The organism is Bradyrhizobium sp. CCBAU 51765, assembly GCF_015291725.1.
Classification (GTDB): domain Bacteria; phylum Pseudomonadota; class Alphaproteobacteria; order Rhizobiales; family Xanthobacteraceae; genus Bradyrhizobium; species Bradyrhizobium liaoningense.
Genome location: NZ_CP030038.1, coordinates 1,020,509 through 1,075,545 on the forward strand (window position 1 = coordinate 1,020,509; position 55,037 = coordinate 1,075,545).

Genomic DNA, 55,037 nt, shown 5'->3' on the forward strand with positions numbered 1-55,037 from the left:
GACAGCTCAGTGAGCGTTTGGGTCGTCACCGGGCGCGCAACGAACGGGACGCCGGGGCGCTCAAGGTCCGACACGTTGACCGCTATCGCGGTCGGATTGGTCAGTAGTGCGATGAGCGTCTTAAACTCGGCGATAAACTCGTCGAAAGCTTTTGTCGATCGCGTCCACAATGTTTTCTTCGAGTGAGATACGCCCACGCGATGGGGCTCGGACTTCCTCGACGCCGCGACTTGCAGATTTCTTTGGCCGAACTCGCTGATCGCGGCCGTGTAGGTAAAGGTCTGCTCGCCGAAATGATCGAGCGCATAGCGAAGATTGGGTCCACTCAAGATCTTGCGGTCAGCCTTGAGCACGGTCGGCACATGCAGGCCTTCGAGCCAGGCGCTCTTGGTATTGCCTCGCACGAACGCAAATTCTATTTCGTCGCGGGTAACGGTCTCGGCGGGCGTGTCGATTCGTACGGTCGCTCGGCCTTCGCCTGCCTCGCCCACTTCGATGAGCTCGACGAGGCGCGATCGCATCGCATCCTGGCTGGCGTAAACGCCCAAATATTTCTGATACACCATGAGGACGACGAGGTGATTGGCGACGTCTAGGAGCGTTGCCGTGGCCGACGACCCGGTTGAACCTGGAGACGAGTCTTCGCGCAGCCACGTCGGCGGTTTTTCCACTGTATACCACGCGCCGTAACTCGTGATTCCCTCAGCAACAGCGCGAGTCATCGGAACGATGTGACGATGATCTTGAAACGGGTGGGTCGGGGCCACAGGCAGCGTGCCGGCCAGCCTCTCCAACTTATCGAAGACCTGTTTCGCGGTGGCTGCGCAATCGGACCCGCGAAAAAGATTTAGCGTAACGTGTGGTCGGATATTTGCGAATGTGATTTCTGACGTTGCCACGTTTGCCTATCGCTTACCTAGAAAACCGTTGTGCATCTGACCCAGCCCAGCAATCCCTTACTCGCTGCTGCGCCGTCGGGTACTGAATAGTGTGATTTCTACCATAAATGGGATCGAAGCAATATCTCTTAGCAAAAGTTGCGCTTTGCTACATAATTGATGCACGAGCTGCGGTTGGTGTTCGGCCGGATGCTCCATCGCGACCTCGAAGCACCGGCTTTGAGCGCATCTGTTGCCGTGCGCATTCGTACGCGCGCGGCCGACGAACTGGGAGTTACCCAGAGTGCAATCAGTCATCAGGTGCGTCGCCTTGAAGAATTCTTCGGTACGCAGCTTTTGATACGCCGCAATCCGGGGGTCGAATTAAGCGATGACGGGGCAAAGTTAGAAGGCGAGCTGGGGCCGCTCCTCAACGAGATGGCGGGTCTTGGGCCCAGTTTAAGAAATCGACCGGCCCGACAGACGCTGCGCTTGGGAGCCGGCTCATCGTTAGCCGGATGGTGGTTGGGGCGCCGATTGAGAAGCTTTCGCCATTTCAACTCATAGATAGAGATCAATTTCCGGCTCGTCGAGTCCGAGGCTGTCGGTGGACCACCGCTGGACGTGCGGATATTGTGGACTACTCTCGCAGAGTCGCGTGCGACACCATTGCAAGAACCGCTTGTACGCGAGCGTATCTTTCCAGTCTGCGCGCCGTCTCTGCTTCCTCAGGGTATGCCTTTGTCGGATCCGAGGGCGCTGCTCGATCTTCCGTTGATACAGAAAGGCCATCCCCCTGAGGGTGAATGGAGTTGGGGTTACTGGCTCGAAAAGCTTGGGCTTAAGCGAACCGAGCCGCGCGGTCTTTTATTGGGGGACATGGGCCTTTGCCTGACCGCCGCCGTGGAGGGGGCTGGCGTTGCCATCGGCCGCTCTCTCCTTGTCGCCGATGCAATCAGCGACGGGCGCCTCGTCCCGGCACTTACAAGCGCACCCCATGTGCTGTCAAACAAGGTTCACATTGTGCGTTGGAGCCAGGATCGCATTGGAGATCCACACATCAAAGTTCTGGTGAACTGGCTCGCGCAAGCCGCCGAGGACACAGATCGCGCTATCGCAAACGACTCACATTCGTTGTAGGAATCTATTGACTTGCGAGGTGCTCTATTTCCAATCCATTGATCCGGTGGTGCCACGACACCAAGGAGTCGTCATTCGCCATCGGTCCCTAAACGTCTCGCCGCTGTCCAGTGAATTCCTCGATTCTTGTGACCAGGCGCTTTGGCAACGAGCCGATGGGCTGAGGGATACGGTGGCGGATGTAAGTCGGGCAACAATCCTGTTGCAGATTGATGTGCTGAAACGACCTGGCGATATCCTCGCGAATCAATCTTGTTTCGCAGGCAGTTTATGACGCTTGGACCGCTCACGCCTTGTTGAACGGTTTCACCATGTGCGCCGAAGCTTGCTGGAGCTTGATTTGCACCTGCCGTAACTCGATTGAAATTGCCACAGCTCAGTTAGCGAACTTTCGGAGCTGTTGAACTGCCTTCATTATTGGTTTTTCTAATCCGATCTGTCTCGAGCGCGCTGTAACCAAGCGACTGCTTTCGTGACAAGGAGAGACTATGACGGATGATCTGCTGGAAGAGGCTGAGCGGAGCCCGCCTAGAAGCCCGCATTCGCCTACAAACGATCGCGTCGGAAAAGTGGTCCCGTTTCGGGAGCGACTCAGCTGCACGGTGGACGAAGCTTGCACGGTAACGGGGTTGGGACGCACAAAGCTTTATGAGTTGATTGGATCCGGCCAACTTGTCACGACAACGATCGGGCGCCGGCGCTTAGTGATTGTGCGATCGCTTCTTCAACTTGTGGACACAACTATTTCGGCGTGACCAAGCGTTAATCAGCGAGATAGGCGCGCTGCGCGCCTCCCTTGATTGGAATGACCCTCTTCGGATCGAGCCAGTGGTCAATCCGATCAGCCCAATGCTGCATCAGCTTTGTGCGCGAGCCGATCAGCGCGAGAGGTCCGTGCTTCTTGTAGAGACCTTCGACGGTAGAGTTGTCGAGATGCGCGAGCTGCAGCTCGACGACATCACCATCCCATGCTTTGGCGTCCTTGATTTCTTCGTGGTGAGACAGGGTCGAGAAGGTGGTTCGGAATCCGTGGGCACAATGTTCAGTCTTGGTATCAATTCCAAGCAGTCGTAAGCGTTTGTTGAGCGTGTTGTTCGACAGCGGCGTGTCCCTCGAGCAGGAGAACGCGTACCGGCGATGGCCGGTTAGCTTCTGAACGCTCCTAAGAATCGCAAGTGCTTGGCGTGACAAGGGCACGACGTGGTCCCAGCCGGTCTTCATCTTGGCGGCTGGAACAGTCCAGCGTTCGGTGTCCCAATCGACCTCGGTCCACTCCATTTCATTGACCATGCCAGGGCGAGGAATGGTCAGCGCATCGAAGCGCAGGGCGAGGCCGACAACGTCTCCAAACCTGGCTCTCGTCCACGGTGCGCTGATGAGCTTGAAGACACGCGTTACGTCACGTGGTTCGGTTACGCCAGGACGTGGCGTCGAAATGTTCGTAATCATCTGCCCATTCAGGTTACGGAATGGATTGTAGCCGTCTCCTTCGACGTCGGCATAGTCGCAGATTTGCTCACCGATGCTGCGCACGCGGTCCCGGGTTTCCAGCTTCCCGTCGGCTTCGTATGCACGCATGAAAGCGAGCACGTCCGGACGCTTAATGTCCTGCCTGCACAGCTTGCCGAAGCGACCCTTGACGTAGCCGACGCGAAGCTCAAGCACCTCGATGGTCTTGGGATCGCGCACCGCTACGATCCTTCCGCGTTTGACTTTCTCCACTTTTTTCTTCGCGAGCCACTCGTCCGCCCATTGCCCGAAAGACCGGGCGGCCGCCTGCCTGTGCTTGTCCAGCTGCTTCTCGGTGCTCGGATCTTTTCCTTCCTTAAGCTGGTCTTTGGCCTTGTCGCGCTCGCGCCGCGCGTCAGCAAGAGAGAACGAGCCATCGCTGCCATTGCCGTAACGGCCAATGGAGTAGGTTTTCTGGCGGCCATGGAAGCGGTAGCTCATCCGCCAGAGTTTGGAAGCAGGGTGCCCGGGCCTGCTCACGTCGGGCGTGACGAATAGATAGAGGCCGCCGCCGGTCACGTCGGAAATCTTGGCCGGACTCCATGCGCCGCCACCGAATTTCGGTCGGGCGGCGCGGCAGTCGACGTCGCTCCTGATCTGCTTCGGGTTTACGTGCGCACCGTCGCTCTTGCGGGCCATCTGCTCAATTCCTTCGTTCGGAATAGCGGAAGTCACCGTGAACGCCTGTTCTCCCGATACCAACAAAAATACCAACAAATCGGGCGGCTGGGGACGGATGAGAACAAACGGTGACGAACACCGACTTATGCAGAAGTGCCTATTTTTCAAGGGCTTGGAGCGCTGCGCGGACGGCTGCGGCCGCTTGCGAACGGGCCCGAACAACCTAGTTGGTGCCCCTGGCCGGAATCGAACCAGCACTCCTTGCGGAACTCGATTTTGAGTCGAGCGCGTCTACCAGTTCCGCCACAGGGGCCCTCGGTCGGCCCCAAAGGGGACGTCGCGAAGCCGGCGGACTATAGCCATGGACAAAGCGGGGTCAACCCGCGCCAAAGTGATCCCGGCCGTTCTCGACAGCCGCACGGGCCGGGGCTAGAGGCTTGGGGGCCCGACCACCGGAAGAGGCTGCCGTGACGACCCAGAGTGCCGCCATACCAGCGTTCAAGCAGGCCAGTGCGAGCCCCGCGCTGACCGCCTCGCTGCTGGTCACGCTGATCGCCGCAGTCACGATCTCCGGCGCCTGGTTCTTCCAGCTCGTGCTGGAGATCCTGCCCTGTCCGCTCTGCCTGGAGCAGCGCTACGCCTATTACCTCGTGATCCCGCTCGGCGCGCTGACGGCGCTGGCGGCGAGGAGTGGCGCGCCGCGGCCGCTGCTGCTGGCGGGGCTCGCGATCCTGGCGCTGGCGACGCTCGCCAATGCCGGCCTCGGCACCTATCACGCCGGCGTCGAATGGGGTTTCTGGAAGGGGCCGACCGATTGCTCCGGGCCTGTCGTCAATCTCGGCAGCGCGGCCGATCTGCTGTCGAAGCTCGACACCGTGAAGGTGGTGCGCTGCGACGAGGTGCAGTGGCGTTTCCTCGGCCTCTCGCTTGCCGGCTACAACGTGCTGATCTCGCTGCTGCTGGCCGCGATCGCCGCGTGGGGATTTGCGCGGACGGCGAGGCGGACATAGCTGCGGTAGGGTGGGCAAAGGCGCGTTGCTCGCGCGCTGTGCCCACCATTTATCGATGTTCGCATCAGTCGTTGGTGGGCACGCTTCGCTTTGCCCACCCTACAGGAGCTCGCTCCTCAGGCTGAGGGGAGCAATCAATCGTCCACGTCGTCCTGCGTGCGTCCGAACAGATGCACGATGCCCGGGGTTGCGATCGTCACGAAGACGAAGCGCGAGAGGTGGTGGGCGCCGACGAAGATAGGGTCGATGTGCAATGTCAGGGCCAGCGCCAGCATCGCATCCATCGCGCCCGGCGCGAAGGCGACGACGACGTCGGAGAATTTCACCTGCGTGGTCAGCGCCACGATGCCGACGAAGATGGCGGAGACGGCGATGGCCACGGCAAACGAGCCCAGTGCCGCGCTGAGGTGGCCGGCGAGCGTCTTGATTCGCATCCGCGCGAAGCGGCTGCCGATCAGTGCACCGATACCGACCAGCGCCACGCCGCGGACCCAGTCCGGCAGGCCGCCCTCGACCCATCCGGCGCCGTGCAGCACGCTGGAGGCGATCATCGCGCCGAACATCCAGCTCGCCGGAAACCTGATCAGCCGCAAGACCAGCGCTGCGGCCAGCGACGCCGCGGCCAGTTCGAGGAGGTCGAGCGGCGAGGCGATCGTCGTCGTCAGCGACGGCGCAGCAGAGGACGCCACGCCTGCAATCGCCAGCACCATCGGCAGCGCGGCGGTCAGGATGATGACGCGCATGGTCTGCACCACCGCAATGCCCGGCAGGTCGGCGCCGCGCTCGACCGCCAGGATGGTGATCTGCGACAGCGCGCCGGGGCTGCCGGCCAGGAAGGCCGAGGTGCGGTCCCAGCCGTGGATCCGCTGGAGGTAATAGCTCGAGCCGAACGTGGAGCAGAACGTGGCGAGCGCAAGCAGGCCGATGGTGACGGGGTAGGCGCTGACCTGCTGAAGCAAATGGCGCGAGACGACCGAGCCCAGTGAGATGCCGAGCAGCACCAGCACGGTCTGGGTCAGGATCGGCGGCAAGGTCAGCTGACGGCCGGCGATCGCGGCGATCCCGACCGCGATCATCGAACCCGAGATCAGGCCGCCGGGAAGGTTCGCGCCGAGAAACACCAGGCCGCCGGCGGTGCCGATGACGAGCGTCTCCACCGTGCTCAATATGCTGGCGCGGCTCGGCCATTCGAACGTCAGGGAGGCGGTGATCTGCTTCACACCACCTTATCGCAAATCGGCGGGAGGCGCACAATTGCAGGCTCGTCATGCCGCAATGCGCGCGCCTCTCGCGGAGGGTCGTGACGGACTTACTTCTTGTCTGAGGCGGGGGCGGCGGGAGCGACGCTGCCGGCCTTCGCCTCCTTCTTGCACTCACGGCGAAACTTCCTGCGCTCCTTGCCCTTCAATCCCTTGGCGTCCGCCTGCTTGGAGCATTCGAGCGACTCGGCCGAACGCTCCTTCGGCGCCTTCTTGTCGGCGGTGGTGGCAGCGGCATCGGTCTTTGTCTCGGTCTTGGCTGCCGGCGCTGCGGTCTGTGCGAAGGCGGTGCCGGTGACGAGCAGGGAGGCGAGGGCGACGACGGCGAGGCGAGACGTGAAGGTCATGTGTTGCACTCTGCTTGGAAGAATGACGAAGGGCTGGACGGTCGGCCTGCATTGCTGAACGCGACATGAACGAGCTGAGCGACGGGATCACTATATTTTGGCGGCGATAGCGATCGCATCCTTGTCGCAAGCGGCCGACACGCTAGGATAGCAATGTTCGTTTTACTTCCGTCGGGGAAGACCAAGCAGGAGACCCAGGGATGATCATTCAGACGAGATTGTTGTGCGCGATTGCGGCGTCCGGTGTCGCGGCATTGCTGGCGAGCGCGCCGGCGCAGGCACTGACCGCGCAGGAATGCAGCGCGAAATATCAGGCTGCCAAGAAGGACGGCTCGCTCGGGACCATGAAGTGGAATGACTTCCGCAAGGCCCAGTGCGGTGCCGATGCGAAGCCCGCCGCTGCACCGACCGCAGCTGCTCCGGCTGCGCCCGCCGCTCCTGCCGAGCCGAAGCAGGCGGCGAAGGAGGCGGCACCCGCCGCCGCGCCGGCCCTGCCGGCCGGACCGGCGGTGTATCCGAACGCGGTCGATCCGAAATATGCCAAGGAGACCCCCGGCAAAGCGCGGCTGCACACCTGCGTCGGCCAGTACAATGCCAACAAGTCCACCAACGGCAATGGCGGCTTGAAGTGGATCCAGAAGGGTGGCGGCTATTACAGCGAATGCACCAAGAAGCTGAAGGGCGCCGCCTGAGCTTCGAATCGAGACGATGGCCGGAGCAGCGCTCCGGCCATTTCGCCTGGAGCGTTTTCGGGCGAAGTGGACAGCGGTTCGCGTCAAGAAAACGCGTCAAAACAAGAAGCTGGAGCCGCGTTCCGATTCCATCGGAACGGGAAGGCTCTAGTCGAGCAGCTTCTCGGCCGATCTCGCCACGAGCTGCGCTCGCTTCCGCGCGCCGCTCTCGACGAACAACAAGCTCTGGCCGAAGATGAAGCAGTAGAACAGGAAGGCCTGCGCCTCGGCCGCCTCGGCCGCAAGGCCGGTGGCGCGATAGAGTTCGCTGACGTGCTTGAGCCGCGCCGCGTCGACGCTCGCCACCGCTCCAGCGGCGTTCTCGTCCGAGCGGGCCCATTGCCGGATCGCGAGCTCGATCGCCATGCCCTCCGGATTGAGGCGCTCGGAATAGAGCTGGATCAGAGCCTTCAAGCGCTCGCGGGGCTCCTGCCCGTCGAGACTGGTCTGCTGCGCGATTGCGGCGACGCGTCCCTCGCGCCAGCCTTCCAGCATGGCATCGAGCAGCGCGGCGCGGTCGGCAAAGCGGCGGTAGAAGCCGCCCTTGGTGACGCCAAGATTCTTGGCGAGCACCTCGACCCGGACGCCCTCGACCCCCGCGCGGGCGAGCTCGGCAAAGCCTGCCTCAACCCAGACATCACCCTTGCCGTCACTCATGAAGGAAACCCACCGGCTCTTGATACGGTGCCGTATTGCTAACGCGGCACGGGTTTGATACGCTACCGTATCAACGATCAAAGACGAAATTGCGAGAGGAAGTGCGATGGAGCAGGAGGCGACCTATCGCGGCACGGTCTATCCGTGGCAATGCGATCACGTCGGGCACATGAACATCATGTGGTATGTCGGCAAGTTCGACGAGGCCAACTGGAATCTGTTCGCCCGCCTGGGCCTGACGCCGAGCTATCTGCGCAGCTCCGGCCGCGGCATGGCCGCCGTGCAGCAGAGCATCGCGTACCGGCGCGAGCTGCTCGCCGGCGACATCGTCGAGATCCGCAGCCATCTGCTCGAGCTTCGCGACAAGTCGATCCGCTTCCGGCACGATATGACGAACGCCGAGACCGGCGAGCTCGCAGCGACATGTGAGATCACCGGCGTGCACATGGACCGTCAATTGCGGAAGTCCGCGCCCTTTGCCGATGCCATCCGGGAGATCGCCGTGAAGCACCTTTCCGAGCCGGCGGAGGCATGAGCGATGGCCACATTCGAGCCGAGAAACCCCGGGTACCGCACGGCTGCGACCGCGATGTTCGCCGCCCAGCCGGCGATGCGCACGCTGGGCATATCGATCGTCTCCTTGGCGCCGGGCCAGGTCGAACTGGCGATGCCGTATGCATCCGCCTTTACGCAGCAGAACGGCTTTGTCCACGCCGGTATCATCACCGCAGGCCTGGACAATGCCTGCGGCGTCGCCGCCTTCACCCTGATGCCGCGCGAATCCGACATCCTCACCGTCGAGTTCAAGACAACGCTGCTTGCGCCGGCCCGGGGCGAGCGCTTCGTCTTCAGGGCCGAAGTCGTCAAGCCCGGCCGCACGCTGACCTTCTGCGAGGCCAAGGCCTTTGCCGAGCATGACGGCAAGACCACGCTGATCGCGACCATGACCGGGACCTTGATGGCGATGTTGCCCCGCATTGCGGCCTCGGACGTGCCGCACACGTCTGCGCATGGCGGCGATTGACAAGCGTGCTAGCGCATCCCTTGATGCGACGATCATGCTTGCAAGTCTCGGCCTCATCCTGCTCTGCCAATTGATCGGCGAAGCCGTTGTGCGCGGTCTCGGCCTGCCGTTGCCGGGACCCGTGCTCGGTCTGCTGCTGCTTCTGGTCCTGCTGCTCGCCCGCGACCGCTTTGCGCTGCTCGCGCGCGGGCCGCTGCGCAATGACGGTGTCGAGACGGCGAGCAAGGGCCTGCTGGCCCATCTCTCGCTGCTATTCGTGCCGGCCGGCGTTGGCGTCGTGCAGGAGCTCGATCTGCTCGCGTCTCATGGCATCGCGATCATCCTCGTGCTCGCGCTGTCCGTGGTCGTCACGCTGCTCGCGACCGTGCTGACCTTTCGCCTCGTCAGTCGCCTGTTGAAGCAACAGGACGCGCGATGAAGGACAATCCGTTCTCGCTCTGGGTCTATCTCTCGCAATCGCCGCTGCTCTGGCTGACCGTGACGCTGCTGGTCTATGCCACCACGGACGCGGTCTCGCTGGCGACGCGGCGTCATCCGCTGGCCAATCCCGTGCTGCACGCGATGTGGATCATCGGCGTGTTCCTGCTGTTGACCGGCACCTCCTACACGACCTATTTCGCCGGCGCGCAGTTCGTGCACTTCCTGCTGGGGCCGGCAACCGTCGCGCTCGCGGTGCCGCTCTACGAGAACCGCAAGCGCGTCGTCTCGTCGATCGTTCCGATGCTGGTGGCGCTGGTCGCGGGCTCGGTCACCGCGGTGGTGTCGGTCGTGCTGCTGGCCGAGCTTGCCGGCCTGCCGCGTGACGTGGTGCTGTCGCTGGCGCCGAAATCAGTCACCGCCGGCGTCGCCATGGGCATCGCCGAATCCCTGCATGCCAATCCTTCGCTGGCGGCGGTCGCGGTCATCCTCACCGGCATCATGGGCGCCATCATCGTGACCCCGCTGATGAACCGCACCGGCGTCACCGATTATCGGGCTCGCGGGTTCGCCGCCGGCCTTGCCGCGCACGGCATCGGCACCGCGCGCGCGTTCCAGGTCGACGAGATTGCCGGTGTCTTTTCCGGCATCGCCATGAGCCTGAACGCCTTGGTGACCTCGTTCCTGGTCCCGCTGGCAGTCACACTGCTGGTGCGATGACATCGCTGCGGCGACGCTCTATATGTCTGTAACATTTCCTGGTCCTGAGCCGTATTTGCGGTGATGGGGCCGAAACGGGACAAGATATGACTGAATTTGGGAACAAGGGCCGTCTGATGCCGACCCGGCGTGCGGCCCTGACGTTGATCGGAGCGGGCGCCGTCGCAGCGAGCGGGATCAACCTTGCGCGCGCGGCAACCGGTGAGGACGAGGTGCTGACCGAAGCCAAGGTGCTGCGCGATCCCGACACGCCCGTCGCAGGCAATCCCGACGGCAACATCACGATCGTCGAATGGTCCGACTACAATTGCCCGTATTGCCGCAAGCTCGAACCCGAGCTGCGCCAAGTCGTCCAGGACGATGGCAAGGTGCGGCTGGTGATGAAGGACTGGCCGATCCTCGGGCCGGTGTCGGTCACGGCGGCGCGGACTGCGCTGGCGGCGAAATTCCAGGACAAGTACCATCAGGCCCACGACGCCATGATGGGCGTCAGCTCGCGCCTGACCGAGCCGCGCATCAACGAGCTGCTCGCGGCCGCCGGCGTCGACATGGACCGGTTGAAGCGCGATCTCACCGGCCGCGCCAAGGACATCGACGCCATCCTCAAGCGTAACAACGAGCAGGCTGAAGCTTTCGGATTCAGTGGTACGCCGTCATTCATCGTCGGCAAGTACCGCGTGCCCGGCGTGCTCAGCATGACCGAGTTCGAGCAGGTCATCGCCGACGCCCGCAAGGCCAAGATGAACTGACCCGCATCTTTGATCGTGGCCAACATAAAGGCGCCGCCGCGGAGCTCGCGACGGCGCCTCATTCATGTCGGGCGATGCTACTTCGACGAGATCCGGACCCAGTCCTTATGCGCGCGGTCGCGCAGTGCGTCCCAATCGGCCTTGGCGACATCCCAGTTCACGATGGTGCGATTGGTGGTCGCGACCTCGCCATTGGCGACCGACGACGTCTGCATGGAATCATAGACGTAGACGCCGCCTGCAAGCAGCAATGCGCCCAGGATCATTCCGAAAAAAGTCTGCATGGCGAACCTCCGGTGACGGGCGATAACGTCGGCCCGGAGTGATGGTTCCCCGGCCATGCGGCGCATCTAAGGAGAGGTCGTTCATCCTCCATTCAGCCACTGCAGCAATTCCGCATTGATCTCGCACGGATAGGTGTGGCTGAGGTCGTCGATCTCGCGGTAGGTGACATTGGCGCCGGCGGTGGAGAGCGCCGCCTGCGTCTGCCGTGCGGTCTGCACCGGAAACATCCAGTCGAGCTTGCCGTGCGTGATGAAGACCGGCAGGCCCTGGAGGCGCGTTGCGTCCGCCATCTCCGCCATCAGCGGATGAAAGGTCGCCGCAACAGGGGCGAGATGAGTGAACGGCGAGGCGCCGTCGAGCCCGGTGACGTAGCAGAAGGTGCCGCCGTCGCTCATGCCGGTCAGAAGCATGCGCGAGGCGTCGATGCTCCAGCGGCCGCGCACAATCTCAAGGATGCGCATGAGATTCGGCGTGTCGGTGTCGTCGCCCATCAGAGCCCAGGTCGGGCCGGTCGCGGTCGGCGCCACCAGGACCGCGCCGAGACTGCGCGCGTCGCGCAGCCAGCTCCACAGAAAGCCGCGTCCGTTGCCGCTGCCGCCATGCAGTGCCATCACCAGCGGCATTGGCCGGCCGGGCACGCAGTATTCGGGCACATAGGCTGAGAAGCCGCCACGGCTGCCGGGCTCATTGTGATCGTGGAAGACGCCGGTGTGTTCGCCTGCGCCGGCTTCCAGTCGCGACAGCAGATCGTGGTTCTCGCGATTGGCGGCGTTGAGAAAGAAGCTGCTCACGGGCGGGAACTGTACCGCCAGCGGATACAGTGCCTCCTGTGCGCGGGGAACATGGCGCAGGGCCCGGAAGACCGCGACGAGATCGCCATTGCCACGCTCGACCTCGCGGATGCCGGCAAAGGCGGCGAGGGCCTCGTCGCAGGAGCGATCGAGCCGTTCACGCAAGCCGGCGAACTGTTCAGGCCAGTCGCCGATCGCCGCGCGTGCCGCCTCTAGCGCCTCGTCAGGTGTGCCGATTGCGTTCATCACCGCGGCGAAGGCCGGCGGGTGCAAATGCCGCTGGAAGAAGCCGAGTGCTTCCAGCGCATTGAGCAACGGTGGCAGCACGGCAACGATGTCGTCGACCACGGCCTCGGTCATCGCCCGCTTCCTCAAGCCTCGGGATCGGTCCTTGGGGTCAATGCAGCTTCGGCGCCTTCAACAGCTTGAAGCGATCGGTCGACGTCACGGTGACGTCGAAGGTGACGCCCTCATGATGCACGGTGAGCGGCACGTCGACGCCGGCAGCGCCGAGCGTCCACATCTTCCTGTAGAACGCGCTCTGGCTCGTGACCTTCTCGCCGTCCACGGCGAGAATGACATCGCCGGTCTTGAGCTCGGCGCGGGCGGCCGGGCCGTTGGTGGAGATCCCGATCACCACCACGCGGTTGTCGATCTCGGTCGAGAAGAGCCCGAGCCAGGGCCGCGCCGGCCTGTTGACCCGGCCGAATTTGCGCAAGTCCTCGAGGATCGGCTTCAAGAGGTCGATCGGCACGATCATATTGACGTGCTCGGCCTTGCCGTCACGTTCCCGGTCGAGCTGGAGCGAGCCGATGCCGATCAACTCGCCGCGTTCGTTGAGAAGGGCCGTGCCGCCCCAGTTCGGATGTGCGGGACAGGTGAAGATGGCCTCATCCAGCAGATACTCCCAGTAGCCGGCGAATTCCTGCTTGGCCACGATCTGGCTTGCGACCGAGCGCGTGCGCCCGCCGGCGCCGCCGACCACGACGCGGTCGCCGATCCGGGTTGCCGCCGACGAGCCGAGCGACAGCGGCGCGACGTCGAGCTGGCCGAGCGCCTGCACCAGCCCGAACCCGGTCTCGGAATCGAAGCCGAGCGCATGACCCTCCACCACGCGTCCGTCGGCGCGGTGCAGCCAGACCGTCTCTGCCTCAGTGATGAGATAGCCTATCGTGAGCACCAGCCCGTCGTCGATCACGACGCCGTTGCCGGCGCGCTCGGTGCCCAGCGTCTCGGCGCTGAAGGCGTCCGGCGGGACGATGGCGTGCAGGCCGACGATGGATGCGAGCGCGCGGTCGAGATCGAAGCCGTAGTCGCTCGCCCGCGGCTGGTTCGCCGGCGGCACTCTCCATTCGGTCAGAGCGGGCATGGAGTTCTCCTGGCTGAGAGCATCGCTCCGGTATGGCTAGCGGAACGACGAGCAAGCATAATTTAGGCCGGGGCAGGCCGTCTTGAAAGCCTCGCCGCCAACTATTCCGGAGAACGCCGCGTGAACTCTTCGAAAGGCGCGGAGATACCTCGTGGATCGGGCGTCCGTGCGATCCGGCACCGGCCGCATGGCTGCTGTCCGGCGGAATGCTAGGCGCCGCATAGCGAAGCTGCTAACCATTGCCGCTTCGTTTGACCTTGGGATCACGGACGACAAGCATGGACAATCGCAGCGACATCTGGCGTGGCATCGATACGATCAAGGCACGTTTCATCGACCTCAGCGACAGGGTCTGGGGCATGCCTGAGGTCTGCTACACCGAGGCGCGGTCCGCGGCCGAGCATCTCGCCGAGCTGCGCCATCAGGGATTCCGGATCACCGAGAACGTCGCCGGCATCCCGACTGCGGTGATGGGCGAGTGGGGCGAGGGTGGTCCGGTCATCGCCTTCATGGGTGAATACGACGCGCTGCCGGGCCTCAGCCAGGAGGCGGGTGTCGCCGAGCATCGTCCGATCGAGACCGGCGGCCATGGCCACGGTTGCGGTCACAATCTGCTCGGTTCCGCCGCGCTGCTCGCCGCGACCGCGGTAAAGGACTGGCTGGCCGAGAACAAGGTGCCGGGCCGCGTGCGCTATTACGGCTGCCCTGCGGAAGAAGGCGGCGCGGCAAAGGCCTTCATGGTGCGCTCCGGCGCGTTCGAAGACGCCGACATCGCCATCACCTGGCATCCGCACAGCTTCTGGGAAGTCGCGGTGACGCCGTCGCTCGCCAACACGCGCGCGGATTTCATCTTCACCGGCCGTACCTCGCATGCGGCCGCCTCGCCGCATCTCGGCCGTTCGGCGCTCGACGCAGTGGAATTGATGAATGTCGGCGTGAACTACATGCGTGAGCACATGCCGAGCGATGCCCGCGTGCACTACGCTTTGCTCGACACCGGCGGCATCGCGCCGAACGTGGTGCAGGCGCATGCGCGCGTGCGCTATTCGATTCGCGCCCGTGACCTTCCCGGCATGAACGAGCTGGTCGAGCGCGTCTCCAAGATCGCGCAGGGCGCCGCGTTGATGACCGAGACCAAAGTCGAGATGAAGATCATCTCGGCGGTCTCCAACATCCTGCCGAACGCGCCGCTGGAGCACGCGCTGCACCAGGTGATGGAAGAACTCGGACCGCCGCATTTCGACGACGCGGACAAGAGCTTTGCCAGCCAGATCCGTGCGACGCTGAGCGACAAGGACATCTCGTCGGTCTATTATGCGATCGGCATGGAGCCGACCGACCGGCCGCTGGCCGACTTCCTGGTGCCGCTCGATGCCAAGCGCAACCCGCTGGTCGGTTCGACCGATGTCGGCGACGTGAGCTGGGTGGTGCCGACCGTGCAGGTGCACGCACCCACGGTTGCGATCGGCACGCCCTTCCACACCTGGCAGGTGGTCGCGCAGGGCAAGAGCCCACATGCCCACAAGGCCATGGTGCAGGCGGCCAAGGCGATGGCCGGCCTCGGCATCAAGGCGCTGACGGAACCGGAGCTGATCAAGGCCGCCAAGGCGGACCTTCAAAAGCGGACGGCCAAGACACCTTATATCTGTCCGCTGCCGGATCACGTCGCGCCGCCGCTCGACATGTCCGTCGCCTAATTTCACCTTGATACTTCGTCGGATGCGGCGAACAAATTTTCCGCAGTGCAGCGCGCAATCCAGCACGTTTTGATGCTGGATTGCCGAACGGATGGGCTGCGGAACGCGATTTTGCCCAACGGACAGCCAGAAGACCGTTTGCATACACACGGTCCCAGTTGACGTGCACCCCATTCGGTGTGCCATCTACCGCCAGCCAAACCCGGCGGTCGCCTCCTGCGGCCGCCTGCATCCATGTCGGAACCAGACGGGGGACAACCATGCTGGATAAAGAACTGCGTTCGATGATCGGCCAGGTGAAGGACGGGCGGATGGATCGCCGCGCCTTTATCCAGCGCATGGCTGCCGTTGGCCTGACCGCACCGCTGGCCAACCAGATCCTCGCGCTCGGCGGTGTTGCCATGGCGCAGGGCGCGTCCACCTACAAGCCGACCAAACGCGGCGGCGGTGGTGCGCTGAAGCTGTTGTGGTGGCAGGGCCCGACCTTGCTCAATCCGCATTTCGCCACCGGCACCAAGGACCAGGACGGCTCGCGCCTGTTCTATGAGCCGCTTGCCTGCTGGGATCCGGACGGCAACATGAAGCTGGTTCTGGCGTCCGAAATTCCCTCGACCCAAAACGGCCTGCTGGCCGCCGACGGCAAGTCGGTGACGTGGAAGCTGAAGCCCGGCGTGAAGTGGCATGACGGCAAGCCGTTCTCGGCCGACGATGTCGTATTCACGTGGCAGTACATCAAGGATCCGGCCACTGCGGCCGTGACCATCGCGACCTATCGCGACCTCACTGTCGAGAAGATCGACGATCTCACGGTCAAGATTACTTTCCCGAAACCGACGCCATTCTGGGCCGACGCCTTCGTCGGTGCGACCGGGCAAATCCTGCCGAAGCATCTCTTTGCCGATTTCATCGGCTCCAAATCGCGCGAGGCTCCGACCAACCTCGCGCCTGTCGGGACCGGGCCCTACAAGTTCGTCGAGTTCAAGCCGGGCGATCTCATCCGCGGCGTGATCAATCCCGACTATCACATGGCCAACCGGCCCTATTTCGATACGCTCGAGATGAAGGGCGGCGGTGACGCCGTCTCGGCGGCACGCGCCGTGATCCAGACCGGCGAGTATGATTTCGGCTGGAATATCCAGGTCGAGGACGACGTGCTGCTGCGCCTGGAAAAGGGCGGCAAGGGCAAGACCGTCTATGCCGTCGGCGGCGATACCGAGTTCATCGCGCTCAATTTCACCGATCCGAACGTCGAGGTCGACGGCGAACGTTCGTCGATGAAGACCAAGCATCCGCTGTTCTCGGATCCCGTCGTGCGCAAGGCGCTGTCGCTGCTGGTCGATCGCGAGTCCGTCAAGAAGGCGATCTACGGCCGCGCCGGCCGCACCACCGCGAACTTCCTCAACGGCCCTGAAAAGTTCGTCTCCAAGAACACGAGCTGGGAATTCAACATCGAGAAGGCCGCCAAGATGCTCGACGACGCCGGCTGGAAGCCCGGTGCCGACGGCATCCGCGAGAAGGACGGCAAGAAGCTGAAGATCCTGTACCAGACCTCCATCAATGGTCCGCGCCAGAAGACCCAGGCCATCGTCAAGCAGGCCTGCCAGAAGGCCGGCATCGAGGTCGAGCTGAAGTCGGTGGTCGCCTCGGTCTTTTTCTCCTCCGACGTCGCCAATCCCGACACCTATCCGAAGTTCTACGCCGACATCGAGATGTTCCAGATCCCGCTCAGTCAACCGGATCCGTCGCAGCACATGCGCCGCTACCTGTCCACCAGCGTCGCCACCAAGGAGAACAAGTGGCAGGGCACGAACTTCCCGCGCTGGGTCAACAAGGACTATGACGCGGTGATCAACGCTGCCGATATGGAGATGGATCCGGTCAAGCGTGCGGCGTTCTATATCAAGGCTAACGATCTGATGTGGCAGGACACGGTGTTCATCCCGGTGATGCATCGTCTCAAGGTGGAGGCGGCCGCGAACAATTTGCGTCCGGTGATCTCGGGTTGGGCCAACGAAACCGACAACCTGTTCGACTGGTACCGCGAGGAATGATCCCCCAGCGCTAGACGGGGGCTTTCCCTCATGAGTCAATACGTCCTGCGTCGCCTCCTGATCGCGATTCCGAGCCTGCTCGGAATCTCGGTCGTGCTGTTCGTCGTGCTCGCGCTCGCGCCCGGCGATCCGTTCTCCGAGTTGGCGACCAACCCGAACGTGCCGCCGGAAGTGCAGGCCGCCCTCCGGGCCAAGTTCGGGCTCGACGATCCGATCTATCTCCGTTACCTGCACTGGCTCAACGCCATGCTGCACGGCGACTGGGGTTTCTCGTTCGTCAGCCGGATGGATGTCGACCAGTTGATCCTCCAGCGCCTGCCGGCCACGCTCTACGTGATCGGCTCGGCGCAGATCCTGGCGCTCCTGATCGCGATCCCCGTCGGTGTCTATGCCGCGACCAGGCCGTATTCGCTGTTCGACCAGATCGCGAATACGCTTGCCTTCGTCGGCTTCTCGCTGCCGACCTTCTTCACCGGCATCCTGTTCATCCTGATCTTCTCGGTCACGCTGGACTGGCTGCCGTTCGTCTATACGACCGACATCAAGGCAACCGGCATCCGCTGGGTGCTGGAGATGATCAGGCAGGCGATCATGCCGGTGGCGGTGCTCGGCCTGTTCCAGGCGGCGTCGATGACGCGCTTCGTCCGTTCGGCGATGCTCGACGTGATCCGGCTCGACTACGTGACCACGGCGCGTGCGAAGGGACTTGGCCAGGCCACGGTCATCGTCAAGCACGTGATGCGCAACGCCATGATCCCGGTCGTGACGCTGATTGCGTTGCAGATGCCCGCGGTGTTCGGCGGCGCCATCGTCACCGAGCAGATCTTCCGCATCCCCGGCATCGGCTCGCTGCTGATCTCCTCCATCCTTTCCAACGACACGCCGGTGGTGATGGCCGTCACCTTCGTGTTCGCGTGCCTTGTGGTCCTGTTCAATCTCATCGCGGACGTCCTGTATGGCTGGCTTGACCCTCGCATCTCCCTCCGCTGAGCGGCGGGTCTACTCGCCCTGGCGCGAGACGTGGCGGCGCTACAGCCGCCACAAGCTTGCCGTTGTCAGCGCGTTCCTGCTCCTGGTTCTTGTCCTGGCGGTGGTGTTCGGTCCGTTCGTCTGGCGGGTCAAGATCGACGAGATCGACATTGTGGCGGGTATGCAGGGGCCGTCGCTGGCCCATCCGTTCGGTACCGACGATCTCGGGCAGGACATCCTCGCCCGCATGATCTATGGCGGGCGCATCTCGCTCGCCGTCGGCCTTGCCGCGATGCTGGTCTCGGTCTTTATCGGCGTGCTGATCGGCGCGCTGGCCGGCATGTCGCGCGGCGCGCTCGGCCATGGCCTGATGTGGCTCACGGATCTGTTCCTGTCGTTGCCGCAGCTGCCGCTGCTCTTGCTGCTGATCTATCTCTTCCGCGACGGGTTGAAGCAGGTGTTCGGCCCCGAGGGCGGCATCTTCATCCTGATCGTTCTGGTGATCGGGGGGCTCCGCTGGATGCCGGTCGCGCGCCTGGTGCGCGCGCAGTTCCTGTCGATCCGCGAAAAGGAATTCGTGGAGGCTGCACGTGCGCTCGGTGCAAGTCCGGTGCGGCAGGTGGTCAAGCATATCCTGCCAAATGCGCTCGGTCCGGTGATCATCGCCGGCACCATCGACGTTGCGGCCGCCATCATCGCGGAATCGACGCTGTCCTTCCTCGGCCTCGGCTTTCCGCCTGACACCCCGACCTGGGGACGGCTGCTGTACGATGCCAAGGACTTCCTCGATATCGGCCCGCACTGGGCGCTGTTCCCGGGCGGCGCGATCTTCATCGCGGTGGTCGCCATCAACTTCATCGGCGACGGCCTGCGTGACGCGCTCGATGCGCGACGGGTGATCTGATGGCGCCGCTGCTCGAGATCAAGGGCCTGAAAACCCACTTTTCCACCGACGACGGCATCCTCCAGGCCGTCGACGGCGTCGACATCTCCATCAACAGGGGAGAGACGCTCTGCGTCGTCGGCGAGTCCGGCTGCGGCAAGACCGTCACCGCAATGTCGATCCTGAAGCTGATCGCGATGCCGCCGGGCCGGATCGCGGCGGGCCAGATCATTTTCGAGGGGCGCGATCTCGTGCCGCTGACCAGCAATCAGCTCGACGAGATCCGCGCCAAGGAGATCGGCTTCATCTTCCAGGAGCCGATGACCTCGCTCAATCCGGTGCTCACCATCGGCGAGCAGATCGCCGAGAGCCTGCGCCGCCACGAGGCGGTGACGAGAAAGCAGGCCCTGGAACGCACCATCGAGATGCTGAAGCTGGTGCAGATCCCCAATGCCGAAGGCCGCGTGCACAATTATCCGCACCAGTTCTCCGGCGGCATGCGCCAGCGCGTGATGATCGCGATGGCGCTCGCCTGCAAGCCGAAGCTGATCATTGCCGACGAGCCGACCACCGCACTCGACGTCACCATCCAGGCGCAGATCCTCGACCTCTTGCAGGACATGAAGGAACGCTTCGGCATGGCGGTGATGTTGATCACCCATGCCATGGGCGTCGTCGCCGAGACGGCGCAGCGCGTCGTCGTGATGTACGCCGGCAAGGTGGTGGAAGAGGCGGCGGTCGACGAGCTCTTCGGCGATCCCCGCCATCCCTATACGCAAGGGTTGATCCGCTCGATCCCGCGCATCGACCTCGACAGCGAGCACAAGACGCGGCTGGAGGCGATCGGCGGCTCGGTACCGATCCTGATCAATCCGCCGGTCGGCTGCCGCTTTGCCCCGCGGTGCAAGTTCGCGATGAACGTCTGCACCGAGAAGGAGCCGTTGCTGCGCGAGGTCGCGCCCGGCCATCGCATGGCCTGTCACTTGGGAGATAGCAGCCTGGGAGGCGCGGCATGAGCGAACCGTTGCTGCGCGTCAGCGGCCTGAAGAAACACTTCCCTGTCCTCGGTGGCCTGCTGTCGCGCCAGGTCGGCAGCGTCTATGCGGTCGACGGCGTGTCGTTCTCGGTCAATCGCGGCGAGACGCTCGGTCTCGTCGGCGAATCCGGCTGCGGCAAGTCGACGACGGGGCGCTGCGTGCTGCGCCTGATCGAGCCGACCGACGGCGAGATCACCTTCGACGGCCAGGACGTGCGCAAGCTCGGCGGCAACGATCTGCGCGCGATGCGGCGGAACATGCAGCTGGTGTTCCAGGACCCGTTCGCTTCGCTCAATCCGCGCATGACGGTCGGCGCCATCCTCGGCGAGGCCTTCACCATCCATAATCTCGCGACCTCCACCAAGGAGCGCGAGGAGCGCGTCGCGAGCCTGCTGGTCAAGGTCGGGCTCAAGGCCGAGCACATGCGGCGCTATCCGCACGAGTTCTCCGGCGGGCAGCGCCAGCGCATCGTGATCGCGCGCGCGCTCGCGGTCGAGCCCAAGCTGATCGTCTGCGACGAGCCGGTCTCTGCGCTCGACGTGTCGATCCAGGCCCAGGTGATCAACCTCCTGGAAGACCTCCAAGCCGAATTGAACCTGACCTATCTCTTCGTCGCGCACGATCTCTCGGTGGTCGAGCACATCTCCGATCGCGTCGCGGTGATGTATCTCGGACGCATCGTGGAGCTGGCGAAAGCGAGCGATCTCTACCGCAATCCGCAGCATCCCTACACCAGGGCGCTGCTGTCGGCGGTGCCGGTGCCCGATCCCAAGCTGAAGCGCGAGCGCATCCGCCTCAAGGGCGACGTGCCGAGCCCGATGAAGCCGCCCTCGGGCTGCCACTTCCACACCCGCTGCCCGATCGCCCAACCGCGTTGCGCGGAGAGCGCGCCGGTGCTGAAGGAGGGGGCGGCGGGGCATTTTGTGGCGTGTCACCTGGTGTGATGGTGTAGCGCGACATGCCATGCGAGGACGATTTGCGCCGGCGCTCAGCGAAGCGTGCCGTTCGTCGTCCGCAGTGAATGGACGAAGTCGACCACGGCCAGGATCACCACGCCAACCACAATGACGATGAGCGGGATGGCCTTGATCCAAACCACCAGGATTCCAAGAAATGCCATCATAAGCGCGAGGCCGATGAGTCCGGTGATCAGATTGGTCATCGCACTTTCCTTTTCTCCGCGCCGGGAGCCGAGCTCGACCCGGCGCTCGGGACGCTGCGCCGAGCGCTGCCACGAGTGCGCCCGATATTCCTGACGAGCCAGCGCGCCGTGCGCAAGAGGCGGGCATCGTTGCCGCGGCGGCCGACGAGCTGGACGCCCAGCGGAAGGCCGGCTTCGGAACGCATCAATGGCAGGCTGATGGCGGGTACGCCGAGATAGGTCCAGAGCGTGCAGAAAACCGGGTTGCCGGTTGTTTCAATGCCGGGCGCCGCACCCGGCGCCGCAGGCGTCAGCACGGCGTCGTACTCGTCGAAAATATGGTCCAGAGCCTGGTTGAGCGGGGAAATCCCGGCCAGAGCGCTGCAGTAGTCCACCGCAAGATGCGCGCGGCCGCGTTCGATCGCCTGGCGTAGAGGCGTGCTCAACTTGTCGCCGCCTCGCTGGTAGTCGCGCCGCAGATTGTGCGCCATATCAACTTCCATGATGATACGGTGCATATCGACGGCTCTATCGAAGCCAGGCCCAAGCTCGACCTCGCTGCAAGCCTCGCCCAAAGCCTCGACAAGCTCGGCAAAGGCCTCACGTGCCACTGGCTCGGCCTGATCCCAGACCGGAGAGCGCACGAAGGCAAATCGCGGCGGCAATGGCGGCTCGCTCGCCGCAACCGCAGAGAATGGCGGGCGCGCAACGGGCCGCGTGTCCAAATCCTCCCGGTCGAAGTCGACCATGACCTCGGCCAGCAGGGCCGCGTCCTCCACGCTGCGCCCGAACACGCCGACATGATCGAGTGTGCGCGACAATTCGAGCGCGCCGCTGCGCGGAATGAGGCCGTGCGAGGGCTTGAAACCGACCACGCCGCAGAAGGCGGCAGGACGGATCACCGAGCCGTTGGTCTGTGATCCGACAGCACCTGGCACCATCAGCGCCGCGACGGCCGCGGCGGAGCCCGAGGACGATCCGCCGGGCGTGTGATCTGGGTTGTGCGGATTTCGGGTCTTGCCCGGATTGTAGTACGCGTACTCGGTGGTCACCGTCTTGCCGAGGATCACGGCGCCGGCCGCGCGCAGACGCGCCACGACCGCCGCATCGCGCCGCGGCGTGCGTCCGGCCCACAGCTCTGATCCGAATTCCGTCGGCATGTCGCCGGTATCGAATATATCCTTGATGCCCACGGGCACGCCATGCAGCGGGCCTACGGCCTTGCCCTGCTTACGATGATCGTCAGCAGCCTCGGCCTGCCGCATCGCGTGGTCGCGATCGAGAAACGCCCATGCATGGATTTCGCGATCGACCTCGTCGATGCGCTTGAGGCAGTCGCCGACGAGCTCCGCCGAACTGAGCCGGCCGTCGCGGATGCCGGCCGCAGCTTCCATGAGGCCGAGCGTGTTGAGACTCATGCGCAGCCTTTCGGCGGTTTGCCAGGCGCGTTCATCGCGATCCATAGAGATAGGTGGGCAACCACAATGCGATCCCCGGGAAGATGTAGACCAGTGCCATGGTGAGGAAGACCAGACCGACAAAGGGAAGCGCGCCGGAGAAGATGTCGGTCAGCTTCACCTGAGGCGGCGCCACGCCCTTCAGATAGAAGGCCGCCATCGCGACCGGCGGCGTGTTGAACGCCGTCTGCGTGTTCAGTGCCACCAGGATTCCGAAGAAGATCGGATCGATGCCGTATTGGGGCAGCAGCGGCAGGAAGATCGGCACGAAGATGATGATGATCTCGGTCCATTCCAGCGGCCAGCCGAGCAGGAAGATGATCACCTGGGTCAACAGCAGGAACCCGATCGGCGACAGGTTCATCGCGGCGAAGAACTGCTCGACCACGGTCTGTCCGCCGAGGACGGCAAACACCGCCGAGAACGTCCACGACCCGATGAACAGGTAACAGACCATCGCGGTGGCACGCACGGTCAGATAGACCGATTCGCGCATCATCGTGAAGTTGAGCGAACGATAGGCGGCGGCCAGAACGATGCTCATGAGGGCGCCCACCGCGGCGGCCTCGGATGGCGTCGCCAGGCCGAAAAGGATCGCGCCGAGCACCGAAACGATCAGCAACGCCAGCGGCAGGAACGATGTGGCGAGCGCCCAGATGACCGTGCTGAGCGGCACGTTGGTCTGCTCGGGCGGCAGCTTCGGCGCCAGCGCTGGATTGATGATCGCGCGCGCCATCGCATAGAGGACGTAGAGGCCGGCCAACAGGAATCCCGGAAAGAAAGCGGCCGCATAAAGCTTGACCGCCGAAACGCCGGCGGTTGCCGCATAGACGATCAGCAGAATGCTCGGCGGAATCAGGATGCCGAGGCAGCCGCCGGCGCAGACGACGCCCGCCGACAGCTTGACGTCGTAACCGGCGCGCAGCATCGCCGGCAAGGCCAGCAGGCCCATCAGCGTGACAACCGCGCCGACGATGCCGGTCGCGGTCGCGAACATCGCGCAGGTGATCAGCGTTGCCACCGCCAGCGCGCCCGGCACGTTCTTCATCGACAATTGCAGCGAGTAGAACAGGCGGTCGAGAATGTTTGCGCGCTCGATCAGATAGCCCATGAACAGGAACAGCGGAACCGCAACCAGCACATCACTGGATGTGACCTCGAACGTCTTCTGTACCAGAAGCGTGAAGATGCGGTTCTGGAAGAAGTCCTGACCGGGGGTGTAGTAGGCGTAGTAGCCGAACGAGACGCCCATCGCCATCAGCGTGAACGCGATCGGGAAGCCGAGCATGATGATGAAGATGAAGAGGCCCAGCATCAGCATGCCGAGTTGAGGATCGGTCATGCGCCTGGTCCCTTCTCGCTCTGCGGCTCGGCCGCGTGCTGCTGATGTTCGCGGATGACGAGGCTCTCGGTCTCTTCCACGTCGTGCAAGCGTTGCGGCCATCGGCCGGTGCGGATGCACAGCACACAGCGAATGATCTCAGCGAATCCTTGCAGAAACAGAAGGAAACCGGTGAGAGGGATCAGCGCCTTCAGCGGAAACACCGGCACGCCGGCCGGACTGAAGATACTGACTTCGCGGAAGCGTACCGACATCTGGGCGTAGTTCCAGCCCGAATACATCAGCGCGGCGATCGCCGGCAGGAAGAACAGGATATACAGGACGAGGTCCATCGTCGCCTGGGTGCGCGGCGACCAGAGGCGGTAGACCACGTCGGCACGCACATGGCCGTTGCGCGAGAGCGTATACGCGCCGGCCATCAGGAACATCGCGCCATAGGTGATATAGCTGATGTCGAAAGCCCAGGTGGTCGGCGCACGCAGCACGTAGCGCACGAATACCTCGTAGCTGACACCCAGTGTGAGCACGAGAATCAGCCAGGCGAACGCCTTGCCGACCCACGTGCTGAGCTCATCGATGAAGAACAGGAATTTCGTCATGCGAGCCGAGCTCGCTGCGAGCAGACCATCCGGATGTCCCCCTCCCAACTCGTGGGCGGCGCTTCGATTGCGCCGCCCCCACGCGATTACGGCCCGACGCAGTGCGCCGCGCCGGCCGTCAGGCCTTGAGCACGCCCGGGAAGTGATGGTCGAAGGCGCCGCGGTAGTCCGTCGCGTTGTTCATGTTGTAGTAGACCACGCGGCGCACCCATTCCTTCTGCGAGTCCATCACCTTCTTCATGAACGGGTCGGAGCCGAGCTGGGCGATCAGACCGTCCCACGCCTTGATCTGCGCGTCGAACACCGACTTCGGTGTCCTCTGGACGTTGACCTTGTCCTTGTTGATCAGCTCCTGCAGGTCCTTCGAGTAATAGTCCATGGCCTTCCATTCGTTGGCGGAGGAAGCAGCTTCGGCGGCGTATTGCAGGATCGCCTGCTGTTCCTTCGGCAGCGAATTGAACTTCGTCCGGTTGAACATGATCTCGAAATATTCCGTCGCCTGATGATGACTGCCCATCATGTAGTTCTTGGCGACATCCTGCGCGCCGAAGCGCCGGTCCGAGGTCGGGTTGTTGAACTCGAACCCGTCGATCACGCCGCGTTCCATCGCGGGCACGATCTCGCCGCCGGGCAGCTGCGCGACGGATGCGCCCATCGCCTGGAAGAGATCGGCGGCCAGACCCACCGTGCGGTACTTCAAGCCCTTGAGATCGGCGTCGCTGGTGATCGGCTTCTTGAACCAGCCGAGCGGCTGCGTCGGCATCGGCATGGCGAAGAAGCTCTTGATGTTGACGTTCATGATCTTGGTCTGGAGCTCCTCGAACAGCTCCTTGCCGCCGCCGTTGTGGATCCAGCCAAGGCCTTCGTTGGCGTTGAAGCCGAACACCGGGCCCGTGCCGAACAGCGAGGCGGCCTTGTGCTTGCCGTACCAGTAGACGGTGACGGTGTGGGCCGCGTCGATCTGGCCGCCATGAACGCCGTCGAAGACCTGGAACGGATGCACGACCGAGCCGCCGACGAGATAGTCGATGCGCAGCCGTCCTCCGGCCATCTCGTTGACGCGCTTCACATAGTCTTCGGCCATCTCGTTGAAGACATCGGCCTTGCCCCACGAGCCCTGCATCTTCATGGTCACTGTCTGCGCCCGGCTGACTTGCGGCATGGCGATGGCAGCAGCGCCGGTCGCGCCTGCGGCCAGCAAGAATTTGCGACGAGTTGTTCTGGTCTTTTCAGACTTTGCAGTCATGGACGTCCTCCCTGGCGGCCTGTTTGTTCGAACGCGTTTCGGCGCGCTTCGTTTTTAACCGCTGGGGGCATGCCGCATTCCAGCGACTTTGATCACAGTTTGGACGCATTGTCGGCATCCGACAAGCCTCGCGATGTCGCATCTTGGATGTTGGCGAGCTTTCGGCTTGCAGCAGCCGCATAAGGCAGTCGCGTCTCGCAGCGCAGCAAATATGCAGACGTCCTCTCAGACCTCGGAAAGCTGCGTGCACGGCCGAAGAGAAACTGTCAGCGCGGCAGCGGACGGAAGGGTAGGCCGGCTAATTGTCGCCGGCGGCTCGTGCGGCTTCATGGAATAGCCGCACGCGCGCCAGATCCTTGGCGTGCGTGCCTTCCTTGTCTGTCCTTGTCTTCGAATCTACGCCGGCCGGCCCGACCACGCGGATGGCCTGTGCGACGTTGTCAGGACCCAAGCCTCCGGCCAGGATGATGGGGATGCCGACCAGCTCGACGATCCGGCGGCTGATGCTCCAGTCGTGCGGCACGCCGATCGCACCGATCTGCCTGTCGGAGGGGCGATGACTGTCCAGCAGAAGATAGTCCGCAATGTGCTCATAGCTCCGGGCGATCTCGACGCTCTCCTCGCCATAAACCGGCACGCTCCGCATGATCAGACTATCGGGCAGCGCGGCCTTGATCATGGCGACCTCTGCGGGCTCGAGCAGTTCGGGTGCGGCTCCGAGATGAACGATCGCAGGCTTCAACATCCTTGCCCATTCGACGATCAACGCCGCTCGCGCCGTGAGAAACAGAGCCGAAAATCTTGCCGGCGTCACGATCGTAGCGGCGATGTCCGCCGCCAGAGCAAGCGGCAGCTCGCGCGGAAATTCGCCGTCGCCGACCAGGATACCGACGTGATCAATTCCGATCTCCGAGACGGCGCGCGCTTCGTCCGGGCTGGAAATTTCGTAGATCTGGGTCAGCATGGTGAAGTGTCGGCCGCAACGGCGAAGATGAAATCACTCTTCCAGCGTGAATCCGACACGCAAGGTCACCTGATAGTGCCGAACCGCGCCATTCTCGATGTGGCCGCGAGTCTGCACCACCTCGAACCACTTCATCTCGCGAATGGTCTTCGACGCGCGGCTGATCGCGTTCTTGATCGCGTCCTCGATCGAGGTCTCGGACGATCCGACCAGGTCCAGGATCTTGTAGACATGATCTTTCTCGGCTGCAGGCATGATGGCCTCCCTGGTTGCGCTGCGGCACGCGTCGACGCGTGGGCTCCCATTTGAACGAGCGCCAGGCGGTCCGGTTCCGTCCTGCGCGATGGCCCGCATGCACCAGCCGAGGTAGAGTGGCCGGCGTCCGCCTGCTAAGCGCTATCCATGGATTCGGCGCGGCGCGACAGAACAATCGGCTCTCTTTGCCTCTGCGTGACGGCGTTCGGCTGGGCGTTGAACTGGCCGCTCATGAAGCTGTTGCTCCAGCAATGGCCGCCCCTGTTCGCACGTGGCCTTGCCGGGATCTGCGCCTCCCTCATTCTCGGCACCCTCGCGCTGAGCCGGAAGGAATCGTTCGCCGTGCCGCGCGAGGCGATCCCGCGGCTGCTGTTTGCGACCTTCACCAATGTCTTTGCCTGGATGGGTCTCGGCACGGTCGCCATGAAATATGTCACCGTGAGCGAGGGCGCTCTGCTCGCCTATACGATGCCGATCTGGGCGATGCTGTTTGCCTGGCCGGTGCTGCACACGCGGCCGGCCGCAAGGGATATTTTCGGGCTGGCCCTTGGCGTTGCCGGCGTCACGCTGCTTCTGAGCGGCAACGGCTTTGCGTTCGGCGCCGACAAGCTGCTCGGCATCGTGCTGGCGCTGCTCTGTGCCATCCTGTTCGCGCTCGGCAACGTGCTCAACCGCAAGCCGCTGCCGATGCCGCCGCTGGTCGTCGTCGCCTGGCAGGTCGGTCTCGGCTGCGCCGCGATGCTGATCCTCGGTGGCCTGTTCGAGCGTCCTGATATCACTGCGATTACCCCGCTGGGGCTCGGCTGCTTCGTCTATATGACGCTGGTGCCGATGGGCATCTGCTACGTCACCTGGTTCGAGACGCTGCGCCGTCTGCCACCGACCACGGCCTCGACCGGCATGCTGATCGTTCCCGTGATCGGCGTGGTCTCCGCCGCCATCATCCTGGGCGAGCCGCTGGGCCTGCGTGAATGGACGGCGATGGCGCTCACGCTCGGCGGCGTGACGCTCGCCTTGCAGCGGGGATAAGGCGCGGAGGCTCGCCCCTACGGATCCAGCTCCGTATCCCAGTACAGATAGTCGAGCCAGCTGTCGTGCAGGTAGTTCGGCGGAAAGAGACGGCCGTTGCGGTGCAGCTGGTGCACGGTGGGTGCGAACGCGTTCTGGCGCGGAAACATCTTTGCCTGCGCCGGGGTGAGATTGCCCTTGCGCAGGTTACACGGCGAGCACGCCGCGACCACGTTCTCCCAGGTGGTCTGGCCGCCTTTGCTGCGCGGGATGATGTGATCGAAAGTGAGGTCTTCGGGCGAGCCGCAATATTGGCAGGCGAAACGATCGCGCAGGAAGACGTTGAACCGGGTGAAGGCGGGGTGGGTGGTCGGCTTGACGAAGGATTTGAGCGAGACGACGCTCGGCAGCTGCATCTGCAGGGTGGGACTGTGGACCGCCTGATCGTAGTGAGCGACGATATTGACGCGGTCGAGGAACACCGCCTTGATCGCGTCCTGCCACGACCACAACGACAGTGGGTAGTAACTCAGCGGCCGGAAGTCCGCATTCAGCACCAACACCGGCCAACTGCCTTGCGAGACATGTGCGTTCAAGTAACGCTCCCGGCCTCCAATATACGCTGCGAAGCAGCATGTGTTGACATACTACATGCAGCGTGACGGGATTGTGAAGCCCGTTGAGCGACTTATTCAGGCGCAAGCAATGCGGCGGCGGGGTGGCAAAAGCGCTCAAAATGCCGCGATCCCGCCGCGGGCCTCGCGGCGGCGCGGAACCCCTTTCGCGGGGTGGCCTTGCCGTAGCAGCTACTCCCGTACCCGCTCCAGTTTCTGCAAGCAGCGGCTCGCGCGCACGACGGGCGGCATCTCCTCGTCCGGAAAGCTCGTCTCCCAGTTGGTGACGCCGACCTCGCCGACATAGATATCGCCCTTCGAGTCCAGCGCGACGCCGTGCGGCGCCAGGAATTTGCCGCTGGCAACACCCGGACCCTCCTCGCCGCCGAGCCGCGCGATGCAATTTCCCCTGGCGTCGACGATCGACAGCCGCGGGCCGAGATTGGGCACATTGCGGTTGATGGCCAGGCCGGGGCCGAGCTCGCCGATGACGAAGGTCGGGTTCTTGGGCCCGCCGCAGCAGCACAGCGCACAAGGGCGGTGCAGGTTGTTCCACTGCGCCTCATACTTGCCCTCGCCGTTGAACACCTGCACGCGGTGGTTCTCGCGGTCGGCGACATAGACCCAGCCGTCGGCATCGGTGGCGATATTGTGCACGATGTTGAACTGGCCGGGATCGGTGCCCGGCTCGCCCCAGCTTTTGATCAGCTTGCCGTCGGGGGTGAATTTGTGCACGCGCGCATTGCCGTAGCCGTCGGAGACGTAGATCTCGCCCTTCGGCGACAGCGCGGTGTGGGTGCAGCGGTGGAATGGCTCGCCGCTCATGAACGGCGCCGGCTTTGCGGGGATGCCGATCGTCAGCAGCACCTTGCCGTCGGTGGTGCATTTGCGCACCGTGTGGTCGCCGTCATCGGTGCAATAAAGGTTGTCGTCGGCATCGATGTGCAGGCCATGCGCACGGGAGAACAGTCCTTCGCCCCAGCTGCGCAGGAAATTGCCGTCGCGGTCCAGCACCACCATCGGATGGGCGCCGCGGTTGAAGACGTAGACGCGATCCTTGCGGTCGACCGCGACCGAGGCGACGTCGGTGAGCTGCCAGCCCTCCGGCAATTTCGCGAAGTTTTCGACGACGCGGTAGCGATGCTCGCCGCTGCCGAGAATGGCTGGCATTTGTGATCTCCCTCAATTTGGCCGTCGGCGCGACGCCCTCTCCACGCTGTCATTGCGAGCGCAGCGAAGCAATCCAGAATCTGTCCGCGGATATAGTCTGGATTGCTTCGCTGCGCTCGCAATGACGATGGCGTTCAAGCCGAGCTCACCTGCCGCCCAAAATCCCTTCCTCGACCGCCTTGATCTGCAGCGCGAGATATTTCGAGTTGATCCGGCATTGCGCCAGGCTGCCGGCGATGAACCAGAGGCCGGGCTGCTTCGTGCGCGCATACATGTTGCGCAGCTCGAAACCCTCGCCAAAACCCCAGATCGGGCCGACGCGGTCGGCGACGCCGTCGCCGAACAGCTTTCGCACTAGATATTCCTGCGGCTTGTAGCCGGTCGAGAGCACGATGAGGTCGGCCGCAATGGTCGAGCCGTCCTTCATCCGCGCGCCCCCTGAAACGAAGCGTTCGATGTCGGAAAACTGCCTGAGGCTGATCTTGCCCTCGACGATCAGGTTCGAGCAGCCGACGTTGAAATAATAGCCGCCGCCGCGGGTGAGGTATTTGAACTGCCAGCCAGTGCCGGCCTCGCCGAAGTCGAGCTTGAAGCCGACGCGGGTAAGGCCATCGAGCAGCTCCTTGTCGAGGTCCCTGGATTGCTCGGTCAGCATCACATGCGTCTTCCTGGCGAGCGGCGTCGGCATCGAGGCCGCAATCAGATCATTGTCCTCGAGCGTGCCTTCATTGTAGGTCGCGTATGCGAGCTGCGCCGACGGCTCGATATTGGTGACCAGCGTCGGCGAGCGCTGCACCAGCGTCACCTCGGCACCGCTGGAATGAAGATCCTGTGCGATGTCGTGACCGCTGTTGCCGGTGCCGATGACGATGGCGCGCTTGCCTGTCCAGTTCTCGCCGTCCTCGTAGCGGCTGGAATGCACCAGCGCGCCCTTGAAATTGTCGAGGGTCGGGATATCGGGCACATTGGCGATGCCGCTGACGCCGGTCGCCATCACCACGTGACGAGGATGCATGGTGCGCTTGCTGCCGTCGGAGCGGCGCAGCGTCACGGTCCAGTGGCCGCTGGCCTCGTCATAGGCGCCGCCTTCGAACTCGGTGCCGGTCCAGAAGTTCAGCTCCATGGCATCGACATAGGCTTCGAACCAGTTGGCGAGCTTGTCCTTTGGAATATAGGTCGGCCAGCTCGGCGGGAAGGGCATGTAGGGCAGGTGATTGACCTGCACCTGATTGTGCAGCGTCAGCGCGTGGTAACGCTTGCGCCAGTTGTCTCCGATCCGCGCCTCGCGATCGACGATCAGCGTGTCGACCTTCAATTGCTTCAGCCGCGCCGCGATCGCGAGCCCGGCCTGGCCGCCGCCGACCACCAGCACGGCTGGATCGCGGTCGGCATAGTCGCGCGAGGCATTGCGCAGGTCGAGCCAGTTCGGCCCGCGAAAGTCGCGTGAATAGGCCTGGCCGCGCGGGCGCGCGGCGCCGAGCTGTTCCTCGAAGCCCTTGAGCTCATCGAGCGCGGTCAGCAGCGTCCATGCCTTCAACCGGTCGCCGTCGGTGCTGTCAGGTACGAGCCGCAGGATGCCGCTGCCGCGGCCGAGCCCGGTTTCGAAATCGAAGATGGCTTCGATGGTGTTGGTACCGGCGCGCGTCACCCAGCGCGGCGGCGCGCGGTTGGGCGCGATCCTGAAATGAGACGGAGCGGCTTTGGGCGCGAGCGCCGTCAGCTGCTGCACGACTGTGTCGCTGCCAGCGATTGTTTGCAGGTTCCAGCTCAGCGCCAGCACATCGCGCCAATAACCGTCGACGAGGAAGAGGCGGTTCAGGGTGGCGCTATCAGGCTTGCCCAGGGCGCGCTCGAATTCATCGAGCCAGGCCTGTGCGGAGACGGAAATATCCTTGGTCTTGTCCAGCATGCGCGACCTCATGGCCGTCTTTGCGGCGTTTCCTCTGAGGCTGACGCTATACGGTTTCGCGGACCGCCAAAAGCGGGCGACCCGAGCGAGGCAGGCATGCGGCCCTGCTCGGACGGAATATGCCGGGCGATGCTTCAAGCCCGGATTCGGTGGGGGCCGGCTAAGCCCCGCCCGGCCCTCGGTCCGCCCAATAGGGATCGCGCAGCTTGCGCTTGAAGATCTTCCCGGTCGCCTCGCGGGGCAGCGCATCCAGGAACTGGATTTCCTTCGGCACCTTGAAATTGGCCAATCGCTCGCGCAGAAAAGCCTGGACCGCGGCGGCTGAGAGCTCTTCGGCCAAATCGGGCTCGATGCAGGCGCACAGCCGCTCGCCATATTCCGCGTCCGGGATGCCGAACACGGCGCAATCGCGGACGCCGGGCATGGTGATCAGCACGTTCTCGATCTCGGCAGGATAGATGTTGACGCCGCCCGAGATCACCATGTCGCGCTTGCGGTCGCACAGGAATAGATAGCCTTCCTCGTCGAGATAGCCGACGTCGCCGACGCTGACGAGACCGTCGCGCCCCGCCTCGGCGCGCGCCTGCGCCTTGCCGTGGTAGTCGAAATCGGGCACCGCGCTCTGGCGCATGTAGATCTCGCCGATCTCATTGGCGCCGCAGAGGCTGCCGTCCTCGCGGAAGATCTTGACGATGCCGCCTTCGATGGCGCGGCCGACCGTGCCGGGCTTCTTCAGGGCCTCCTCGGCCGAGTGCCACACCGGGATGCCGGTCTCGGTCGAGCCGAAATATTCGTTGATGACCGGTCCCCACCACTCGATCATGGCCCGCTTCACCTCGGGCGGGCAGGGCGCCGCGCCGTGCACGACGAAGCGCAGCGACGACAGGTCGTAACGCTGCCTGACGGCCTCGGGCAGGCGGAGCAGGCGCACGAACATGGTCGGCACCATGTGGATGTGCGTCACACGGTGGCGTTCGATCAGCGCCAAGAGCTCCTCGGCGTCGAACCGCGCCTGGAGCACGATGGTGCAGCCGTTGCGGAAAGCCATCATGCCGTAGGAATGCGGTGCCGAGTGATACATCGGCCCGTTGATCAGCACGATTTGGTCCTCGCGCGGCTTGATGCCATAGGCGATCGCGCCGACGCGCTCGGAGGCGGCGGCCTGCTCGGGCCGCATCGGCATGCGCCGCACGCCCTTCGGCATGCCCGTGGTCCCCGAGGTGTAGATCATCGCTGCGGCCCGGCGCGGCGGCTCCTGCATTTCCGGATGGCCGTCGCGCAAGCGGTCCCAATCGATCGATCCCGCCGTGACCTTGGTCAGCTCGGGGGGAATTGCGAATGTCGCCGCGAGCTCGGGCGGGGTTGCGACGACGAGCAGGCGGATATCCTCGGGAATGCCCCCGCGGATCTGCGGCAGCAGGTCGGCGTGGCAGACCAGGATCCTGGCGCCGCTGTCGGCCAGGATGTAACGGACCTCCTCGGCCTTGAGGTGCCAGTTGATCGGCACCACCGGGCTGCCCAGTGCGGCCGAGGCCGCAACCACCTCGAACAGGGCGAAGTCGTTGCGCAGCATCATCGCGACCGGCGCGCCTTCGGCAACGCCGAGGGTGCGCAGGCCGCTCGCGGCGCGTTTGATGCGCGCCTGGATCTCGTCATAGCCGATCCGGCGTTCGCCGCTGATGATCATGGTCCGTCCCTGTTGCACTGAAGTCAGCGATCGTCGAGCACGTCGCCGAAGCCCACCCAGCTCTTGCCGTTGAAGCGCCGGAGCTGAAGCTGCTGGAACGGCAGATAGTCGTCTGGCCCGGTCGAAACGGTGATGCCCGGCAGCAGCAGCGGCAGCTTCACCTCCTTCAGCGAGGCGGCCTGGCGCATGATGTTTTCGCGGCTGAAATCACCCTTGCACGCCTTCAGCACGGTCATGAGCAGCGTCGCGTAGTGGTAGCCGGCCCCGTAGTTGGAGTTGGAGAGGTCCGCGTTCGGCATGTATTGCTTCATGAAGGCGAAGTACTCCTTCACGCCGGGATCGCTGGCCCATTGCGGGTCCATCGTGTCCTTCTGATTGCTCGACGAGATCAGGCCGACGGCGTTGTCGAGCCCCGCCGGCTCCAGGAACGAGATCGACGAGGCCGAGGTCGGCACGAAGAACAGCTCGGGTTTCCAGCCGATCTCGGCGACGCCCTTGATCATCTGCGAGGTGAACTTTCCGAGCACGACGCCGAACAGCACGTCGGCACCCGATGCCTTCAGGGTCGAGAGCTGCGAGCTGATCGTCGGTGCGCTGGTCTCGTAGGTCTGCTCGGCGATGATCATGCTCGCGGCCTTGTCGCCGAGGGCGCGCTTGAAGCCGGCGACATAATCGCGGCCGAAATCGTCGTTCTGGGACAGGATGGCGATCTTCGCGCCGGGCTTGGTGCGCAGCACGTGCTTGGCATAGACCACGCCTTCGGATTCATAGGCGGCCATGCCGGGCATGGTCCACGGATATTTCTGCGGCTCGGCCCATTTCGTCGCGCCGGAGAGCACGAACAGCTGCGGCACCTTCTTGCCATTGAGATAGCGCTGCACGGCGCTGTTGGTGGCCGTGCCGAGCGAGCCGAACATCATCAGAACCTCGTCCTGCTCGACCAGCTTGCGGGTCTGCTCCACCGTCTTCGGCGGCGAATAGGCATCGTCCAGCGTGATGAACTTGACCTTGCGGCCGTTGATGCCGCCCTCGGCGTTGATCTTCTCGAAGAAGGCTTCCTGCGTCCGCCCGATCGCGCCGAAGCCGGATGCCGGCCCACTATAGGGCAGGGTCTGTCCGATGCGGATCTCGTCGCTGCCTTCGCCATGGGCGCTGCCGCCGGCGAGCGCCAGCAGGGACAGGCCGATCAGTGTGGCTGCCAGCTTCATTGCATCCTCCCTTTTTTGCCAGTTCGAGACGTCAGGCGCTGACGCGCATCAGGAAATCCTGCCGGGCCTGATCGAATTCACCCTTCATCCGATCGACGAGCTCCGCGACGGGGGGGACATCGGTGATCTGGCCGATGCCCTGGCCCGATCCCCAGATGTCGCGCCAGGCCTTCGATTTCATGTTGCCGCCGGAGCCGAAATTCATCTTCGATTTGTCGGCGGCCGGCAGGTTGTCCGGGTCCAGTCCGGCGGCAGCGATCGAAGGGCCGAGATAGTTGCCATGCACGCCGGTGAACAGGTTGGTGTAGACGATGTCGTGCGCGGCGTGCTGCGTCAGTGCCGACTTGTAGGCTGCGTCGGCATTGGCTTCCTGCGTCGCGATGAAGCGCGTGCCCATATAGGCGAGGTCGGCGCCCAGCGTCAGCGCGGAGGCGATGCCGAAGCCGTCGCTGATAGCCCCCGACAGCAGGATCGCGCCGTCGAACCATTGCTTGACCTCGCGCACCAGCGCGAAGGGCGACAGCGTGCCGGCGTGTCCCCCCGCACCGGCGCAGACCAGGATCAGGCCGTCGACGCCCTGCTCGGCGGCCTTGCGCGCGTGCTTGACGTTGATGACGTCGTGGAACACCAGCCCGCCATAGGAGTGCGCGGCCTCGACGATCTCCGCCGGTGGCCGCAGCGAGGTGATGATGATGGGCGCCTTGTGCTTTACGCAGGTCTCCATGTCCTTCATCAGCCGGTCGTTGGAGGCATGGCAGATCTGGTTGACGGCGTAGGGCGCAACCTTCTTGCCGGGATTGCGCGATTTGTATTCGCCGAGCTCGTCCTCGATGCGGCTCAGCCACTCGTCGAGCTTCTCGACCGGGCGGGCATTGAGCGCGGGAAAGGAGCCGACAACGCCTGCCTTGCACTGGGCGATCACCAGCTCCGGTCCGGAAACGATGAAGAGAGGCGAGCCGACCACGGGCAGCTCGAGTGCATCCTTCAAGAGAGTGGGCAGCGCCATCATGTCCTCCTGAAACGCGGCCCCCGCCGGCGGGCGGATGACGAGGCGTTTCCCTGTTGATTGTCGCGCGGGCGGATGGCCGCCCGCGTTTGCGGATTTGATCCCACTATAAGGTTGGACGGCGCGCTCCGGCCGTTCAATAATGAACGGATCGTCATTCAGATGTGAACAGGGCGTCCGATGGACTGGGACCTTTGCAAGACCTTCGTCGCGGTGGCCGATACCGGCAGCTTCACCGCCGCCGCCCGCCGGCTGCACACCAGCCATCCCACCGTCAGCCGCAAGATCGCGGCGCTGGAAGCCCAGCTCGGCACCCGATTGGTGGCGCGCGCCGCCGACGGCCTGGCGCTGACCGCGGATGGACGGACGTTGCGCGAGCACGCCGAGGCAATGGCGGCCGCGGCGCTACGGGCCGAGACCGCGGTCGCGGCGGGAGGACACAAGGCGCGGGGCATCGTCAAGCTGTCGATCGGCGCGACGTTGGCCTCGCATTGGCTGATGCCGCGCCTGCCCGCCTTCCTGCGTGCGCACGATCATATCCAGCTTGAGATCATCACCCATCCGTTTCCGGCGAGCGTGCGCCGTCGCGAGGCGGACGTGGTGCTGCGGCCCTTCGACAGCGGTGAGGAAAACCTGGTCGGCCGCAAGATCGGCCGTCTCGGCACGGGATTCTATGCCTCGCGCGATTATGCCGCCGGGCGGTCCTTGCCCGAACGGCGTGGCGAGTGGAAGGAGCACAGCGTCATCGGCTTCGCCGACCAGACGTCCAATGCGCAGCTCGCGCGCTGGAGCGACGTCGTCACGCGGCAGGCGAGGGTGGTGATGCGCTGCTCGTCCCAGGGAGACATGCTGGCGGCGGTCCGCGCCGGGATCGGAATCTCCGCTCTCTCGTGCTTCGTCGCCGAAGCCTATTCCGATCTCGTTCGTGTCGCCCCGCACAAGCTCGCCAGCGTCGCGGATCTATGGCTGCTGGCCCATCCCGACCTCGTCGAGCTTCCGGCGGTGCGCGCCGTGGTAGACTTCGTCGCCGAATGCGCCCGGGCCGACCGCGCGAGGCTGCGCGGTTAGGGTCTCGTGCCCCGGACGCAGCGCAGCACGCAGTGTTACGCTGCGTCCGGGGCCCATCCATCTCGCGACGCTCGTGGGTCCCAGCTCTGCGGCGCGTCACTTCGTGCCGCACCGCGTCCGGGACACCGCATCTGTCATGGTCAGGCTTGGCCCGCGAGCACGCCCTCGCGCTTCTTCACCGCGCGGTAATAGCTCCACCACAGATGCGCGGCCGCGCCGCGCAGCGGTCGCCAAGGTTCGGCGAGCGGCGCCATCTGCTTCTCCGTCGGCCGCGCCTTCAGACCGAGTCCGATGCGGATGCCCTCCTGCACGGCGAGGTCGCCGGCCGGCCAAGCATCGCCGTGGCCGAGGCAGAACAGCAGGTAGACGTCGGCGGTCCAGGGACCGATGCCGGGCAGCGCGATCAACGTGTGATGGGCGGCATCGGCATCTTCCTCCGCGAGCACGTCGAGGTTCAGTCGCTCGGCGGCGATTTCGCGTGCCAAATGCTTCAGCGTCTTGATCTTCGCGGCGGAAAGGCCAAGCCGCCCCAGCCGGTCGGTGCGGGCGCGGCGCACCGCATCATGGTCGAGCGGATCGAACGCGGCCGACAGCCGCCCCCAGATCGCCGCGGCGCTCGCGGTCGAGAGCTGCTGCCCGCAGACGATGTGCGCAAGGCCGACAAAGCCCGGCTCGCGCCGCCGCAGCGTTGGCATGCCCGCGATCTCGAGCACGGGCTTGAGGCGCGGATCGCGCTTGATCAGCGCGTGGACGGCCTCTTCAAGATCGGACTGCGTTTCGAGGTGGATGGTCATGATGGTCCGACAAGCTCTCTCCGACGTCATGGCCGGGCTTGTCCCGGCCATCCACGTCTTTCTCACCACGACGTATTGTCTAGCATGAGCGGTGGCCGTGGTGTTTGTCCGGCGCCCTTGACATGATCGGCAGGCGGCACCGAAGAACGTGGATGGCCGGGACAAGCCCGGCCATGACGAGATCTGTCGCAAGATGCCACCCGTTTTCCGATTTGCCCCCAGCCCCAACGGCCTGCTGCATCTCGGCCACGCCTATTCCGCGCTGCTCAACTTCGATCGCGCGCGGGAGACCGGCGGGCGGCTGTTGCTGCGGATCGAGGATATCGACGCGACGCGCTGCCGGCCGGAATACGAGGCGGCGATCTACGAGGATCTCGCCTGGCTCGGAATTGCCTGGGAAACGCCGGTGCGACGGCAGTCCGAGCATCTTGCCGACTATCGCGCCGCGCTGGAAAGGCTCTCCGCGCTCGGTCTCGTCTATCCGGCTTTCGAAAGCCGGGCCGAGATAGCAAGGCTCGTCGCCGCGCGCGAGCTGGACGGGCCGTGGCCGCGCGATCCCGACGGTGCGCCGCTTTATCCCGGCGAGGCCAGATCATTGTCGGCTGACGAACGGTCGCATTTGATCGCATCAGGCGCGCCTTATGCGCTGCGGCTCGACATGCAGGCCGCCTGCCGCCGTGCCGCCCGTCTGAGCTGGAATGAGCACGGCGAAGGACCGGACGGCGAGCGCGGCATCGTGCCGGTGCGGCCGGAGGCGTGGGGCGACGTGATCCTGGCCCGCAAGGAGACGCCGACCAGCTACCATCTGTCGGTGGTCGTCGACGACGCGCTCCAGGGCGTCAGCGAGATCGTGCGGGGCCAGGACCTGTTTTACGCCACCTCGGTGCACCGCCTGCTCCAGGTCCTGCTCGGCCTGCCCGAGCCTGCCTACCGCCATCACCCACTGATTCGCGATGAGGCGGGCCGGAAGCTGTCGAAATCGAGCCGGTCGACCGGCCTGCGCGCCTTGCGCGCGTCCGGCATCACGCCGGCCCGCGTCCGCCAGCTGGTGGGATTAGGTTAAGTTTCTCTGGGGGTTAGCAAAACGTCGCCGTGACTCCGGGGGTTCCTCCGTGCCATGCTCGGTCTGCGCGGGGTTCGAAGAGAGTACTTCGAAGGGGATTCATGGCGGCGAAAACGCGTCCAGTGCGCACCACGCGGACGTCCAGGCGGCTGCCTCGGAAGCGGTCCGGGACGGCCGGAAAGGTGCGCAAGCGCAGTGCCAAGGTGGTCGCGCCCGACGTGGTCCAGGCGGCGCTGGCCGCCTTTGCCCATGAGGTCCGCACCCCCCTGACCGGCATTCTGGCGATCAGCGATCTGCTCGCGACCTCCGATCTCGGTGAACGGGAGCGGCGGTGGGCGGATACCATCAAGGCCGGTGCCGAGCATCTGGCGAGCCTTGCCACGCTGTTCGTGGATGCCGCCAGAACCGGCAAGGGAACGGGGAAGGGCGGCAGCACGCTGCGGCAGGACCTGTTCGATCTACGGACGCTCGCCCGCAGCGCCGGCGATTCGCTGGCCGGCCGTGCCGCGGCCAAAGGTCTCCAGGCCGAGGTCGAGATCTCCGACAAGCTGCCTGGACTCGTGGTCGGTGATCCCGTCCGCCTGCGCGCGGCGCTCGAGAACCTGATCGACAATGCCGTGAAGTTCACAGACCAGGGCGGCGTGGCGCTCGCAGTCGAGCCGTGGCGTCCCGCCAAAGCCAAAGCCAAAGCCAAAGCAAAGCGCAAGGGCAGGGTCGGTGTCTCCTTTGCGGTGTCCGACAGCGGCATCGGCCTCACCATGGCGGAGATCAAGCGGCTGTTCCGCCCGTTCACCCAGGCCAATGTCACCATCGCCTCGCGCTTCGGCGGCGCCGGCTTGGGGCTCTCTTCGGTCAAGCAATTGGCGCGTGCGATGGGCGGCGACATCACCGTCGCTCCGCGCCGTGGTGGTGGTGCCACCTTCACGTTGACGGTGTCGCTGGACGCCTCGGGATCGGACAAGAGCAGCGAGGCGAAGGGTAGTGGGCCCGAGGCGGTCGCGGGCCTTCGCGTGCTCAGCGTCGAGGACAATCCGTTCGGCCGCGTCGTGCTCAACACGATCCTGACCGAGCTCGGCCATCAAGCCGAGTTCATCGGGCGCGGCGAGGACGCGGTCGGCCGGCTGGAGCAGGGCGCGTTCGACGCGGTGCTGATGGACATGGTGCTGCCGGGCATCGACGGTATCGAGGCCATCAGGCGAATCCGCGCGCTGTCGACGCCGCTGGCTCGGATCCCGATCATCGGCGTGTCCGGCCGCGGCGAGGACGAGGCAGCATCGCGCGCGGCCGGCGCCGACGCCTTCCTGGTCAAGCCTGTGTCTCCGCGGGCTTTAGCGACTGCGCTGCTTGAAGCGACACGCCATGAGGAAGCCGCGACTTGATGATCGCGGCGTTGAGCTCGCCGCCGTAAACGAAGATCGCGGCAATGAAATACAGGAACACCAGCGCGATGATCACTGAGGCGAGCCCCGCATACATGGTCACGTAGTTGTTGGCGAAGCGCGCCAGATACTGTCCGAAGACGACGCCGGAGACCAGCGACGCCGCCACCGTGAAGATGATGCCCGGCATGATCTGGAGGAAGCTGCGCCGTCCCGCCGGCAGCCAGGCGTGCAGGATGAACAGCGCAACCACGAGCGCGCCGATGGTGATGCCGTAGCGCAGCCAGGTGAGGATGCTTTCGTTCGATTCGACGAACAGCGGAATGTGGCGCCGCGCGGCCTCGATGATCAGCGGACCGAGCACGATCAGGAACGCCATCGCGAGGGCAGTGAAGGCGGCAATCAGCGTGTAGGCAATCGATTCCAGCCGCAGCCAGTACCAGCGCCGCATCTCCACCACCGCGTAGGCGCGGTTGAGCGCGACCCGCAGCGCCTCGACGCCGTTGGAGGCGAAATAGACCGACAGCGCCGCACCAATGGTCAAAAGGCCGGTGCGGGTCGTGGTCAGCACGTCATGCACCTCGCCCGAGATCGAATCGGCGACCTGCTTGGGCCAGATCTGGAGCATCAGGCTGGCGGCCTGGTCGGCGAGTTCCTTGGAGCCGAAGAAGCCGGCGAGCGAGGTCAGCACGATCAGGAACGGGAACAGCGCCATCAGCGTCGACAGCGCGATGTGGCTTGCGATCGCCCAGCCGTCATCGGCAAGGAAGGTGTAGAACGCATCCATCACGACGACGTAGATGTAGCGGATCGCTTTCACGGCTTGCCCTGTACTGCTCCCTCCTCCCGCTTGCGGGCGGAGGGGAAGACGGTCGGCGAGGGACACAAATCGGAAATCATTCAGGCAGCTTCTGACATTCTTGGCTCAAAAGCCAGATCGCGAAGCGCTCCGCCGTCATTCCGGGGCGCGCGAAGCGCGAGCCCGGAATCCATCTAGTCGCAGCGCAAGTGGCGCGATGGCTCGACGTGCCGGCCTCGCTTCGGTCGGTCCCGCCGCATCGGCCCGGAATGACGAACTGGAGAGATGGCGGACCGACGCCCACGGTGTTATCTACCCTCAAATGGCATCTCTCCTGAGTACTTTCATCCTGCCGGCGGCCGCCGGCGCCGTGGCGCTGGTGCTGCTGCTCGGGCTCATCAACATGATGCGCGGCGGCTCGCCCAACACCTCGCAGAAGCTGATGCGCTGGCGCGTGCTGCTTCAGTTCGTGGCGATCGTCATCGCGATGCTCGCGGTCTGGGCGATGGGGCGCTAAATGGTCACGTTGAACCGTATCTACACCAAGACCGGTGACGACGGCACGACGGCGCTCGGAACCGGCGAGCGGCGTCCGAAATACGATCTGCGCATCGAAGCCTACGGCACCGTCGACGAGACCAACGCCGCGATCGGCGTCGTCCGGCTCCACACGCAAGACCTGCCCGAACTCGATGCGATGCTCGGCCGCATCCAGAATGATCTGTTCGATCTCGGCGCCGATCTCGCCGTGCCCGAACGGGAGGGCAAGGCTGAGCGGCTGCGGGTGGTGACGAGCCAGGTCGAGCGGCTCGAGCGCGATATCGACACGCTCAACGACGAACTTGCGCCGCTGACCTCCTTCGTGCTTCCCGGCGGCACGCCGGCCGCAGCCCATCTGCATGTGGCGCGCACGATATGCCGCAGGGCGGAACGCGTGATCGTGGAACTGGCGGCCCGGCCCGGCGAGCCGGTCAGCGCGGCTGGCATCCAGTATATGAATCGCCTGTCCGACTTCCTGTTCGTGGCGAGCCGGACGGCTAACGGCAATGGCGCCGGCGACGTGCTTTGGGTTCCCGGCCAGAACCGCTGACCCATCGCGCTCCCGCATTTCAGAAGGCCAAAATTAGACCCGTTCGCGCGTTGACCGGGGCAGATCGGGCCTTTAGGTTCCGCGCCAGTTGATAACCCCCCTCCCAGATTGAGTGAAAGAGGATCGATGAAGGTCTTAGTGCCGGTAAAGCGGGTGGTCGATTACAACGTCAAGGTCCGCGTCAAGGGCGATGGATCGGGCGTTGAACTCGCCAACGTCAAGATGTCCATGAACCCGTTCGACGAAATCGCAGTCGAGGAAGCGCTGCGCCTGAAGGAAGGCGGCAAGGCCACCGAGGTTGTGGTGGTCTCTATCGGACCTGCGCAGGCATCGGAGACGATCCGCACCGGCCTCGCCATGGGCGCCGACCGCGGCATCCTGGTGAAGGCCGAAGGCGCCGTCGAGCCGCTCGCCGTCGCCAAGATCCTGAAGAAGGTTGCCGACGAAGAGCAGCCGGGCCTGATCATCCTCGGCAAGCAGGCGATCGACGACGACTCCAACCAGACCGGCCAGATGCTGGCCGCGCTGCTCGGCTGGTCGCAGGCGACCTTCGCTTCGAAGCTCGAGGTCGAAGGGGCCGACTTCAAGGTCACGCGCGAAGTCGACGGCGGCCTCCAGACCGTCAAGCTGAAGGGACCGGCGATCGTCACCACCGATCTCCGCCTCAACGAGCCGCGCTATGCCTCGCTGCCCAACATCATGAAGGCCAAGAAGAAGCCGATCGCGGAGAAGACCGTCGCCGATTACGGCGTCGACGTCGCCGCGCGTCTCGAGGTTCTCAAGACGACGGAGCCGGCGGGCCGCAAGGCAGGCGTCAAGGTCAAGGACGTCGCCGAGCTGGTGTCGAAACTCAAGAACGAAGCCGGGGTGCTCTGATGACGACGCTTCTGATTGCCGAACACGACAATGCGTCGCTCAAGGACGCCACCAACAAGGCCCTGACCGCGGCCGCCGCGCTCGGTGCGGATGTCGAGGTGCTGGTCGCCGGCCAGAACGCCAAGGGCGCGGCGGATGCCGCCGCCAAGCTCGCCGGCGTCAAGAAGGTGCTGCTCGCCGATGGCGACCTCTACGCGCACGATCTCGCCGAGCCGCTGGCGGCGCTGATCGTCTCGTTGGCGTCCGGCTATGACGCGATCGTCGCACCGGCGACCTCGCGCTTCAAGAACGTGATGCCGCGCGTCGCCGCTCTGCTCGACGTGATGCAGGTCTCCGAGATCATCAAGGTGGTCGCGCCCGATACCTTCGAGCGCCCGATCTATGCCGGCAACGCCATCCAGACGGTGAAGTCGAAGGACGCCAAGAAGGTCATTACGGTGCGGACCTCGACCTTCGCTGCGGCAGGCGAGGGTGGCAGCGCCGCGGTCGAGAACGTGGCGGCCACCGCCGATCCAGGCTTGTCGTCGTTCATCGGCGAGGAGGTTGCCAAGAGCGATCGTCCCGAGCTGACCTCGGCCAAGATCATCGTCTCCGGTGGCCGGGCCATGCAGAGCCGCGAGAACTTCGCCAAATACATCGAGCCGCTCGCCGATAAGCTCGGCGCCGGCGTCGGTGCCTCGCGCGCGGCGGTCGATGCGGGCTATGCGCCGAACGACTGGCAGGTCGGGCAGACCGGCAAGGTCGTGGCGCCCGAGCTCTATGTTGCGGTCGGCATTTCCGGCGCCATCCAGCATCTGGCCGGCATGAAGGACTCCAAGGTGATCGTTGCGATCAACAAGGACGAGGACGCGCCGATCTTCCAGGTTGCCGATTACGGCCTGGTCGCCGATCTCTACCAGGCGGTTCCGGAGCTGACGGCCGAACTCGGTAAGCTCGGCAAGTAAAAGGGCATCGAAAACACCGGCCGGAGGTATACACTCCGGCCGGTGTTGCATTTCTGAGGCGTTTTCTTTGGCGTGGGCGCGCCTTCGAAGCGATCCAATCTAGGTTTCGAGCCAAGGTTCTGATTAAATCGGACCTCCCGGCTCAAGGGGATAGGCAGGGTGCGCTCGTCGCGCGCCGTTCCGGTGGATGACATGATGGCGGCAGTGATCAAGAAGGTCGGCGTGATCGGCGCGGGTCAGATGGGCAATGGCATCGCGCATGTCGCGGCGCTGGCCGGCTTCGACGTGGTGCTCAACGACGTTTCGCCCGACCGCCTCAAGTCGGGCATGGCCACCATCAACGGCAATCTGGCGCGCCAGGTCTCCAAGAAGGCCGTCACCGAGGACGACAAGGTCAAGGCGATGGCGCGCATCACGCTCGCCGAAAAGCTCGACGATCTCGCCGATTGTGACCTCGTCATCGAGACCGCGGTCGAGAAGGAAGAGGTCAAGCGCAAGATCTTCCACGAGCTCTGCGCGGTGTTGAAGCCGGAGGCGATCGTCGCCTCCGACACGTCCTCGATCTCGATCACGCGGCTTGCCGCCGCCACCGACCGCCCGGAGCGGTTCATCGGCATTCACTTTATGAATCCAGTGCCGCTGATGGAGCTGGTCGAGCTGATCCGCGGCATCGCCACCGACGACGCCACCTTCGAGACCGCCAAGGAATTCGTCGGCAAGCTCGGCAAGCAGGTCGCGGTCTCCGAGGATTTCCCGGCCTTCATCGTCAACCGCATCCTGCTGCCGATGATCAACGAGGCGATCTACACGCTGTATGAAGGCGTCGGCAATGTCGAGGCGATCGACGCCGCGATGAAGCTCGGGGCTCACCATCCCATGGGTCCGCTCGAACTCGCCGATTTCATCGGCCTCGATACCTGCCTCTCCATCATGCAGGTGCTGCACGAGGGGCTGGCGGACTCCAAGTACCGCCCGTGCCCGCTGCTGGTGAAATACGTCGAGGCCGGCTGGCTCGGCCGCAAGACCCAGCGCGGTTTCTACGACTACCGGGGCGCCAAGCCGGTGCCGACGCGCTGATCCGCTTCGTGTCAATTCATGTCGCGTTAACCTCTCGCGCCTAGGTTACGGCCGGTAAGAGGGTTCGCGTAATGGACATGATGGCGATGGTCAGCACCATGCTGGCCGCTCAGCAAGGTGCGCTGCAATCGAATATCGCGGCGACGCTGACGAAGCAGAACATGGACATGGAGAAGTCGACCGTCCTGACGCTGATGGGCGCGGGCCAACCCTCGCTGGCCAATGTCGGCCCCGGCGTCGGCGGCAATCTCAACGTCACCGCCTGAATTCCTAAAGCGATGCGGCGGCCTTGCCGGTCGCGGCGCGGAGCAGCTTGAGCGCGTCCTCGGACGCCCATTCCGCCGGCCCCGCGATCGTCGCGATCTCGCAGCCCTGCGGGTCGACCAGCACCGAGGTCGGCATGCCGAGTGCCCGGCCTATGGCCTTAAGGTCCTGGAACACCTTGGCTTTCGGATCGCTGAAATAGCCGAGCCGGGTCAGGTTGGCCTCTTTCAGGAAGCTCTTGGGCTTGTCCGGGTCGCGGGTGTCGATATTGATCGCCACCACCTCGAAATTCGGGCCCGACAGCTTCCCCTGGAGTTCGTCCAGCGCCGGCATCTCTTTCCGGCAGGGCACGCACCAGGTCGCCCAGAGGTTCACCAGCAGGGTCTTGCCGCGGAAGTCGGACAGCTTCTTCGGCTTGCCGTCGGAATCCTCGAAGGCGAGGTCGGGCAGTTTCAGCGGGGCGCTCGCCATGGTCAGCGCCGCCACCTCGCCATGGGCGAGCGGGGCGATCTTCTGCGCCGTCGCGACCGCCGCCTTGCAGGTCGGATCGCCTGACGGAGCCCGGCTCAGGCCGAGCCCGTACAGCGCGGCGAAGCCGGCCAGCCCGCCAATCGCCACGGTGGCGATGACGAGGGGGATGGGGCGCGTGGCGGAGGGCTTCTTGTCGAGCATAACGTTTGTCATCCGGTCGCAGATATGGCTATCAGGGGCCTCTTAATACGGCTGGCCGAGGCCAGCAAACGTGGCTAGCGACAGGCAAGGCGTGAGCAGGGGATCATGAGCAACAAGATGTGGGGCGGCCGGTTCTCGGAACGTCCCGACGAGATCATGGAAGAGATCAACGTCTCCATCGACGTCGATCGTCACCTCTTCGCCCAGGACATTGCCGCGTCCAAGGCCCACGCTGCCATGCTGGCCACGCAGGGCATCATTACGGCCTCTGATGCGAAAAATATCGGCAAGGGTCTAGACACGATTTTGTCAGAGATCGGCAAGGGCGGCTTTGCGTTCAAGCGCGCGCTCGAGGACATCCATATGAATGTCGAGAGCCGCCTGTCGGAGCTGATCGGCCCCGCCGCCGGCCGCCTGCATACCGCGCGTTCGCGCAACGACCAGGTCGCGACAGATTTCCGCCTGTTCGTCCGCGACGTCATCGACGAGACCGATGCCGCGCTCGCCGCCTTCCAGCGGGCGCTGGTCGAGCGTGCCCTGGAGCATGCCGGCACCGTGATGCCAGGCTTCACGCATCTGCAGACCGCGCAGCCCGTCACCTTCGGCCACCATTTGCTCGCCTATGTCGAGATGGCGGCGCGCGACCGCGGTCGCTTCCAGGATGCGCGCAAGCGGCTGAACGAATCCCCGCTCGGCGCGGCCGCGCTCGCCGGGACCTCGTTCCCGATCGACCGCCACGCCACCGCCAAGGCGCTCCTGTTCGACCGCCCGATGGCGAACTCGCTCGACGCGGTCTCCGATCGCGATTTCGTGCTGGAGACGCTGTCGGCGGCCTCGATCTGCGCCGTGCACATGTCGCGCTTTGCCGAGGAGATCGTGATCTGGACCTCGCCGCTGGTCGGTCTTGTCAGGCTCAGCGACAAGTTCACCACCGGCTCCTCGATCATGCCGCAGAAGCGCAACCCGGACGCCGCCGAGCTCGTGCGCGCCAAGACCGGTCGCGTCATCGGCGCCCTCAACGGCCTGCTGATCGTCATGAAGGGCCTGCCGCTCGCCTATCAAAAGGACATGCAGGAGGACAAGCAGGGTGCCATGGAGGGCTTTGCCGCGCTGTCGCTGGCGATCCGCGCCATGACCGGCATGGTCCGCGACCTCGTGCCGGATGAAGCCAAGATGAAAGCGGCGGCGGGCGAGGGCTACGCCACCGCGACCGACCTCGCCGACTGGCTGGTGCGGACGCTGAAGATGCCGTTCCGCGAGGCTCATCACGTCACCGGCCGCATCGTCGCCAAGGCCGCCGAGGGGGGCGTCGCGCTGCACGAGCTGCCGCTCAAGGAGATGCAGGCGATCGAGCCCAAAATCACCAAGGACGTGTTCGGCGTGCTCTCGGTCGAATCGTCGGTGAAGAGCCGCACCAGTTTCGGCGGCACCGCGCCGAAGAACGTCGCGTCCCAGGCCAAGGCCTGGGCGAAGCGGCTGGAAAAAGAGCGAAAATCGGGCTGAGGGCAAAATTTCGCTTATGTTTCATGGTCATCCGGCTCTCGCCAGAGCGCGTCAATCTCTGTATGGTGCGCCGCGTAGTGGGGATTTCGTCGTGACGTCAAAGTTTCGCCCGGCCGGCTCGGGGTGGGCCATCATTGTCTTGAGCCTGACGGCGCTCGCGCTTGCCGGTTGTGGCCGCAAGGGTCCGCTGGATCTGCCGCCGACCGCCTCCAGCGCGCCTGCAGCCACCGGCGCCGCGCCCGTCGATACCGAGACCGCGGCCCAGAAGACGCCGAGTCTGTTCGACCCTACCTCCAGCGCGGATGCCGCGCCCGCGGCGGCCAAGGGCCGAAAGAAACCGTTTATTCTCGACCCGCTCCTGGACGAACCTCCCGGCAGGAAATAAGCCGGGACAAGCGAGCCTGCGCCATGAACCATTTCGACTATCGCAACGGCGTGCTGCACGCCGAGGCGGTGAACCTGTCCGAGCTGGCCGCCACCGTCGGCACGCCGTTCTATTGCTATTCGACCGCGACGCTGGAGCGGCACTACCGCGTCTTCGCCGATGCCTTCGCCGGCGAGAAGGCGCTGGTCTGCTACGCCATGAAGGCGAACTCCAACCAGTCGGTGCTGCGCACGCTGGCCAAGCTCGGCGCCGGCGCCGACGTCGTCTCCGGCGGTGAATTGAAGCGCGCGCTGGCCGCCGGTTTCCCGGCCAGCAAGATCGTGTTCTCCGGCGTCGGCAAGACGGAAGAGGAGCTGCGCGCCGCGCTTGCCGCCGACATCCTCTGCCTCAACGTGGAATCCGAGCCCGAGCTCGAATTGCTCTCGCGCCTTGCGACCGCGATGGGCAAGACCGCGCGGATCTCGCTCCGCGTCAATCCGGACGTCGATGCCGGCACGCATGCCAAGATTTCGACCGGCAAGTCCGAGAACAAGTTCGGCATCCCGATCGCGCATGCGCGCGAGGTCTATGTGCGCGCCGCCAGGCTGCCCGGTATCGAGGTGACCGGCACCGATGTGCATATCGGCAGCCAGATCACAGACCTCTCCAACATGGAGACCGCGTTCCGCATCCTCGCCGAATTCGTCCAGACGCTGCGCGCCGACGGCCACAACATCAGCCACGTCGATTTCGGCGGCGGTCTCGGCATCCCCTATGAGATGGATCGTGAGGCGCCGCCGGCGCCCGACGCCTATGCCGCCATGGTCAGGCGCGTCAGCCACAATCTCGGCTGCACGCTGATGTTCGAGCCCGGCCGCATGATCGTCGGCAATGCCGGCATCCTGGTTGCCAAGGTCATCTATGTGAAGCACGGCGACGGCAAGAACTTCGTGATCATCGACGCCGCGATGAACGATCTGATCCGCCCGACGCTGTATGAGGCTTATCACGACATCCTGCCGGTGAAGCAGCCGGCCAAGGACGCGGCGACGATCACGGCCGACGTCGTCGGCCCGGTCTGCGAGACCGGCGACTATCTCGCGCTGGACCGCACGCTGCCGGCGCCGAAGGCCGGCGATCTCCTCGCCATCATGACCGCGGGCGCCTATGGCGCCGTCCAGGCCGGCACCTACAACACGCGCCCGCTGGTGCCCGAGGTGCTGGTGAAGGGCGATCAATACGCCGTGGTGCGCCCGCGCATCGAGGTGGAACAGCTCATTGCAATGGATCGGCCCGCGCCCTGGCTGTGAAGGCGCACTCAAAACCCGCAAAACAACCCCATGCACAGTAGCTCGGGGTTGTCGGCAGAACGATTGCCCGTCGGATAAAACCGCTTGATTTGGAAGGCAGATCAAGCGGCAACCGTGCCCACCCCCGTGATCGCTATTTTTGTCCGCCGACGACGACTCCGGCCTTCTTCTCGATCGGCTTGATCGCCGCGGTGAAGTCGGATTCGGCACCCTCCGCGCTGATGATCGTCTCCCATAGCCGCCCGACCGCATCGGCAACTTCCATCGACAGGCCGAGCTGCTTCATCTCCTCCAGTGCCAGCCGCACGTCCTTCACCATCAGCCCCGTGGCGAAGCCGAAGTCGAACGTGCGCGGCAGCACCGCGCGCGGAAACTTGTCGCGGCTCGCCGTGTTCATGCCGGAGCCCGCATTGATGACGTCGATCATCACGGCGGGATCGAGGCCGGCCTTCACGCCCATCACCACGGCTTCCGACGTCGCCACGATCGCGGTGGCCGACAGGAAATTGTTGGCGAGCTTCATGGTCTGGGCCGCGCCGGGCTTCTCGCCGATGAAGAACACTTTTCCGATCACCTCGAGCGCGGGCTTGAGCAGCTCGAACTCGGCCTTCGGGCCTGACACCATCACCGCCAGCGTGCCTTTCTCGGCGCCGCCGACGCCGCCGGAGACGGGGCAGTCGACCTGCACGATGTTGCGCTTGGCGAGCAGGCCGTGAATCCTCGCTGCCATCGTCGAGCCGACGGTGGAGAGATCGACGAAGCGTTTTGCGCGCCTGCCCTCGATCACGCCGTTCGCTCCCGTTGCGACGTCGAGTGAAGCCTGCAGCGAAGGCAAACTCGCCATCACGGTCTCGACCTGATCGGCGACGTCCTTTGGCGACGCCGCCGCAGTCGCGCCCAGCGCCACGAGCCTGCCTGCGACGTCCTTGCGCGTGTCGAACACGACGAGCTTGTGTCCCGCCTCGATCAGCCGCCGCGCCATCGGGAAACCCATGTTTCCGAGCCCGATGAATCCGATGTCCATGGTGTTTCCTTTTTGCTTCTTTGTCGTTGTGGAAGATGCGGGTTCCATCTCCGAAATCGTCCCGGACAAGCGCGCGTCGGTCCGGGACGGCGGCGCCGAACTGGCTACGCCTTCCCGTCGATCTCCGCGAACACCTCGCGCGCGATCCGGAAGCTGTCGACCGCGGCCGGCATGCCGCCGTAGATCGCGACCTGCATCAGGATCTCGCGGATCTCCTCGCGCGTCACGCCATTGGTCAGCGCACCCTTGAGATGCGCGCGAAACTCGTGCTGGCGGTTGAGGATCGCGATCATGGCGATGTTGAGCATGCTGCGGGTCTTGCGCGGCAGCTCCTCGCGGCCCCACACCGTGCCCCAGCAATATTCGTTGAGCATCTCCTGGAACGGGCGGTTGAAATCGTCGACGTTCTTCAGGGCGTTGTTGACATAGGCCTCGCCCAGCACCGCTTTGCGGACTTCCAGGCCCTTGTCGTGCATCTTCTTGTCCATGGCGTTTCCTTCGTTTCCCTCAGGGATGGCGCGCGGAAGTTACGGGGTTGCACCGGGCCAGTCACGTCCTCGTGTTATGCGGGAAAAGGGGGTTCTCCCGTACAGGAACGGATGCCTCAGTGCTGCCGTTGTGATAGGCTCTGCTCTACCGGGCAACCTGGAGAGTTGATTGAACGGCGTCACCCCCGACCCGTCAGACCCGATCCGCAGCAGTGATGCGCTGTCGCGGCTGAAGCTGGCGCAGGCCCTCGATCGGGCTACTTATGCCATCGCGTGGGAGCGTGCCTGGCCCAATGTGGCGCGGCTTCTGACCGTCGCCGGCCTGTTCCTGGTGGTGTCCTGGGCCGGTCTCTGGCTGGCACTGCCGTTCATTGCCCGGGCTATCGGTCTCGCCCTCTTTGCCGCGGTCGCGGTCGCCGCCTTGTTCCCGTTGCTTGGCTTCCGCTGGCCGAGCCGTGCGGAAGCGCTCGCCCGCCTCGACCGTGGCTCCGGCATCCGTCACCGCCCGGCCACTACGCTCACGGACACACTGACCTCGCAAGACCCGGTCGCGCAGGCGCTGTGGCAGGCGCAGCGCGAGCGTACGCTGGCGTCCCTCAAGCGCATCCGCGCCGGTCTGCCGCACCCGCGGCTCGCGCTTCACGACCCCTGGGCGTTGCGCGCGCTGGTCATGGTGATGCTGGTTGCGACCTTCTTCGCCGCCGGCGACGAGCGTGCGATGCGGCTTGGCGCGGCCTTCGACTGGAACGGGGTGCTGGCGCCGAGCAATGTTCGCGTCGATGCCTGGGTCACGCCGCCGCTGTACACCGGCAGGCCTCCGGTCATTCTGTCGGCCGCCAACAAGGAAGCTGCGGCCCTGCCCGCCAGCGGTCCGCTCGCCGTTCCCGCCGGTTCGACCCTGATCGTGCGCTCCTCAGGCGGCAACCTGGATGTCGCCGTCTCCGGCGGCCTCAAGGAAGTTGCCCCCACCGAAGCCAGCCCCAAGGGGACCAACGAAAGGCATTTTGCCATCTCCGGCGACGGCACGGCGCATGTCCGCGCGCCTTCCGGCCAGCCGCAATGGGCGTTTGCGGCAACGCCGGATCGGGCGCCGACGATTGCACTCGCCAAGGACCCGGAGCGCCAGGCGCGCGGCGCGCTCCAGCTCTCCTACAAGATCGAGGACGATTACGGCGTCACCGGCGCCGAGGCGAAATTTGCCCTGCGGTCGATCGATGCCCGGGATGGCGCCAAGGACGATGCCAAGGACGACGCTAAGGGCGGGGCGAAGGCTGCTCCCGGCGACAAGGCTGCTGCCGGCGCTGGCGACACCAGGACGGCTCCGCGTCCGCTATTCCAGCCGCCGCACTTCCCGCTCGCGCTGCCGAATGCGCGGACCCGCAACGGCGTCGGACAGTCGGTGAAGGATCTCAGCGAGGATCCCTATGCCGGCGCCGAGGTCATGCTGACCCTCACGGCCAAGGACGAGGCCGGCAACGAGGCCACAAGCGAACCGTTCAACATGCGCCTGCCCGAACGGCTCTTCACCAAGCCGCTGGCCCGTGCACTGATCGAGCAGCGCCGCATTCTCGCGCTCGACGCCAACAAGAATTCGGACGTGTATGCCGCGCTCGACGCGCTGATGATCGCGCCCGAGATGTTCACGCCGGAGCCCGGACAATATCTCGGCCTGCACAGCGTTGCGCGACAGCTCGAGGCCGCACGCACCGATGATGCCCTGCGCGAGGTCGTGGCGAGCCTGTGGGCGCTTGCGGTGACGATCGAGGACGGCAAGATCTCCGATGTCGAGAAGGCGTTGCGGGCGGCTCAGGACGCGCTGAAGCAGGCGCTGGAGCGTGGCGCGAGCGACGAAGAGATCAAGAAGCTGACGCAGGACCTGCGTCAGGCGCTGAACGACTTCATGCGCCAGCTCGCCGAGCAGTTCCGCAACAACAATGACCCGCAGCAGCTGGCGCGGCCGCTCGACCCGAACACCAAGGTCCTGCGCCAGCAGGACCTGCAGAACATGATCGACCGGATGGAGCGCCTGTCGCGCTCCGGCGACAAGGATGCCGCCAAGCAGTTGCTCGAGCAGCTCCAGCAGATGCTGGAGGGCCTGCAGATGGCGCAGCCGGGGCAGTCCGGCGAGAGCGACATGGAGCAGGCGCTCAACGAGCTCGGCGACATGATCCGCAAGCAGCAGCAATTGCGCGACAAGACCTTCAAGCAGGGCCAGGATTCCCGGCGCGACCGCTCGCGCGGCAAGCAGCAGGGCGATCAGTCCATGTCGGAGCTGCAGCAGGACCAGCAGGGACTGCGCGACCGCCTGAAGAAGCTGCAGGACGAGCTTGCCAAGCGCGGCCTCACGCAGAAGGGCGAAAAAGGGCAGAAAGGCCAACAGGGACAGAAGGGCCAGCAAGGGGACCAGGGCCAGCCCGGCCAGAACGGCGATCAGGACGGCGACCAGGGCGATGACGACGGCAGTCTGGACGCCGCCGACGGCGCCATGGGCGATGCGGGATCAAAGCTCGGCGAAGGCAATGCCGACGGCGCCGTGGACTCGCAGGGCAAGGCGCTCGACGCGATGCGCAAGGGTGCGCAGAAGATGGCCGAGGCGATGCAGCAGGGCGACGGTGACGGTCAGGGCGACGGCCCCGGCCAGCGCGCCGGCCGTCAGCAGAGCGGCGGCAACCAGACCGACCCGCTGGGCCGTCCGCTGCATGGGCGCGAATATGGCGACGATTATACGGTCAAGATTCCCGGCGAGATCGACACCCAGCGCGTCCGCCGCATTCTCGAAGAGCTCCGCCGTCGTCTCGGCGATCCCTCGCGCCCGCAGATCGAGCTCGACTATATCGAGCGGCTGCTGAAGGAGTTTTGACGTCACACTCTTTGACACCACACTCGGTGTCGTCGCCCCGGCCTTGACCGGGCGATCCAGTATTCCAGAGGCCGGCGTTGAAGATCTCGCCCTTGCCACATCCGTCGCGGTGCACTGGATGTCCCGGTCAAGCCGGGGCATGACAGGGGAATATTTGGCCGCCGCCGCTACCCTTTCTTCGCTGCCAGCGCATCGGCGACCGCCGTGCGGATATCGGCGACCGAGAAAGGCTTGGTCACGACATCATGCACCAGCGCATTCAGGTTCGAGGCGCGCTCGCGCTGGTCGGCAAAGCCGGTCATCAGCAAAATGGTCAGATCAGGGAAATCGCGGGCGGCGGAGAGTGCCAGCGCGATGCCGTCCATGACCGGCATCTGGATGTCGGTGAGCAACAGATCGAAAGCGCCGTCCTCGCGGATCAGAATTTCCAGCGCCTCGGCGCCGTCCTGGGCGGTGACGGTCTCGTGGCCGTCCATGGCGATGGCGCGCGCCACCAGCTGGCGCATTGAATCCTCGTCGTCGGCGATCAGGATTTTCGGCATGAGACCAACCTTGGGATCAACCTTCCGTGCCGGACCTCCAGCATGATCCGGAAAAATGCGTAGCGGTTTCCCGCAAAGAACATGCTCCAATAATAGCCTGATCGGCTATACGCTGCCGCCGGCAATGTCGCGCCGGTTGAAGAAGCGAACGTCGATATTGCGGCCCTCCGGCGGCGGCGAGGCCAGGCGCGAGCGGAAGAAGGCGCGCTCGCCGGGCCGCAGCACGGTTTGTTCCAGCACCGTATTCCAGGCGTAGATCTCGGCTCCTTGGGCGTCGCGCACGGCAAAGCGCAGCCGCGGGATGTCGTGCGGCTTCTTGCCCTCCCCGACGATCACGCCCTCGATCACCAGCACCTGCTTACCGTCCACGGTCTCGCTGGAGAGCTTGATGTCCTTGAAGGCCAGGCCCCGCAGATTCACCTCGAGCCCGACCATCTTGTAGAATGCCGCGGTCTGGGGCAGCAGCCGCACCACGTCGCCGCGCCAGACCACAAGGGCCAGCACCAGCGCGCCCATCGCGGTGCAGGCGGTCGGCAGGCCAAAATAGGATCTCCGCGGAGCCGAGGAGGGGGCCGGGCGGCTCACCCGGGCGCCGCGGCGGCGGAACAGGCCGCGGAACCAGGACTGGTGCTGCGCGCCGGCGGTGTCCTCTTCGACCTGACGGGCTGCCGCTGACCACTCGTCCTCGGTCTCGCGGACCTCTTCATCCGGCCAGTCGCTGGCGATCGACGGGCTGTCGACGACAGGCGCATTCGCGGCGCCGTCGTCGTCGTTGCCATAGGAGTTCCATTGCTCGGCGAGGTCGGACTGGTCGTCGGCTCGGCTGGCAGCGGCCATGGCCGGAACGGACGCCTCCTCGATGGCATCCTCGGCATGGGCGATCCAGGTCTCCTTGCAACGGGAGCAGCGGACCGCCCGTCCGTTGGCCCCAAGGCTCGCGAGCTTGATGGCGTAGGATGTCATACAATGGGGGCAGACGATATGCATGGACGAGCCTTGATGCATGAACGAGGTGACGAATCTTGACGATCAGCCGGTGGCGGCGGACCGGGCGGCAGGAATGCTGCCAACTATGCTACTGGCCGACCGTTAACGAACCGGAAACCATAACGGCGGCAAAACCCGTTGATCGCGCGTGGCGGAGCTCCGCAGTGCGACCCGCGCCCCCTC

The 55,037-nt window shown here is 64.7% G+C and carries 58 protein-coding genes and 1 tRNA gene (1 of these 59 cut by a window edge); 30 read left to right on the plus strand and 29 right to left on the minus strand.

The annotated features are described in order from the left end of the window. Positions 1-899: the 5' end (the start) of a hypothetical protein gene (locus XH96_RS04705; protein ID WP_194391273.1), read on the minus strand. 1,195 nt of this gene lie to the left of the window's left edge; the window shows 899 of its 2,094 coding nt (coding positions 1-899); the start codon lies at positions 897-899; its stop codon lies beyond the left edge, outside the window. 159 nt (positions 900-1,058) lie between these two features. On the opposite strand from XH96_RS04705, the gene XH96_RS04710 reads away from it, so the two are divergent. From XH96_RS04710 to XH96_RS39765, 3 genes are all read left to right on the plus strand, one after another. Next, positions 1,059-1,445 (plus strand): LysR family transcriptional regulator, encoded by a 387-nt coding sequence (locus XH96_RS04710; protein WP_246790147.1) that lies wholly within the window; start codon positions 1,059-1,061, stop codon positions 1,443-1,445. A 57-nt stretch (positions 1,446-1,502) separates the two neighbouring features. Further along, the gene (locus XH96_RS39760) at positions 1,503-2,018 is read left to right on the plus strand and encodes a LysR substrate-binding domain-containing protein (RefSeq protein WP_371739963.1); all 516 of its coding nucleotides are present in this window, start codon (positions 1,503-1,505) and stop codon (positions 2,016-2,018) included. A gap of 488 nt (positions 2,019-2,506) precedes the next feature. Further along, positions 2,507-2,773 (plus strand): helix-turn-helix domain-containing protein, encoded by a 267-nt coding sequence (locus XH96_RS39765; RefSeq protein WP_194391276.1) that lies wholly within the window; start codon positions 2,507-2,509, stop codon positions 2,771-2,773. 7 nt (positions 2,774-2,780) lie between these two features. Here XH96_RS39765 and XH96_RS04725 read toward each other — a convergent pair whose 3' ends face one another. Further along, on the minus strand, positions 2,781-4,166 hold the full coding sequence (locus XH96_RS04725; RefSeq protein WP_194391277.1) for a site-specific integrase: 1,386 nt from the start codon (positions 4,164-4,166) through the stop codon (positions 2,781-2,783). Positions 4,167-4,376: 210 nt separating this feature from the next. Further along, a tRNA-Leu gene (locus XH96_RS04730) sits at positions 4,377-4,461 on the minus strand. 154 nt (positions 4,462-4,615) lie between these two features. Here XH96_RS04730 and XH96_RS04735 point away from each other — a divergent pair. Beyond that, complete coding sequence (locus XH96_RS04735) at positions 4,616-5,158, plus strand: disulfide bond formation protein B (RefSeq protein ID WP_194391278.1); 543 nt, start codon at positions 4,616-4,618, stop codon at positions 5,156-5,158. Between the two features lie 134 nt (positions 5,159-5,292). Here XH96_RS04735 and XH96_RS04740 read toward each other — a convergent pair whose 3' ends face one another. Together XH96_RS04740 and XH96_RS04745 are read right to left on the minus strand one after the other, a co-directional pair. Then, positions 5,293-6,378, minus strand: a complete 1,086-nt coding sequence (locus XH96_RS04740) for an AbrB family transcriptional regulator (protein ID WP_194391279.1) — start codon at positions 6,376-6,378, stop codon at positions 5,293-5,295. Positions 6,379-6,467: 89 nt separating this feature from the next. Further along, the gene (locus tag XH96_RS04745) at positions 6,468-6,764 is read right to left on the minus strand and encodes a PsiF family protein (protein WP_194391280.1); all 297 of its coding nucleotides are present in this window, start codon (positions 6,762-6,764) and stop codon (positions 6,468-6,470) included. Positions 6,765-6,964: 200 nt separating this feature from the next. On the opposite strand from XH96_RS04745, the gene XH96_RS04750 reads away from it, so the two are divergent. Beyond that, complete coding sequence (locus XH96_RS04750; RefSeq protein WP_194391281.1) at positions 6,965-7,456, plus strand: hypothetical protein; 492 nt, start codon at positions 6,965-6,967, stop codon at positions 7,454-7,456. 147 nt (positions 7,457-7,603) lie between these two features. Here XH96_RS04750 and XH96_RS04755 read toward each other — a convergent pair whose 3' ends face one another. Then, complete coding sequence (locus XH96_RS04755) at positions 7,604-8,152, minus strand: TetR/AcrR family transcriptional regulator (protein ID WP_194391282.1); 549 nt, start codon at positions 8,150-8,152, stop codon at positions 7,604-7,606. A gap of 106 nt (positions 8,153-8,258) precedes the next feature. Between XH96_RS04755 and XH96_RS04760 the strand changes: the two genes are divergently transcribed. The 5 genes from XH96_RS04760 to XH96_RS04780 all read left to right on the plus strand — a co-directional run bounded on the left by XH96_RS04760 (position 8,259) and on the right by XH96_RS04780 (position 11,062). Then, a complete protein-coding gene (locus tag XH96_RS04760) occupies positions 8,259-8,687 on the plus strand; it encodes a thioesterase family protein (protein WP_194391283.1) in 429 nt (142 codons plus the stop codon). Positions 8,688-8,690: 3 nt separating this feature from the next. Next, a complete protein-coding gene (locus XH96_RS04765; RefSeq protein ID WP_194391284.1) occupies positions 8,691-9,176 on the plus strand; it encodes a PaaI family thioesterase in 486 nt (161 codons plus the stop codon). A 34-nt stretch (positions 9,177-9,210) separates the two neighbouring features. Continuing rightward, a complete protein-coding gene (locus XH96_RS04770) occupies positions 9,211-9,594 on the plus strand; it encodes a CidA/LrgA family protein (RefSeq protein ID WP_194391285.1) in 384 nt (127 codons plus the stop codon). Next, the gene (locus XH96_RS04775) at positions 9,591-10,313 is read left to right on the plus strand and encodes an LrgB family protein (protein WP_194391286.1); all 723 of its coding nucleotides are present in this window, start codon (positions 9,591-9,593) and stop codon (positions 10,311-10,313) included. The genes XH96_RS04770 and XH96_RS04775 overlap by 4 nt, the downstream gene beginning before the upstream one ends. Positions 10,314-10,399: 86 nt before the next feature. After that, on the plus strand, positions 10,400-11,062 hold the full coding sequence (locus XH96_RS04780; protein ID WP_194391287.1) for a DsbA family protein: 663 nt from the start codon (positions 10,400-10,402) through the stop codon (positions 11,060-11,062). Positions 11,063-11,139: 77 nt separating this feature from the next. On the opposite strand, the gene XH96_RS04785 is transcribed toward XH96_RS04780, so the two are convergent. From XH96_RS04785 to XH96_RS04795, 3 genes are all read right to left on the minus strand, one after another. Further along, a complete protein-coding gene (locus XH96_RS04785; RefSeq protein ID WP_018316294.1) occupies positions 11,140-11,346 on the minus strand; it encodes a hypothetical protein in 207 nt (68 codons plus the stop codon). Positions 11,347-11,427: 81 nt separating this feature from the next. Continuing rightward, a complete protein-coding gene (locus tag XH96_RS04790) occupies positions 11,428-12,498 on the minus strand; it encodes a phospholipase (protein WP_194391288.1) in 1,071 nt (356 codons plus the stop codon). A gap of 37 nt (positions 12,499-12,535) precedes the next feature. Further along, positions 12,536-13,507: a S1C family serine protease gene (locus XH96_RS04795; RefSeq protein ID WP_194391289.1), complete on the minus strand. Its 972-nt coding sequence runs from the start codon at positions 13,505-13,507 to the stop codon at positions 12,536-12,538. Between the two features lie 278 nt (positions 13,508-13,785). On the opposite strand from XH96_RS04795, the gene XH96_RS04800 reads away from it, so the two are divergent. From XH96_RS04800 to XH96_RS04825, 6 genes are all read left to right on the plus strand, one after another. Then, positions 13,786-15,204 (plus strand): M20 family metallopeptidase, encoded by a 1,419-nt coding sequence (locus XH96_RS04800; RefSeq protein ID WP_194391290.1) that lies wholly within the window; start codon positions 13,786-13,788, stop codon positions 15,202-15,204. A gap of 260 nt (positions 15,205-15,464) precedes the next feature. Continuing rightward, positions 15,465-17,255 carry a peptide ABC transporter substrate-binding protein gene (locus XH96_RS04805; RefSeq protein ID WP_194391291.1) on the plus strand — a complete coding sequence of 597 codons (1,791 nt, stop codon included), beginning with the start codon at positions 15,465-15,467 and terminating at the stop codon, positions 17,253-17,255. Between the two features lie 30 nt (positions 17,256-17,285). Next, a complete protein-coding gene (locus tag XH96_RS04810; RefSeq protein WP_028178491.1) occupies positions 17,286-18,245 on the plus strand; it encodes an ABC transporter permease in 960 nt (319 codons plus the stop codon). Beyond that, the gene (locus XH96_RS04815; protein ID WP_194391292.1) at positions 18,211-19,128 is read left to right on the plus strand and encodes an ABC transporter permease; all 918 of its coding nucleotides are present in this window, start codon (positions 18,211-18,213) and stop codon (positions 19,126-19,128) included. Before XH96_RS04810 ends, XH96_RS04815 begins: the two co-directional genes overlap by 35 nt. Further along, a complete protein-coding gene (locus XH96_RS04820; protein WP_194391293.1) occupies positions 19,128-20,123 on the plus strand; it encodes an ABC transporter ATP-binding protein in 996 nt (331 codons plus the stop codon). Before XH96_RS04815 ends, XH96_RS04820 begins: the two co-directional genes overlap by 1 nt. Beyond that, positions 20,120-21,088, plus strand: a complete 969-nt coding sequence (locus XH96_RS04825; RefSeq protein WP_194391294.1) for an ABC transporter ATP-binding protein — start codon at positions 20,120-20,122, stop codon at positions 21,086-21,088. The genes XH96_RS04820 and XH96_RS04825 overlap by 4 nt, the downstream gene beginning before the upstream one ends. Positions 21,089-21,132: 44 nt before the next feature. Here XH96_RS04825 and XH96_RS04830 read toward each other — a convergent pair whose 3' ends face one another. The 7 genes from XH96_RS04830 to XH96_RS04860 all read right to left on the minus strand — a co-directional run bounded on the left by XH96_RS04830 (position 21,133) and on the right by XH96_RS04860 (position 27,148). Continuing rightward, positions 21,133-21,306, minus strand: a complete 174-nt coding sequence (locus tag XH96_RS04830) for a hypothetical protein (RefSeq protein ID WP_194391295.1) — start codon at positions 21,304-21,306, stop codon at positions 21,133-21,135. Beyond that, positions 21,303-22,679: an amidase gene (locus XH96_RS04835; protein WP_246789960.1), complete on the minus strand. Its 1,377-nt coding sequence runs from the start codon at positions 22,677-22,679 to the stop codon at positions 21,303-21,305. The genes XH96_RS04830 and XH96_RS04835 overlap by 4 nt, the downstream gene beginning before the upstream one ends. Positions 22,680-22,734: 55 nt before the next feature. Next, entirely contained in the window at positions 22,735-24,084 is a 1,350-nt protein-coding gene (locus tag XH96_RS04840) for a TRAP transporter large permease subunit (RefSeq protein ID WP_194391296.1), read from the minus strand. Beyond that, on the minus strand, positions 24,081-24,683 hold the full coding sequence (locus XH96_RS04845) for a TRAP transporter small permease subunit (RefSeq protein WP_194391297.1): 603 nt from the start codon (positions 24,681-24,683) through the stop codon (positions 24,081-24,083). The genes XH96_RS04840 and XH96_RS04845 overlap by 4 nt, the downstream gene beginning before the upstream one ends. Before the next feature lie 118 nt (positions 24,684-24,801). Beyond that, complete coding sequence (locus tag XH96_RS04850; RefSeq protein ID WP_194391298.1) at positions 24,802-25,929, minus strand: TRAP transporter substrate-binding protein; 1,128 nt, start codon at positions 25,927-25,929, stop codon at positions 24,802-24,804. Positions 25,930-26,227: 298 nt separating this feature from the next. Beyond that, positions 26,228-26,893, minus strand: coding sequence for a phosphoribosylanthranilate isomerase (locus XH96_RS04855; protein ID WP_194391299.1), 666 nt, complete (start codon positions 26,891-26,893; stop codon positions 26,228-26,230). 33 nt (positions 26,894-26,926) lie between these two features. Beyond that, positions 26,927-27,148, minus strand: coding sequence for a dodecin (locus XH96_RS04860; protein ID WP_124161345.1), 222 nt, complete (start codon positions 27,146-27,148; stop codon positions 26,927-26,929). A 147-nt stretch (positions 27,149-27,295) separates the two neighbouring features. Here XH96_RS04860 and XH96_RS04865 point away from each other — a divergent pair, with 147 nt between their 5' ends. After that, positions 27,296-28,177, plus strand: coding sequence for a DMT family transporter (locus XH96_RS04865; protein WP_194391300.1), 882 nt, complete (start codon positions 27,296-27,298; stop codon positions 28,175-28,177). 17 nt (positions 28,178-28,194) lie between these two features. On the opposite strand, the gene XH96_RS04870 is transcribed toward XH96_RS04865, so the two are convergent. From XH96_RS04870 to XH96_RS04895, 6 genes are all read right to left on the minus strand, one after another. Beyond that, on the minus strand, positions 28,195-28,752 hold the full coding sequence (locus XH96_RS04870; protein ID WP_028134115.1) for an HNH endonuclease: 558 nt from the start codon (positions 28,750-28,752) through the stop codon (positions 28,195-28,197). Between the two features lie 210 nt (positions 28,753-28,962). Beyond that, positions 28,963-29,940, minus strand: a complete 978-nt coding sequence (locus tag XH96_RS04875; protein ID WP_194391301.1) for a peptidyl-alpha-hydroxyglycine alpha-amidating lyase family protein — start codon at positions 29,938-29,940, stop codon at positions 28,963-28,965. Positions 29,941-30,085: 145 nt separating this feature from the next. Then, a complete protein-coding gene (locus tag XH96_RS04880; protein WP_194391302.1) occupies positions 30,086-31,849 on the minus strand; it encodes an NAD(P)/FAD-dependent oxidoreductase in 1,764 nt (587 codons plus the stop codon). A gap of 160 nt (positions 31,850-32,009) precedes the next feature. Next, positions 32,010-33,536 (minus strand): acyl-CoA synthetase, encoded by a 1,527-nt coding sequence (locus XH96_RS04885; protein ID WP_194391303.1) that lies wholly within the window; start codon positions 33,534-33,536, stop codon positions 32,010-32,012. 23 nt (positions 33,537-33,559) lie between these two features. Beyond that, the gene (locus tag XH96_RS04890) at positions 33,560-34,744 is read right to left on the minus strand and encodes an ABC transporter substrate-binding protein (protein WP_194391304.1); all 1,185 of its coding nucleotides are present in this window, start codon (positions 34,742-34,744) and stop codon (positions 33,560-33,562) included. A 31-nt stretch (positions 34,745-34,775) separates the two neighbouring features. After that, positions 34,776-35,750: a nitronate monooxygenase family protein gene (locus XH96_RS04895; RefSeq protein WP_194391305.1), complete on the minus strand. Its 975-nt coding sequence runs from the start codon at positions 35,748-35,750 to the stop codon at positions 34,776-34,778. A 180-nt stretch (positions 35,751-35,930) separates the two neighbouring features. Here XH96_RS04895 and XH96_RS04900 point away from each other — a divergent pair, with 180 nt between their 5' ends. Next, positions 35,931-36,818: a LysR family transcriptional regulator gene (locus XH96_RS04900; protein WP_194391306.1), complete on the plus strand. Its 888-nt coding sequence runs from the start codon at positions 35,931-35,933 to the stop codon at positions 36,816-36,818. Positions 36,819-36,958: 140 nt separating this feature from the next. Here the strand turns inward: XH96_RS04900 and XH96_RS04905 are convergent, their stop codons facing one another. Further along, a complete protein-coding gene (locus tag XH96_RS04905) occupies positions 36,959-37,612 on the minus strand; it encodes a DNA-3-methyladenine glycosylase (protein WP_194391307.1) in 654 nt (217 codons plus the stop codon). Positions 37,613-37,805: 193 nt separating this feature from the next. On the opposite strand from XH96_RS04905, the gene gluQRS reads away from it, so the two are divergent. Further along, the gene (gluQRS, locus tag XH96_RS04910) at positions 37,806-38,675 is read left to right on the plus strand and encodes a tRNA glutamyl-Q(34) synthetase GluQRS (protein WP_194391308.1); all 870 of its coding nucleotides are present in this window, start codon (positions 37,806-37,808) and stop codon (positions 38,673-38,675) included. Between the two features lie 101 nt (positions 38,676-38,776). Next, the gene (locus tag XH96_RS04915; protein WP_194391309.1) at positions 38,777-40,054 is read left to right on the plus strand and encodes an ATP-binding protein; all 1,278 of its coding nucleotides are present in this window, start codon (positions 38,777-38,779) and stop codon (positions 40,052-40,054) included. On the opposite strand, the gene XH96_RS04920 is transcribed toward XH96_RS04915, so the two are convergent. Then, a complete protein-coding gene (locus XH96_RS04920) occupies positions 39,981-40,874 on the minus strand; it encodes a YihY/virulence factor BrkB family protein (protein ID WP_194391310.1) in 894 nt (297 codons plus the stop codon). The genes XH96_RS04915 and XH96_RS04920 overlap by 74 nt on opposite strands. Before the next feature lie 301 nt (positions 40,875-41,175). Between XH96_RS04920 and XH96_RS04925 the strand changes: the two genes are divergently transcribed. From XH96_RS04925 to XH96_RS04950, 6 genes are all read left to right on the plus strand, one after another. Beyond that, positions 41,176-41,370, plus strand: a complete 195-nt coding sequence (locus XH96_RS04925; RefSeq protein ID WP_194391311.1) for a twin transmembrane helix small protein — start codon at positions 41,176-41,178, stop codon at positions 41,368-41,370. Then, the gene (locus XH96_RS04930) at positions 41,371-41,943 is read left to right on the plus strand and encodes a cob(I)yrinic acid a,c-diamide adenosyltransferase (RefSeq protein ID WP_194391312.1); all 573 of its coding nucleotides are present in this window, start codon (positions 41,371-41,373) and stop codon (positions 41,941-41,943) included. A 126-nt stretch (positions 41,944-42,069) separates the two neighbouring features. After that, the gene (locus XH96_RS04935) at positions 42,070-42,819 is read left to right on the plus strand and encodes an electron transfer flavoprotein subunit beta/FixA family protein (RefSeq protein ID WP_061877868.1); all 750 of its coding nucleotides are present in this window, start codon (positions 42,070-42,072) and stop codon (positions 42,817-42,819) included. Continuing rightward, positions 42,819-43,763 (plus strand): electron transfer flavoprotein subunit alpha/FixB family protein, encoded by a 945-nt coding sequence (locus XH96_RS04940; RefSeq protein ID WP_194391313.1) that lies wholly within the window; start codon positions 42,819-42,821, stop codon positions 43,761-43,763. Before XH96_RS04935 ends, XH96_RS04940 begins: the two co-directional genes overlap by 1 nt. Before the next feature lie 195 nt (positions 43,764-43,958). Further along, a complete protein-coding gene (locus XH96_RS04945) occupies positions 43,959-44,840 on the plus strand; it encodes a 3-hydroxybutyryl-CoA dehydrogenase (RefSeq protein WP_194394037.1) in 882 nt (293 codons plus the stop codon). A 71-nt stretch (positions 44,841-44,911) separates the two neighbouring features. Beyond that, a complete protein-coding gene (locus XH96_RS04950; RefSeq protein WP_028182113.1) occupies positions 44,912-45,106 on the plus strand; it encodes a hypothetical protein in 195 nt (64 codons plus the stop codon). 4 nt (positions 45,107-45,110) lie between these two features. Here the strand turns inward: XH96_RS04950 and XH96_RS04955 are convergent, their stop codons facing one another. Beyond that, on the minus strand, positions 45,111-45,776 hold the full coding sequence (locus tag XH96_RS04955; protein WP_194394038.1) for a TlpA disulfide reductase family protein: 666 nt from the start codon (positions 45,774-45,776) through the stop codon (positions 45,111-45,113). A 105-nt stretch (positions 45,777-45,881) separates the two neighbouring features. Between XH96_RS04955 and argH the strand changes: the two genes are divergently transcribed. From argH to lysA, 3 genes are all read left to right on the plus strand, one after another. Continuing rightward, a complete protein-coding gene (argH, locus tag XH96_RS04960) occupies positions 45,882-47,279 on the plus strand; it encodes an argininosuccinate lyase (RefSeq protein ID WP_194391314.1) in 1,398 nt (465 codons plus the stop codon). Between the two features lie 91 nt (positions 47,280-47,370). After that, entirely contained in the window at positions 47,371-47,664 is a 294-nt protein-coding gene (locus XH96_RS04965; protein WP_194391315.1) for a lipoprotein, read from the plus strand. Positions 47,665-47,687: 23 nt separating this feature from the next. Continuing rightward, the gene (gene lysA / locus XH96_RS04970; protein ID WP_194391316.1) at positions 47,688-48,953 is read left to right on the plus strand and encodes a diaminopimelate decarboxylase; all 1,266 of its coding nucleotides are present in this window, start codon (positions 47,688-47,690) and stop codon (positions 48,951-48,953) included. A 133-nt stretch (positions 48,954-49,086) separates the two neighbouring features. Here lysA and XH96_RS04975 read toward each other — a convergent pair whose 3' ends face one another. After that, positions 49,087-49,977: an NAD(P)-dependent oxidoreductase gene (locus XH96_RS04975; protein WP_131868974.1), complete on the minus strand. Its 891-nt coding sequence runs from the start codon at positions 49,975-49,977 to the stop codon at positions 49,087-49,089. 104 nt (positions 49,978-50,081) lie between these two features. After that, positions 50,082-50,465, minus strand: coding sequence for a carboxymuconolactone decarboxylase family protein (locus tag XH96_RS04980; protein WP_028134137.1), 384 nt, complete (start codon positions 50,463-50,465; stop codon positions 50,082-50,084). A gap of 169 nt (positions 50,466-50,634) precedes the next feature. On the opposite strand from XH96_RS04980, the gene XH96_RS04985 reads away from it, so the two are divergent. After that, positions 50,635-53,325 (plus strand): TIGR02302 family protein, encoded by a 2,691-nt coding sequence (locus XH96_RS04985; RefSeq protein WP_194391317.1) that lies wholly within the window; start codon positions 50,635-50,637, stop codon positions 53,323-53,325. Between the two features lie 167 nt (positions 53,326-53,492). Here the strand turns inward: XH96_RS04985 and XH96_RS04990 are convergent, their stop codons facing one another. Then, entirely contained in the window at positions 53,493-53,867 is a 375-nt protein-coding gene (locus tag XH96_RS04990) for a response regulator (protein WP_028178895.1), read from the minus strand. A 105-nt stretch (positions 53,868-53,972) separates the two neighbouring features. Beyond that, positions 53,973-54,854, minus strand: a complete 882-nt coding sequence (locus XH96_RS04995) for an MJ0042-type zinc finger domain-containing protein (RefSeq protein ID WP_194391318.1) — start codon at positions 54,852-54,854, stop codon at positions 53,973-53,975. Positions 54,855-55,037: the final 183 nt, after the last annotated feature.

Coding starts and splice junctions, on each gene's coding strand:
- XH96_RS04815 (WP_194391292.1), top strand. CDS start 18,211: ATGGCTGGCTTGACCCTCGCATCTCCCTCCGCTGAGCGGCGGGTCTAC.
- lysA (WP_194391316.1), top strand. CDS start 47,688: ATGAACCATTTCGACTATCGCAACGGCGTGCTGCACGCCGAGGCGGTG.
- XH96_RS04800 (WP_194391290.1), top strand. CDS start 13,786: ATGGACAATCGCAGCGACATCTGGCGTGGCATCGATACGATCAAGGCA.
- XH96_RS04760 (WP_194391283.1), top strand. CDS start 8,259: ATGGAGCAGGAGGCGACCTATCGCGGCACGGTCTATCCGTGGCAATGC.
- XH96_RS04890 (WP_194391304.1), bottom strand. CDS start 34,744: ATGAAGCTGGCAGCCACACTGATCGGCCTGTCCCTGCTGGCGCTCGCC.
- XH96_RS04790 (WP_194391288.1), bottom strand. CDS start 12,498: ATGACCGAGGCCGTGGTCGACGACATCGTTGCCGTGCTGCCACCGTTG.
- XH96_RS04860 (WP_124161345.1), bottom strand. CDS start 27,148: ATGCCTGCAGCCGAGAAAGATCATGTCTACAAGATCCTGGACCTGGTC.
- XH96_RS04940 (WP_194391313.1), top strand. CDS start 42,819: ATGACGACGCTTCTGATTGCCGAACACGACAATGCGTCGCTCAAGGAC.
- XH96_RS04885 (WP_194391303.1), bottom strand. CDS start 33,536: ATGATCATCAGCGGCGAACGCCGGATCGGCTATGACGAGATCCAGGCG.
- gluQRS (WP_194391308.1), top strand. CDS start 37,806: ATGCCACCCGTTTTCCGATTTGCCCCCAGCCCCAACGGCCTGCTGCAT.
- XH96_RS04995 (WP_194391318.1), bottom strand. CDS start 54,854: ATGCATATCGTCTGCCCCCATTGTATGACATCCTACGCCATCAAGCTC.
- XH96_RS04895 (WP_194391305.1), bottom strand. CDS start 35,750: ATGGCGCTGCCCACTCTCTTGAAGGATGCACTCGAGCTGCCCGTGGTC.
- XH96_RS04810 (WP_028178491.1), top strand. CDS start 17,286: ATGAGTCAATACGTCCTGCGTCGCCTCCTGATCGCGATTCCGAGCCTG.
- XH96_RS04865 (WP_194391300.1), top strand. CDS start 27,296: ATGGATTCGGCGCGGCGCGACAGAACAATCGGCTCTCTTTGCCTCTGC.
- XH96_RS04835 (WP_246789960.1), bottom strand. CDS start 22,679: ATGGAAGCTGCGGCCGGCATCCGCGACGGCCGGCTCAGTTCGGCGGAG.
- XH96_RS04900 (WP_194391306.1), top strand. CDS start 35,931: ATGGACTGGGACCTTTGCAAGACCTTCGTCGCGGTGGCCGATACCGGC.
- XH96_RS04755 (WP_194391282.1), bottom strand. CDS start 8,152: ATGAGTGACGGCAAGGGTGATGTCTGGGTTGAGGCAGGCTTTGCCGAG.
- XH96_RS04745 (WP_194391280.1), bottom strand. CDS start 6,764: ATGACCTTCACGTCTCGCCTCGCCGTCGTCGCCCTCGCCTCCCTGCTC.
- XH96_RS04825 (WP_194391294.1), top strand. CDS start 20,120: ATGAGCGAACCGTTGCTGCGCGTCAGCGGCCTGAAGAAACACTTCCCT.
- XH96_RS04780 (WP_194391287.1), top strand. CDS start 10,400: ATGACTGAATTTGGGAACAAGGGCCGTCTGATGCCGACCCGGCGTGCG.
- XH96_RS04950 (WP_028182113.1), top strand. CDS start 44,912: ATGGACATGATGGCGATGGTCAGCACCATGCTGGCCGCTCAGCAAGGT.
- XH96_RS04775 (WP_194391286.1), top strand. CDS start 9,591: ATGAAGGACAATCCGTTCTCGCTCTGGGTCTATCTCTCGCAATCGCCG.
- XH96_RS04925 (WP_194391311.1), top strand. CDS start 41,176: ATGGCATCTCTCCTGAGTACTTTCATCCTGCCGGCGGCCGCCGGCGCC.
- XH96_RS04915 (WP_194391309.1), top strand. CDS start 38,777: ATGGCGGCGAAAACGCGTCCAGTGCGCACCACGCGGACGTCCAGGCGG.
- XH96_RS04820 (WP_194391293.1), top strand. CDS start 19,128: ATGGCGCCGCTGCTCGAGATCAAGGGCCTGAAAACCCACTTTTCCACC.
- XH96_RS04770 (WP_194391285.1), top strand. CDS start 9,211: ATGCTTGCAAGTCTCGGCCTCATCCTGCTCTGCCAATTGATCGGCGAA.
- XH96_RS04845 (WP_194391297.1), bottom strand. CDS start 24,683: ATGACGAAATTCCTGTTCTTCATCGATGAGCTCAGCACGTGGGTCGGC.
- XH96_RS04765 (WP_194391284.1), top strand. CDS start 8,691: ATGGCCACATTCGAGCCGAGAAACCCCGGGTACCGCACGGCTGCGACC.
- XH96_RS04980 (WP_028134137.1), bottom strand. CDS start 50,465: ATGGACAAGAAGATGCACGACAAGGGCCTGGAAGTCCGCAAAGCGGTG.
- XH96_RS04935 (WP_061877868.1), top strand. CDS start 42,070: ATGAAGGTCTTAGTGCCGGTAAAGCGGGTGGTCGATTACAACGTCAAG.
- XH96_RS39765 (WP_194391276.1), top strand. CDS start 2,507: ATGACGGATGATCTGCTGGAAGAGGCTGAGCGGAGCCCGCCTAGAAGC.
- XH96_RS04875 (WP_194391301.1), bottom strand. CDS start 29,940: ATGCCAGCCATTCTCGGCAGCGGCGAGCATCGCTACCGCGTCGTCGAA.
- XH96_RS04945 (WP_194394037.1), top strand. CDS start 43,959: ATGGCGGCAGTGATCAAGAAGGTCGGCGTGATCGGCGCGGGTCAGATG.
- XH96_RS04930 (WP_194391312.1), top strand. CDS start 41,371: ATGGTCACGTTGAACCGTATCTACACCAAGACCGGTGACGACGGCACG.
- XH96_RS04990 (WP_028178895.1), bottom strand. CDS start 53,867: ATGCCGAAAATCCTGATCGCCGACGACGAGGATTCAATGCGCCAGCTG.
- XH96_RS04855 (WP_194391299.1), bottom strand. CDS start 26,893: ATGCTGACCCAGATCTACGAAATTTCCAGCCCGGACGAAGCGCGCGCC.
- XH96_RS04750 (WP_194391281.1), top strand. CDS start 6,965: ATGATCATTCAGACGAGATTGTTGTGCGCGATTGCGGCGTCCGGTGTC.
- XH96_RS04840 (WP_194391296.1), bottom strand. CDS start 24,084: ATGACCGATCCTCAACTCGGCATGCTGATGCTGGGCCTCTTCATCTTC.
- XH96_RS04830 (WP_194391295.1), bottom strand. CDS start 21,306: ATGACCAATCTGATCACCGGACTCATCGGCCTCGCGCTTATGATGGCA.
- XH96_RS04710 (WP_246790147.1), top strand. CDS start 1,059: ATGCACGAGCTGCGGTTGGTGTTCGGCCGGATGCTCCATCGCGACCTC.
- XH96_RS04785 (WP_018316294.1), bottom strand. CDS start 11,346: ATGCAGACTTTTTTCGGAATGATCCTGGGCGCATTGCTGCTTGCAGGC.
- XH96_RS04975 (WP_131868974.1), bottom strand. CDS start 49,977: ATGGACATCGGATTCATCGGGCTCGGAAACATGGGTTTCCCGATGGCG.
- XH96_RS04880 (WP_194391302.1), bottom strand. CDS start 31,849: ATGCTGGACAAGACCAAGGATATTTCCGTCTCCGCACAGGCCTGGCTC.
- XH96_RS04795 (WP_194391289.1), bottom strand. CDS start 13,507: ATGCCCGCTCTGACCGAATGGAGAGTGCCGCCGGCGAACCAGCCGCGG.
- XH96_RS04955 (WP_194394038.1), bottom strand. CDS start 45,776: ATGCTCGACAAGAAGCCCTCCGCCACGCGCCCCATCCCCCTCGTCATC.
- XH96_RS04725 (WP_194391277.1), bottom strand. CDS start 4,166: ATGGCCCGCAAGAGCGACGGTGCGCACGTAAACCCGAAGCAGATCAGG.
- XH96_RS04805 (WP_194391291.1), top strand. CDS start 15,465: ATGCTGGATAAAGAACTGCGTTCGATGATCGGCCAGGTGAAGGACGGG.
- XH96_RS04905 (WP_194391307.1), bottom strand. CDS start 37,612: ATGACCATCCACCTCGAAACGCAGTCCGATCTTGAAGAGGCCGTCCAC.
- argH (WP_194391314.1), top strand. CDS start 45,882: ATGAGCAACAAGATGTGGGGCGGCCGGTTCTCGGAACGTCCCGACGAG.
- XH96_RS04850 (WP_194391298.1), bottom strand. CDS start 25,929: ATGACTGCAAAGTCTGAAAAGACCAGAACAACTCGTCGCAAATTCTTG.